A 57671-nucleotide genomic window follows, 5' to 3' on the forward strand; every position below is an offset into this window, starting at 1 on the left:
CGAGCATAGTTCAGATCTTCGCCGCAGCGAGGGAAGGAGACAGCCAGGTAATCCACGCCAATCAGCGCCGCAGTCTGGATATCTGCTTTATCTTTCTCGGTCAGTGCTTCAGCCGACAGGCCGCCGCCGAGTTTGTTGATCCCTTTATTGTTGGAGAGAGGGCCGCCGACGGTCACTTCGGTGAACACTTTCATGCCCTGGACTTCCAGCACTTTTAACTGAACGCGACCGTCGTCGAGCAGCAAAATATCGCCAGGCACGACGTCAGCAGGCAATCCTTTATAGTCGATACCGACTTTTTCTTTATCGCCTTCACCTTTCCCCAGGTTGGCGTCCAGCAGGAATTTATCCCCAATATTGAGGAATACCTTACCTTCTTTAAAGGTAGATACACGAATCTTTGGCCCCTGAAGGTCACCCAGAATAGCCACATGACGCCCCAGTTTTGCGGCAATTTCACGAACTTTATCCGCGCGCATTTTGTGATCTTCAGGCGAGCCGTGAGAAAAGTTCATACGTACAACGTTTGCGCCGGCAGCGATAACTTTTTCAAGGTTATTATCGCGATCAGTAGCAGGGCCTAACGTGGTAACGATTTTGGTTCTGCGAAGCCTTCTGGACATGTAATACTCCGTTGACTGAAACAACAAGGTGTTGCTTGAACATGAAATCCGAATGAAATAAAGCCATTTTGGCGATAAATTAATCTCATTCGGATGTCGTATAAGATTAGAACAGTGGCAATCGTTTTAACGATCGTCACTTAAATTAAGTAACTGCTTATCAAAACGCGATTCCTTGAGAGCTTCCTTGACCCGCTTCAAGTTATCTCTGAATTTTGCGCCGCGTCGCAAAGTAAATCCTGTTGCCAGCACATCTATCACGGTCAACTGGGCAAGTCGAGAGACCATGGGCATATAAATGTCAGTATCTTCCGGTACGTCGAGGGTAATTGCCAGCGTTGCTTCCCGGGCGAGTGGTGTACCAGCAGAGGTGAGGGCGATCACCATTGCGTCGTTTTCCCGCGCCAGTTGTGCCAGTTCAACCAGATTTTTGGTCCTGCCGGTGTGGGAAATCAACACAACGACGTCCCCATCGCTACAGTTCATACAACTCATTCGCTGCAGTACGATATCGTCCGAGTAGATCACCGGAACATTGAAGCGAAAAAACTTATTCATTGCATCGTGAGCAACAGCGGCAGAAGAACCTAACCCGAAAAAGGCAATTTTCTTCGCCTGGGTGAGGAGATCAACAGCACGATTGACGGCGGACTTATCCAGCGAGTGGCGGACGTGATCGAGAGTAGCCATTGCCGACTCAAATATTTTCCCTGTGTATGATTCAACGCTGTCATCTTCACTGACGTTGCGATTAACATAGGGTGTGCCATTAGCCAGACTTTGCGCCAGATGCAGTTTAAAATCAGGAAAACCGCGTGTGTCCATGCTGCGACAGAAACGATTGACTGTCGGTTCGCTAACATTGGCTTCCAGTGCCAGCGCAGCAATACTCGAATGGATCGCGTTGTCGGGCGAGACAAGAATGACCTCGGCAACTTTGCGTTCTGATTTGCTCAAATGTTCCAGCTGAGACTGGATTTTTTCCAGCATATTCATGATGTAAAGAGACTCACGGGTAATGACGATTTCCGCACTGAAAGAAATCGAAATGCAGTTTTGTCAGATATTACGCCTGTGCGCTGTGTTAATGACAAAAGCAGATAAAAAAGTTGTTATTTTTTTTCATAACATGATCAGTGTCAGATTTTTACCCAAAGGAAAACGATGGTTTTTTTATCAGTTTTGCCGCACTTTACGCGCTTTTGCCGTAATCGCACGGGTGGATAAGCGTTTACAGTTTTCGCAAGCTCGTAAAAGCAGTACAGTGCACCGTAAGAAAATTACAATTATACCCAGGCTTAAGTACCGGGTTAGTTAACTTAAGGAGAATGACATGGCGGTAACGCAAACAGCCCAGGCCTGTGACCTGGTCATTTTCGGCGCGAAAGGCGACCTTGCGCGTCGTAAATTGCTGCCTTCCCTGTATCAACTGGAAAAAGCCGGTCAGCTCAACCCAGACACCCGGATTATCGGCGTAGGGCGTGCTGACTGGGATAAAGCGGCATATACCAAAGTTGTCCGCGAGGCGCTCGAAACTTTCATGAAAGAAACCATTGATGAAGGTTTATGGGACACCCTGAGTGCGCGTCTGGATTTTTGTAATCTCGACGTCAATGATACGGCTGCATTCAGTCGTCTCGGTGCGATGCTGGATCAAAAAAATCGTATCACCATTAACTACTTTGCCATGCCTCCTGGCACCTTTGGTGCAATCTGCAAAGGGCTGGGTGAGGCGAAATTGAACGGCAAACCGGCACGCGTGGTGATGGAAAAACCGCTGGGTACGTCGCTGGCGACCTCGCGTGAAATCAACGATCAGGTAGGCGAATACTTCGAGGAGTGTCAGGTTTACCGTATCGACCACTATCTGGGTAAAGAAACGGTACTGAACCTGCTGGCGCTGCGTTTTGCTAACTCACTGTTTGTGAACAACTGGGACAATCGCACCATTGATCATGTTGAGATCACGGTGGCAGAAGAGGTTGGGATCGAAGGGCGCTGGGGCTATTTTGATAAAGCCGGTCAGATGCGCGATATGATCCAGAACCACCTGCTACAAATTCTCTGCATGATTGCGATGTCTCCGCCGTCTGACCTGAGTGCCGATAGCATCCGGGATGAAAAAGTGAAAGTACTGAAGTCGCTGCGCCGCATTGATCGCTCTAACGTGCGTGAAAAGACGGTGCGTGGGCAGTACACCGCAGGTTTTGCGCAGGGCAAAAAAGTGCCGGGTTATCTGGAAGAAGAGGGCGCGAACAAAAGCAGTAACACGGAAACCTTCGTGGCGATCCGCGTCGACATCGATAACTGGCGCTGGGCTGGCGTACCGTTCTACCTGCGTACCGGTAAACGTCTGCCGACTAAATGCTCTGAAGTGGTGGTCTATTTCAAAACGCCAGAACTGAATCTGTTTAAAGAATCCTGGCAGGATCTGCCGCAGAACAAATTAACCATCCGTCTGCAACCTGATGAAGGCGTGGATATCCAGGTACTGAATAAAGTCCCGGGTCTTGACCACAAACATAACCTGCAAATCACTAAGCTGGATCTGAGCTATTCAGAAACCTTTAATCAGACACATCTGGCTGATGCTTACGAACGTCTGTTGTTGGAAACGATGCGCGGTATTCAGGCGTTGTTTGTGCGTCGCGATGAAGTAGAAGAAGCGTGGAAATGGGTGGATTCTATTACTGAAGCCTGGGCGATGGACAACGATGCACCGAAACCGTATCAGGCCGGAACCTGGGGACCTGTTGCCTCGGTGGCGATGATTACTCGTGACGGTCGTTCCTGGAATGAGTTTGAGTAATATCTCGACTTATCCTTACGGGTTATTTTACCGGTAACATGATCTTGCACAGATTGTAGAGTAATTTTTACACTTTTGAGCCTCGTGTGGATTCACCCACGAGGCTTTTTTTATTACACTGACTGAAACGTTTCTGCCCTATGAGCTCCGGTTACAGGCGTTTCAGTCATAATTTTCCTGAATGAAACGCGTTGTGAATCATCCTGCTCTGACAACTCAATTTCAGGAGCCTTTATGAATCCACAATTGTTACGCGTAACAAATCGAATCATTGAACGTTCGCGCGAGACTCGCTCTGCATACCTCGCCCGGATCGAACAAGCGAAAACTTCGACCGTTCATCGTTCGCAGTTGGCATGTGGTAACCTGGCACACGGTTTCGCTGCCTGCCAGCCAGAAGACAAAGCCTCTCTGAAAAGCATGTTGCGTAACAATATTGCTATCATCACCTCCTACAACGACATGCTCTCTGCCCACCAGCCTTATGAACACTACCCGGAGATTATTCGTAAAGCACTGCATGAAGCCAACGCGGTCGGTCAGGTTGCAGGTGGTGTTCCTGCTATGTGCGATGGTGTAACCCAGGGGCAGGACGGCATGGAACTGTCGCTGCTAAGCCGCGAAGTGATTGCAATGTCTGCGGCGGTGGGGCTGTCCCATAATATGTTTGATGGCGCGCTGTTTCTCGGCGTGTGCGACAAGATTGTCCCTGGGCTTACGATGGCGGCTTTGTCGTTCGGTCATCTGCCTGCGGTATTTGTGCCATCAGGTCCAATGGCAAGCGGGTTGCCAAATAAAGAAAAAGTACGTATTCGCCAGCTTTATGCCGAAGGCAAAGTGGATCGTATGGCGCTGCTGGAGTCAGAAGCTGCATCTTATCATGCGCCGGGTACATGTACTTTCTACGGTACTGCCAACACCAACCAGATGGTGGTGGAGTTTATGGGGATGCAGTTGCCGGGCTCTTCTTTTGTTCATCCGGACTCCCCGTTGCGTGATGCATTAACCGCAGCCGCTGCGCGCCAGGTTACACGCATGACCGGCAATGGTAATGAATGGATGCCGATCGGTAAGATGATCGACGAGAAAGTGGTGGTGAACGGTATTGTTGCACTGCTGGCGACCGGCGGCTCCACTAACCACACAATGCATCTGGTGGCGATGGCGCGTGCGGCGGGTATTCAGATTAACTGGGATGACTTCTCTGATCTTTCTGATGTCGTACCGCTGATGGCGCGTCTCTACCCGAACGGTCCGGCTGATATTAACCACTTCCAGGCGGCAGGTGGTGTACCGGTGCTGGTGCGTGAACTGCTCAAGGCGGGTCTGCTGCATGAAGATGTCAACACGGTAGCGGGTTTTGGCCTTTCGCGTTATACCCTCGAACCATGGCTGAATAACGGTGAGCTGGACTGGCGCGAAGGCGCAGAAAAATCGCTCGACAGTAATGTGATAGCTTCCTTCGAGCAGCCTTTCTCTCATCATGGTGGGACAAAAGTGTTAAGTGGTAACCTGGGGCGTGCGGTCATGAAGACCTCTGCCGTGCCGGTAGAAAATCAGGTAATTGAAGCGCCTGCGGTTGTTTTTGAAAGCCAGCATGACGTTATGCCGGCCTTTGAAGCGGGTTTGCTGGACCGCGATTGTGTGGTCGTTGTCCGTCATCAGGGGCCAAAAGCGAACGGAATGCCAGAATTACATAAACTCATGCCGCCACTTGGTGTATTATTGGACCGGTGTTTCAAAATTGCGTTAGTTACTGATGGACGACTCTCTGGTGCTTCAGGTAAAGTGCCGTCAGCTATCCACGTAACACCAGAAGCCTACGATGGCGGGCTGCTGGCAAAAGTGCGCGACGGGGACATCATTCGTGTGAATGGACAGACAGGCGAACTGACGCTGCTGGTAGACGAAGCGGAACTGGCTGCTCGCGAACCGCACATTCCTGACCTGAGCGCGTCACGCGTGGGAACAGGACGTGAATTATTCAGCGCCTTGCGTGAAAAACTGTCCGGTGCCGAACAGGGCGCAACCTGTATCACTTTTTAAGATGACAAATTTGTAATCAGGCGAGAGAAAACTCTGATGAAAAACTGGAAAACAAGTGCAGAATCAATCCTGACCACCGGCCCGGTTGTACCGGTTATCGTGGTAAAAAAACTGGAACACGCGGTGCCGATGGCAAAAGCGTTGGTTGCTGGTGGGGTGCGCGTTCTGGAAGTGACTCTGCGTACCGAGTGTGCAGTTGATGCTATCCGTGCTATCGCCAAAGAAGTGCCTGAAGCGATTGTGGGTGCCGGTACGGTGCTGAATCCACAGCAACTGGCAGAAGTGACCGAAGCGGGTGCACAGTTCGCAATCAGCCCGGGTCTGACTGAGCCACTGCTGAAAGCGGCGACTGAAGGTACAATTCCTCTGATCCCAGGGATCAGCACTGTTTCCGAACTGATGCTGGGTATGGACTACGGCCTGAAAGAGTTCAAATTCTTCCCGGCTGAAGCTAACGGCGGCGTGAAAGCCCTGCAGGCGATCGCAGGTCCGTTCTCCCAGGTGCGTTTCTGCCCGACTGGTGGTATTTCTCCGGCTAACTACCGTGATTACCTGGCGCTGAAAAGCGTACTGTGCATCGGTGGTTCCTGGCTGGTTCCGGCGGATGCGCTGGAAGCGGGCGATTACGACCGTATTACTAAACTGGCGCGTGAAGCAGTAGAAGGCGCTAAGCTGTAAAAGTTAAAAATGCCCGATTGTGAATCGGGCATTTTTGTCGCTTGCTTTTAACAGATTTAACCTTGCACTTTCACCTGACCGGCGGCGTGCTTCGCGCGTTCAATCGCCTCATCAACACTCTCTGCGGTCGCCAGAGCCACACCCAGACGACGGCTGCCATCAATTTCCGGCTTACCAAATAATCTAATCTGTAAACCTGCGCCTACGGCATTCTGCACATTATCAAACGTGACATTCTGACTGGTCAGTTGCGGCAGGATAACGGCTGAAGCGGCTGGACCATACTGGCGGATCCCACCAACAGGCAGTCCAAGGAACGCGCGTACATGCAGGGCAAACTCTGAGAGATCCTGAGAAATTAACGTCACCATCCCGGTGTCATGCGGGCGAGGGGAGACTTCACTGAAAATCACCTCATCACCACAGACAAACAACTCGACACCAAACAGCCCATAACCGCCCAGCGCCAGCACTACTTTACGGGCAATCTCCTGCGCACGTTCAAGGGCAAGTGGGCTCATTTGCTGCGGTTGCCATGATTCACGGTAGTCTCCATCTTCCTGACGATGACCTACTGGCGCACAGAAATGGACACCATCCACGGCGCTGACGGTCAGTAGTGTAATTTCGAAGTCAAACTTAACCACGCCTTCAACAATCACACGACCCGCTCCGGCGCGACCACCTTGCTGGGCGTACTCCCACGCCTGAGCAAGCTGTTCGGCAGAGCGAATAAATGTCTGCCCCTTGCCGGAAGAACTCATCACCGGTTTAACAATACAGGGATAGCCAATGGCGGCAACCGCCTCGCGGAAAAGGTTTTCGCTGTCGGCAAAACGATACGTTGAAGTGGGAATATGCAGCTCTTCTGCCGCCAGACGGCGGATGCCCTCGCGATTCATGGTTAATTTCGTCGCGCGCGCGCAGGGGACAACATTCAGTCCTTCCTCTTCAAGCTGGAGCAGCATATCGGTGGCAATAGCTTCAATCTCCGGCACGATATAGTGCGGCTTTTCCAGTTCAACCACGCGGCGCAATGCATCACCATCCAGCATATTAATGACATGGGAGCGGTGCGCGACATGCATGGCTGGCGCGTCGGCATAGCGATCAACCGCAATCACCTCTACGCCGAGGCGCTGGCACTCGATTGCCACTTCTTTACCCAGTTCACCGGAACCTAATAACATCACGCGAGTTGCTGCCGGACGCAGCGCAGTGCCTAATAACGTCATAACGAATATCCCTTGATTAATTCCGCGTGAAGTATAAACGAAAACGTTTGCGTGTGTCTTTATTGCTTGATTGCTTGCGTTGATTTCTCAACTGAAAAGAAATATACTGTATAAAATTACAGTTATGATGAGAGGCTGCAAATGGCGGTTGAAATTAAATACGTAGTCATTCGTGAGGGCGAAGAGAAGATGTCGTTTACCAGCAAAAAGGAAGCCGATGCTTATGACAAAATGCTTGATACGGCGGATCTGCTCGACACCTGGCTGGCAAATTCCCCGGTCAAAATGGAAGACGAGCAACGTGAAGCTCTTTCACTGTGGCTGGCAGAACAGAAAGATGTCCTGAGTACCATTCTGAAAACAGGCAAATTACCGTCTCCGCAGGTGGTCGATAATAGCAACGATGCGGAAGATGAGACCCACGCCGCCTGAAGCAACTTGCGCTCCTGACAATTTGTACCATGCTTTCTCCTGAATCATTGTGCTATGGAGAAAAACATGAAAAAAAGAGGAGCGTTGTTGGGGCTGTTACTGCTTTCTGCCTGCGCATCAGTTTTCGCTGCAAATAACGAAACCAGCAAGTCGGTAACTTTCCCAAAGTGTGAAGGTCTGGATGCAGCCGGAATTGCCGCGAGTGTAAAACGCGATTATCAACAAAACCGCATAGCGCGCTGGGCAGACGATCAAAAAATCGTTGGTCAGGCAGATCCGGTAGCGTGGGTCAGTTTGCAGGATATTCAGGGTAAAGATGATAAATGGTCAGTTCCGCTAACTGTGCGCGGTAAAAGTGCCGATATTCATTATCAGGTAAGCGTGGACTGTAAAGCGGGAATGGCCGAGTATCAGCGTCGTTAATGGCTATTAGTCATTGCGCATAATTCCTGGCGGATGCGGCGTAAACGCCTGTCCGCCTTACAATATTTCACACCCGTAGGCATGATAAGGCGCGACCGCATCGCAGCAGGCAATCAGCAACAGATAATCCCAATCAATCCTTCCCCCAAATTTCCAACATAGCAGCTCCACAGCAAGCACCTTATCTGACGCGAATTTCCGTCGCTGACTTCCTTTTCGGTCCGCTTATTTGCGCATCTTTTGCCGCAATATACACTTTCTGACATCCTCATCCGCTATGCTACAGGCACTAAAAATGGTTATTGAGGAGCAAATATGGCTAACTGGTTAAATCAACTGCAATCCCTTCTTGGGCAAAACAGTTCTTCTACCTCCTCGTCTACGGATCAGGGATTGGGCAAACTTTTAGTGCCGGGCGCATTAGGCGGGCTGGCAGGGCTGCTGGTCGCAAATAAATCAGCACGTAAACTTCTCACGAAATATGGCACCAATGCGTTGCTGGTTGGCGGCGGAGCGGTAGCGGGTACGGTGCTGTGGAACAAATACAAAGATAAAATTCGTGCGGCGCATCAGGACGAACCGCAGTTCGGTACTCAAAGCACGCCGCTGGATGAGCGTACGGAACGTTTGATCCTTGCACTGGTCTTTGCCGCTAAAAGTGATGGTCATATTGATGCCAAAGAACGTGCGGCTATCGACCAGCAATTGCGTGAAGCTGGTGTGGAGGAGCAGGGACGTGTTCTCATTGAACAGGCAATTGAACAACCGCTGGATCCACAGCGCCTGGCGAATGGGATTCGTAATGAAGAAGAGGCGCTGGAAATCTATTTCTTGAGCTGTGCAGCTATTGATATTGATCATTTCATGGAGCGTAGCTACCTGAATGCATTGGGCGACGCGCTGAAAATTCCCCAGGATGTTCGTGAAGGGATCGAACGCGATCTCGAACAGCAAAAGCGCACTTTGGCGGAATAATTCCGCTCTCTGGATAGCCTGACAGTGGACTATTTCGGGCTATCCAAAACCGCACAGCCATTTGAACAGACTGATTTTCTCTGTCAGCATATCATTCGATATCCACGCCATTACCTGTCATCATCTGAGCAATGACTACCCTGTTTCGCTTGCATCCCGGGTGAGTTTTGCCACCCTTATAAGATGTTTCAACCAGAAAGAACAATAACATGCTACCAAAAGCCGCCCGCATTCCCCACGCCATGACGCTTCATGGCGATACGCGCATCGATAATTACTACTGGCTGCGGGACGACACACGCTCGCAGCCGGAAGTACTGGACTACCTGCAACAAGAAAATAGCTACGGTCATCGGGTGATGGCCTCGCAACAAGCCTTGCAGGATCGCATATTAAAGGAAATTATCGACCGCATTCCGCAAAGAGAAGTTTCTGCGCCCTACATCAAAAATGGCTACCGCTACCGGCATATTTATGAACCTGGCTGTGAATATGCCATCTACCAGCGTCAGTCGGCGTTCAGTGAAGAGTGGGATGAGTGGGAAACATTGCTCGATGCCAACAAGCGCGCGGCGCACAGTGAGTTTTATTCGATGGGCGGAATGGCAATTACCCCCGATAACACCATTATGGCGCTGGCGGAAGATTTCCTTTCCCGGCGCCAGTACGGCATCCGTTTTCGCAATCTTGAAACGGGCAACTGGTATCCTGAATTGCTGGATAATGTCGATCCCAGCTTTGTCTGGGCGAATGACTCGTGGACTTTCTATTATGTGCGTAAGCATCCGGTGACGCTGCTGCCTTATCAGGTTTGGCGCCACGCCATCGGGACTCCGGCATCGCAAGATAAACTGATCTACGAAGAAAAAGACGATACCTATTACGTCAGTTTGCATAAAACGACATCGAAGCACTATGTAGTCATTCACCTGGCCAGCGCCACCACCAGTGAAGTTCGCTTGCTGGACGCGGAAATGGCCGATGCCGAGCCGTTTGTTTTTCTGCCGCGCCGCAAAGATCACGAATACAGTCTTGATCACTACCAGCATCGGTTTTATGTGCGTTCCAATCGTAACGGCAAAAACTTTGGCTTATACCGTACCCGTATGCGCGATGAGCAACAGTGGGAAGAGTTAATTCCGCCACGCGATAACATCATGCTGGAAGGGTTTACGCTGTTTACCGACTGGCTGGTGGTTGAAGAGCGTCAGCGCGGGTTAACCAGTTTGCGCCAAATTAACCGCAAGACACGGGAAGTCATCGGCATTGCCTTTGATGATCCGGCCTACGTGACCTGGATTGCCTACAATCCAGAACCTGAAACTGCGCGATTGCGTTACGGTTATTCCTCCATGACCACGCCAGATACTTTATTTGAACTGGATATGGATACCGGCGAGCGCCGCGTGTTGAAACAAACTGAAGTACCCGGTTTTGATGCGGCGAATTACCGCAGTGAACACTTGTGGATCACTGCCCGGGATGGCGTCGAAGTTCCGGTTTCGCTGGTCTATCATCGTAAGCACTTCCAGAAAGGCAACAATCCGCTTCTGGTATACGGTTATGGTTCTTACGGCGCAAGCATAGATGCCGATTTCAGTTTTAGCCGCCTGAGTTTGTTGGATCGTGGATTTGTCTACGCCATTGTGCATGTTCGTGGTGGCGGCGAACTGGGGCAACAATGGTACGAAGACGGTAAATTCCTGAAGAAGAAAAATACGTTTAATGATTACCTTGATGCCTGCGATGCTTTGTTAAAACTGGGCTATGGCTCTCCTTCGCTCTGTTATGCAATGGGAGGCAGTGCGGGGGGAATGCTGATGGGGGTCGCGATTAACGAACGCCCCGAACTGTTCCACGGTGTTATCGCTCAGGTGCCGTTTGTTGATGTCGTGACGACGATGCTTGATGAATCAATACCTCTTACCACTGGCGAATTTGAAGAGTGGGGGAATCCGCAGGATCCGCAATATTATGAGTATATGAAAAGCTACAGCCCGTATGACAACGTCACCGCGCAGCCTTATCCGCATTTGCTGGTAACGACCGGTTTACACGATTCACAGGTGCAATACTGGGAACCGGCAAAATGGGTGGCTAAATTGCGCGAGCTTAAAACCGATGACCATCTGTTATTGCTGTGTACCGACATGGACTCAGGGCACGGCGGTAAATCGGGGCGCTTCAAATCTTACGAAGGTGTGGCGATGGAATATGCTTTTCTGGTTGCGCTGGCGCAGGGGACATTACCCGGTCAGCCAACGGCTTAAGCATTCTCCAGATAATGCTTCAACGTTAAACGCAATTCCGGGCTCATACTGTCGAGGTTATTAAACAACCAGCGCAGGTAGCCCGGATCGCGCTCTGCAACTTCTGATACTGCTTTACCGCGATACTTGCCAAACGTGAACGTCGTTAACAATGATGGACGTCCAGTGATATCCGCCATTTGTTCCACCGTCCAGCCGGATGTGTTCATAATATCGATAAGCAAGGCAGCGGTGATGTAACAGTCATACAGCGCACGGTGGTGATGCAAGCCTGGCGGCGTTTGTACATTGAGTTTACGTGTTTTATACAACGCCATATTGCTGTACTTGATTCCTGGCCACAAACGACGAGCCAGTTTCATCGTGCAGATCCACTCGCCAGGCATTTCAGGCAGTACGCGGCGGTCAAAGCTGGCGTTGTGTGCGACATACCATTCACTACCATAGTAGTGCGGGATCACCTCCTCAATCCACGGTTTGTCGGCGACCATGGCTTCGGTAATTCGGTGAATTGCCATAGCCTGTGGGCTGATGGGACGGTCGGGGCGCACCAGGTGGCTCATGGGGTTGACGATTTTCCCATCAACAACATCAACTGAGGCAATCTCGACGATCCCTCCCTGTAAACCGCAGGTTTCTGTATCGATAATACGCAGCATGGCAAAACTCCGGGCCGAAAACGCCTAGCGTAATGGAATGATATCGCCTTGCCAACCCTGCGGTGTGCGTTGACCAACTAACAATAACGAACCGCGATCGGCGCGAACAATAAGGCTGCCATGTTCATCCCACAGTGCGCTGTTGCCCCGGGCATTAGCCATCAGGACGGCGATGGAGAATTGATGTGAGAAAAATTGTAAGTGGCGAGTAGAAGCTAACAGGTCGGGTTCACTGATGCACTGACCGGTGGTAAACAGCGAACAGGTTGGGGGCATATCAATGCCTTCAGGTTGTCCATCCACCACAGTGATGGTTTTCGAATGTCGATCCAGACATGCGCCGTGGCTTTGATGATAAATTCCGGGCGCGTTCATCCCTGGGGCGAATACTGCAATACCACGAATAAAACGTTCATTATGTTCAACGGGGAGGCCGGTAATAATGGTCATTCGCCATGTTGTCGCGGCATAACAAAGCGGGGCTAACAGCGAAAGGTCGGGCGGGGCAGGAAGAGATCGTCGTTTATAATCACAGCCCAATAGAGAAAGCGAGGGAAAAACTAAAAGTTCGCACTGCTGTCTGGCGGCAGCCCTCACGAACTCCAGATGATGGGCTACCTGCTCAGTGAGTGAGGCATTACGAGGCTCATATTGTGCTGCTGCGACTTTCCTGTATGTCATGATGACTTCCTTTTCACAGTGTCCGCAAATATTGATGCGTATAAGAAAATACTCACAATTTAGCAGGCATCATGTAAGAAAGTGTAACTTAATATAAGGTTTATTTAAGTTTAGGCTCGTAAGGTAAACGTGACAGATTTACAGAGGCGAGACGGTGGGTGATAAGGCGCTCACGAAACCAGCTTCGCAGGTGTTCCGGTTGTTCACGTTCAACCGCCTCAGCAATTACCGGCATATTGTAACGTTCTTTAAATGCCACCCCGGCAGCAGCCAGATCGACATTAACTTTATCCATTTCAGTTTGATCCAGTTTAGCCAGATTCTTCAGCATATTGTGTCTCCTCGTTAATTGCGGGCAAAAGTTACTAAGAGTCAGCCAGGATGGCAAGCCGGAATTGATGATCCTCGACTCTATCATTAGACAAGGTTATGCTCTGTAAAAAAGTTATTACAAAAAGGAATAGATAATATGGTTTCAACTGCACGCTCTCTTCGTTACGCACTCGTATTTTTTGCCGCTTCGCTGGCGCCTTCTGTCTGGGCACATGCGCATCTGACGCATCAGTATCCTGCGGCGAATGCGGAGGTTACTGCTGCCCCACAGGCCATTACTTTAAACTTCTCTGAAAGTATTGAACCCGGATTCAGCGGCGCCAAAATCATCGGTTCAAAGAATGAAGATATTAAAACATTACCCGCGAAGCGTAATGAACAAGACAAAAACCAATTGATTGTTCCGCTTGCCGACGCCCTGAAGCCCGGAAGTTATACCGTCAACTGGCATGTTGTCTCGGTGGACGGGCATAAAACCAAAGGGCATTACACCTTTACAGTGAAATAAAACATGCTGGCGTTTACCTGGGTCGCACTGCGATTTATCCATTTTACCTCCCTGATGCTGGTCTTTGGCTTCGCGATGTATGGCGCATGGCTGGCTCCAATGGCACTTCGTCGCTTGCTGACGAAACGTTTTCTGCGTTTACAACAACATGCTGCCGTCTGGAGTTTGAGCAGCGCCGCTGCGATGTTCGCCGTTCAGGGCGGGTTGATGGGCGCGGGATGGTCGGATGTGGTTTCGTTGAACATTTGGCAATCGGTGTTACAAACGCAGTTTGGTGGTGTCTGGATTTGGCAAATCGTTCTCGCCCTCGTTACGCTAACCGTCGCTCTGATGCAACCAGGGAACATGCCACGTTTGTTGTTTGTGCTAACTACCGCGCAATTTATCCTGATGGCGGGAGTAGGACATGCGACGTTAAACGAAGGATTAACAGCGAAAATCCATCAGACTAATCACGCTGTACATCTGATTTGCGCGGCTGCATGGTTTGGTGGCTTGCTGCCAGTTGTCTGGTGTATGCGGTTGGTGAAAGGGCGCTGGCGACGTCAGGCCATTCATGCACTGATGCGATTCTCCTGGTGTGGGCATTTTGCGGTGATTGGCGTGCTGGCAAGCGGCGTGCTTAATGCATTATTCATTACCGGATTTCCCGCAACACTTGCGACTTACTGGGGGCAGCTTTTATTTCTAAAGGTCATATTGGTGATGATTATGGTAGCCATTGCACTGGCAAATCGTTATGTTCTGGTGCCACGGATGGGGCAAGATGAAGACCGTGCGGCTCCGTGGTTTGTGTGGATGACAAAACTCGAATGGGCGATTGGTGCGGTTGTGCTGGTGATTATCAGCCTGCTTGCAACTCTCGAACCTTTTTGATGGATTACGAAAATGATGAAAAAAAGTATTCTGGCATTTGTATTGCTTACCAGTTCGGCAGCGGCGCTGGCGGCGCCACAAGTGATCACCGTTAGTCGCTTTGAAATTGGCAAAGACAAATGGGCATTTAATCGTGAAGAAGTGATGCTGACATGCCGACCGGGCAATGCGCTGTATGTCATTAACCCCAGCACTCTGGTGCAGTACCCTTTGAACGATGTCGCGCAAAAAGAAGTTACCAGCGGAAAGACCAACGCCCAGCCTATCTCAGTGATCCAGATTGATGATCCTAACAAACCAGATGAAAAAATGAGTCTGGCACCGTTTATTGAAAGAGCTGAGAAACTCTGTTAATTATCTATAGTAGTCTTTTGATTTCCAATAAAAAACCGCCCGAATGCTTTCACCAGAACGGGCGGTTTTTAACATTTAAGAGGATGATAAACGCGCTTTTTTTCTGACCACTTTACGCGCGGACTGGAAAACCTGGCGTCGTCATCTATTCTTAAAGGGCAAGGCAACTAAGCCTGCATTAATGCCAACTTTTAGCGCACGGCTCTCTCCCAAGAGCCATTTCCCTGGACCGAATACAGGAATCGTGTTCGGTCTCTTTTTATCTATAAAGCCAGTTTGATGATTACATCACAGCTTTTACTGCACTGACTTCACCATCAACCATAGCACACACTCTACTGCTTCAGTCCAGGCTTTTTTAACATTCTTGTTAAGATAATGTGATCTTCTGCGCGGGAGTAAGGAATTGATGAAACAGGCGAGACACATCTATCAGAAGATTGATGGCAGTCAGTGGCGACATATCTGGCTGGTGGGGGATATTCATGGCTGCCTGGCGCAACTGCGTAAGAAATTGTGGCACTGCCGGTTTGACCCGTGGCAAGACTTGCTGATCTCGGTTGGTGACGTTATCGATCGTGGCCCGGAGAGTTTGCGTTGCCTGCAATTACTGGATCAACGCTGGGTCAGAGCGGTAAGGGGCAATCATGAGCAGATGGCGATAGATGCGCTGGATTCACAGCAGATGTCTTTGTGGTTTATGAATGGCGGTGACTGGTTTGCCACACTGACCGAGCGCCAATGTGAGCAGGCGAGAATGGCGCTGGAAAAGTGCTGGTCTTTGCCGTGGATAATTGAATTAAGCTGTAGTAGCGGATTGCATGTCATCGCCCATGCGGATTACCCCAACGATATTTATGAGTGGCATAAGGAAGTCGATCTGCATCAGGTGTTGTGGAGTCGATCGCGATTGCGTGGGAGTCAAAAAGGGCAGGGAATTACAGGTGCCGATCATTTCTGGTTTGGGCATACGCCATTACGGCATCGCGTGGATATCGGTAACTTGCATTATATTGATACCGGTGCCGTCTTCGGAGGTGAGTTGACTCTTGTGCAACTGCAATAATTAAAAGTCACTGTGCTCGTGTGCAGGTCGCCAGAAACCATCAATAAAATCCTCAATCGGAAAACAGCCGCCGTGACGGATCCGTTGATCGTCCATTGAATAGAGGCACTGCTGTTCCGTATTGTAGACATCAACCACAATATCGTCACAACCAGCGTCCAGATAGCAAACAAAAAGTACCAGCGCGAACATTTCATCCTCGAAGTGCGGTGCCGTACCGTTAAGTTTAGGGGAGATTTTACAACGGGGGAAATAACCAGGATAAATAACCCGTCATGCCGACGGGTTCTTTTTGGATCAGGCAAGACGCATAATCCAGGCATCAGACTTTTGATCGTAGCGGGTACGGTAAAGGACAGAGTGTTCGCCGTTTAGCAGGGCTGGAATGCTGGTTTCGGCGTCCCAGGCATCAAGTTGCATACATAAATCCGGGTCAGATTTACAGGGGATGGTTAACGTTCGGTCACCAGGCGATTCGCCGGTTAACTCGCCGTCGTCGATTTCAAAAGCGCCTATGCGTACACTGGTTTTCATCTTCGTGCTCTCCATTTAAGTGCCGGTTGTGGTACGACCAGTCCGATCGCACCATTTTTCAGCGTAGTTGAGGCAGCCGAATGCGCCAGTCAAAACGTGCGCTTTTTTTGTGCGTTGTCAGGCGTTACCGGTAAACAGTTTCCCGTCGCGCACCAGCTCCCGTGGGTAACTGTTTTTCAGCCGTGAGCCAATACGTTTGGCTAAACCGATTGGCTGATGCTGGAAGGTGACCAGCACATCATCCGTAGTTGGCGCGGTTTGCGGGTAGACGTCGCGCCCGCGATACCACTCTTCCGCTTCCTGTGGTGTCAGTTCAAACGCGTTAGCGTGATCGGGGGAGGCAAGGGCAATGACGGCTTCATGCTGCCAGCGATAACCTTTGTTATGCGTTTCAGCAAGTTTAATCCCCAGACGGGAAAATCGGACTTTACCGATCAACGCTTCAATGCCCACCGGGAATAACCAGATTTCTTTATCGCGCTGCCAGAGGCGCAGGTTTTCATCCCAGTTTAAGCCGACACTTGCAGCTGCCTGCCGAATTTGTGCGGTTTCGCGATCTTTCACCGGGGTAAACGGAAAATTGCCCACTTTATATTTCGGCGCAGGTAACGCGGGAATCGCCTGAGTTTTACGTAGACGAGCAACGAAAAAGCCTTCGCAATCATAAATTTGTGGGAAAACATGCAAAAAGCCTTCCTCGGTCAGCGCCTTGTTTGCACCAGGGAAGAGATCGCCAAGCGGTAAAAACTCTACTGCGTCGGGGTAAGTCTCTTTCAGCCACTGGCAAACGGCTTCGTTTTCTTCCCGGTTTAAGGTACAGGTCGAGTAAACCAGCGTACCGCCAGGGCGTAATGCATGAAAGGCGCTGTCGATCAGCTCCCGTTGGGTAGCTGCGATTTCCTGATTGCTTTCGGGTGACCAGTTTTTTAGCGCATCGGGATCTTTACGCACCACGCCTTCACCGGAGCAGGGAGCGTCCAGCAAAATGGCATCGAACATTTCTGGCACTGCCGCACCAAACACGCGGCCATCAAAATGCGTGAGCGCAACATTACTGATGCCACAGCGGCTGATATTGGCATGTAACACTTTAACCCGGCTGGCGGAAAACTCATTGGCAAGGAGCGCCCCTTCGTTATTCATCCGTGCGGCAATCTGCGTCGTTTTTGAGCCTGGTGCAGCAGCGACATCCATCACCCGCTGTGGGGCGTTACCGTCGGCAAACAATGCGGCAACGGGCAACATTGAACTGGCTTCCTGAATATAAAACAGGCCACTCAAATGCTCGGCGGTACTACCCAGCGGCAATGCATCTTCATCGTCGCGTTCAATCCAGAAACCTTCTTCACACCACGGAATTGGCGTAAGCGTCCAGTCATAAGGAGCGGTTAATTGCAGGAAATCAGCAACGGAGATTTTCAGCGTATTAACGCGAATGCTGCGGCGCAACGGGCGCTGACAGGCGGCAAGAAAATCATCAAATGAGAGCGTCGAAGGCATTGCTTCACGCATTTGCGTCAGAAAGGCGTCCGGGAAATAAACGGTGTGTTGGGCCACGAGCATGTACCACTGGCAAAAAAACAGGCGCGCAGTTTAGCATAAACGCTCCGGCGCAGGTACGCCGGAGCAGTGTGCATTATTTGGGTAGCGCGGTTCCCCACTCACGCCACTCTTTCGGTTCGCTTTCCAGCAACAAGAAGTGTTTGCCTTCCTGGGCTTTCGGTGCCAGCGGAGTACCAGGCGGAGTGGCAAAAGCGATCCCACCACGGATAAACTGGTTAAACGTACCGGTTTTCACTACGCCACCCGTAAGACCAAAGTCCAGACTGTAGCCCGATGCCAGCCAGAAGACGGAATTGTTACGCACCAGGTGTTGATAACGTTTACTAATGCGCATCGCAATCATCACCCGATCCGATAGTGTGCCCAGCGTCATTCCAGTGACCGTACCCACTTCCAGACCACGGAACAGTACCGGTGTACCGATGCCTAACGATCCGGCCTCTGGCGCTTCAACAATAATGCTTAAGCCATCCAGGTAACGAGAATCGGTAATGGTAGCCTCCTGTAATTCAAAGTCGCGGCGAGGATTACCACGTCCGGGTTCGACGTTAATATACGGCTGGAGGATGGTATCAAGGTGCTCAACGCCGGCTGCCGAAATCTGCGGTGTGACCACCGAGAAGCGTGTACCACCGCGAGCGAAGGTCTGGACATATTCTGGATAGAGCACCGCTTTTGCCTGTACTTCATTACGTGCGGTTATCAGATCCAGCGTCTGAATTTGCCCGATATCAATACCGAGGTAGCGAATTGGCATACCGACCGCCAGTTTTCCGGCATCAAAAGCGTGGAGCGTAATCTGCCCGCCGACGGCACGAGCTGCCGTTTCTGACGCATACAGAATACGCTTATCGCCTTTACGCTGGCTGGCGCTGGCGCCGCTGAGGTTATCGAAGCTGATAGCCCCCTTTAACGCCCGTGAAAGTGGCGAAGCCTGTACGGTCAGGCCGCTACCATTAAGCTGAACTTTCGCTCCGCCTTCTGCCCAGAACACGCTGTTGCTGGTCAGAAGGTTGCGATATTCCGGTTTAATATGCAGATCGATATCAAAGGCGTTAGCCCGTGGGCGCACAGTGATGACTTCGCCAACCTCAAACTTACGGTACAGCACTACCGATCCCGCCTGCACGTCTGGTAATGTTTCTGCACTCAAACTCACGGTCGTGGTGGGCAAATCGCTAAGGCTGTTTTCCAGGGCTTTTTCCAGATTGGCATACAGCGGATAGCTGGCTTTCATTTCGCCTTTATCGCCCGGCAGAATACGTATTCCTCCGTTGATCCATTCAGAGGCGCTGGCACCGAGAAACTCAACGCCGTCCAGTCCCACTTTCACATCGACACGGCTGTTGACGACAAATTTGCTGTCGCCTTTTACCAGCTCGCGATGCTGTGGTTCAATGGCGACGGTAAAGGTGACGCCTTTGCTGGTGAGTTTACGTTCAATTACCTGACCGACCTGCACGCCATGCAGAATGAGCGGCTGGCCTGCATCAATACCGTAACTTTCTGGCGCGGTCAGGGTCAGCGTCAGAACATCAGGTTCATGCAGCAGGGCTTTCTCCCCAGGCACAACGACAAACTCCTTGCGCGGCTCACCATCGCCTGGCACCAGCTCGAAGGTTTTGCCCGTGAGCAGGGCGCTGAGGTTGGCATCGCTGAGGGATAATTTCGGGTTGCGTAATTCGATGCGGGTATTTTCCCGTAACAGCGTTACGACGCTGGGATCAACGGTCATTTCTCCGGTGACTTTGCCGCCTGGGTTTAAATCCAGTTTCGTCAGTTGTCCGACTTCCAGCCCCTGATACATTAACGGCGTTGAGTCGGCGGTTAATCCGGCACCGCTCGGCAGTTCCAGTTTTATGATTACCCCACGCTGGCTGTGGGCGAGGTCTTCATACAAACCAAAGGTATCTTCCGCTTCAGCAGGTTTCGACTCTTCCGGCGAATCGAAGGCAATCGCACCGTTAACCAGCGCAGCCAGACTTTCCAGTTTCACTTTCGCGCCACTGATACTGACATTGGCATCAACGCCAGAAACGTTCCAGAAGCGACTCCCTTTTTTCACCAGATCGGTAAAACGCCGCTCAATCAGGACATCAATCACCACGCCCTGGTTATTGGGGTTGATCGCATAGTCGTAGACACGTCCCACCGGGATCTTGCGAAAATAGACCAGCGAACCACTATTCAGCGAACCAAGATCGGGAGCCTGTAGGTGGATCATCAGATCACCATTATCCAGTCGATATTTCGGTTGGGTATCGAGGGCGACAAAGTGATCCTGCTCTTTGCCTTTGCCTGGCATCATGCCGATATAGTTACCCCCAACCAGCGCATCCAGCCCGGAGACACCTGCCAGAGAGGCTTTTGGGGTCACCAGCCAGAACTGCGTCTCTTCGCGCAGCGCATCTTTCATATCGGACTTGATGCTGACCCTGACTTCAATCTTACGAAGATCATCGCTGAGGCTGACATCCTGAACTGTTCCGACTTCAACCCCCTGATAACGAACAGGTGTGCGGCCAGGGACAATGCCGTCCGCCGACATAAAGTCGATGGTGACGGTGTTCCCCCGATCCTGATAACTGTCCCAAATCAGCCAGCCGGCAATCATTAGCGCAATGAACGGCAGTAGCCAGAAAGGTGAGATACGGCGTTTAGTTTTAATCTGCGCTTCAGTCGTCGAAGCGGGCGTTTCCTGACTCATGTGCATCCCAAAGTAAGCGGCTGTCCAGCCATTCCACTGCAAGAATAGTTAAAATAACCGCTGCGCCGAAATAAAACGCAGCCGGTCCCATAGTAAAAGCGAGGATCTGATCGCGATTGATCAGCGACATAGTTAAAGAAATGACAAACAGATCGAGCATCGACCAGCGACCAATCCAGGTCACCATTCGCAGTAACAGTATTCGCGTGCGTAGCCCTTGCTGGCATTTAAAATGAATGCTCAATAATAAAGTGAACATAACAATCACTTTGGTAAACGGCACCAGAATACTGGCGATAAACACAATTCCGGCGACCGCAATATTGCTGTTTGCCAGCGACATAATGCCGGAAAGAATCGTATCTTCTTGTCGTCCACCGTTCAGATAAATGATCGAGATAGGCAACAGGTTGGCTGGTAACAACAAGACGACTGAAGCCAACAGCGCCGCCCAACATTTTTGAAGACTATGATGACGACGCAGGCGAAGCGGGATATGGCAGCGGGGGCAGCGACCGCGCGGATCAGGGTAGCCGGTAAAGTGACACCCCAGGCAAACGCGTAGTTTCGCGTCCCTGCGCGTGGCAGGGCGTTCAGGATAAAATCGCTCCCACAGCTGTTCAACATTAAGATGTGACAACGTCGCCGTCGTTAAAATCACCAACGCCACAAAAGAGAATAAGCCGACACCAGCCTGGATATGGGCATAATCCTGTACCTTTATAGAAGCAACACCAATGCCGACCAGGTAGATATCCAGCATCACCCACTCTTTCAGTCGCTCAAGCATCAGCAGTACCGGGCGTAAGTTCATCCCCAGTCGGTTGCCAAACCACAAATAAGCAATAGATGTGACGAGGATAAGTGGGGCGCCGATAACGCAGAAAAAGACCATCGCGCCCGTTACAGGATCACCTTGTTTAGTCATTTGCCAGATGCCCTGCATGACGTTGGCGTCAATACGAATACCTAACAGCCAGATATGCAACAGTGGTTCGCCCCAGGCAAACGGCATCAGCAACAGCATGGTGAACGCCATTGCCGCCAGGCGCGTTAGCGACCAGTCACGCCCGTCACGAATTTTGGCCTGACAGCGCGGACAATAGGCACTTTGATGCGAATTTATCTCGGGCAGGCTAAACAGCATGTCACATTGCGGGCAACGTTGGTAATCACCACGCGGCAGTTCCTCGCCGATTGAGCTCACTGTTATCTTTTTTGTTGGCGTAATTTGCGGGGTGTTAAGTGCCATGACGAGCCAAATATAGTAAGAATTAGCATTAATCTTAACCCATGATGGGAATGATCTTGAGCATTAACGCATTTAATGCTTATTTTAATAGGCTGGCAGTTTCAGGTAAGACAACCAAGTGATTATATAATGAACAAAACAGAATTTTACGCGGACTTAAACCGCGACTTTAATGCGCTGATGGCGGGAGAAACCAGTTTTCTGGCAACGCTGGCAAACACCAGCGCGTTGTTATACGAACGTCTGACAGACGTAAACTGGGCCGGTTTTTATTTACTTGAGGACGATACGCTGGTGCTCGGACCATTTCAGGGCAAAATTGCCTGTGTACGGATCCCCGTCGGGCGCGGCGTGTGTGGCACTGCGGTTGCCCGCAATCAAGTACAACGAATCGAGGATGTTCACGCTTTTGACGGGCATATTGCCTGTGATGCGGCGAGTAATTCTGAAATTGTCCTGCCGCTGGTGGTGAAAAATCAGATTATTGGTGTTCTCGACATCGACAGTACCGTCTTCGGTCGCTTTACAGACGAGGACGAGCAAGGCTTACGTCAGCTTGTGGCACAGCTTGAAAAGGTGCTTGCAACGACGGATTACAAAAAATTCTTTGCGAGCGTCGCAGGATAATCAACGGATAACGTAGCATTTACTGATGGCGTCATTATAATGACGCCTGTTCATGCCTGCGCTTGTTGGCTACGTCCGTTGTAATCAGGAAATTTCATGGAAAATCAACCTAAGTTGAATAGCAGTAAAGAAGTAATCGCGTTTCTGGCCGAACGTTTTCCCCACTGTTTCAGTGCGGAAGGTGAAGCGCGTCCGCTGAAAATCGGTATTTTTCAGGATTTGGTCGATCGTGTTGCCGGGGAAATGAACCTGAGCAAAACGCAACTGCGATCTGCTTTACGTCTCTACACTTCGAGCTGGCGTTACCTTTACGGTGTTAAACCCGGCGCAACGCGTGTCGATCTTGACGGCAACCCATGCGGTGAGCTGGACGAGCAGCATGTAGAACATGCTCGCAAACAGCTTGAAGAAGCGAAAGCACGCGTTCAGGCTCAGCGTGCTGAACAGCAAGCGAAAAAACGCGAAGCTGCCGCAGCTTCTGGTGAGAAAGAAGATGCACCGCGCCGCGAACGTAAACCACGTCCTGCCGCGCAACGCCGTAAAGAAGGCGCCGAGCGCAAACCTCGCGCGCAAAAACCGGCTGAGAAAGCGCCAAAAACAGTAAAAGCACCTCGCGAAGAACAGCATACCCCGGTTTCTGACATTTCAGCTCTGACTGTCGGACAAGCCCTGAAGGTGAAAGCTGGTCAAAACGCGATGGATGCCACCGTATTAGAAATCACCAAAGACGGCGTCCGCGTCCAACTGAATTCGGGTATGTCTTTGATTGTGCGCGCAGAACACCTGGTGTTCTGAAACGGAGGCCGGGCCAGGCATGAACATGTTTTTTAGGCTTACCGCGTTAGCTGGCCTGCTTGCAATAGCAGGCCAGACCTTCGCTGTAGAAGATATTACGCGTGCTGATCAAATTCCGGTATTAAAGGAAGAGACGCAGCATGCGACTGTGAGTGAGCGCGTAACGTCGCGCTTCACCCGTTCCCATTATCGTCAGTTCGATCTCGATCAGGCGTTCTCGGCCAAAATCTTTGACCGCTACCTGAATTTGCTTGATTACAGCCACAATGTGCTGTTGGCAAGCGATGTTGAACAGTTCGCGAAAAAGAAAACCGAGTTGGGCGATGAACTGCGTTCAGGCAAACTCGACGTTTTCTACGATCTCTACAATCTGGCGCAAAAACGCCGTTTTGAACGTTACCAGTATGCGTTGTCGGTACTGGAAAAGCCGATGGATTTCACCGGCAACGACACTTATAACCTTGACCGCAGCAAAGCGCCCTGGCCGAAAAACGAGGCCGAGTTGAACGCGCTGTGGGACAGCAAAGTCAAATTCGACGAGTTAAGTCTGAAGCTAACGGGAAAGACGGATAAAGAAATTCGTGAAACCCTGACTCGCCGCTACAAATTTGCTATTCGTCGTCTGGCGCAAACCAACAGCGAAGATGTTTTCTCGCTGGCAATGACAGCGTTTGCACGCGAAATCGACCCGCATACCAACTACCTTTCTCCGCGCAATACCGAACAGTTCAATACTGAAATGAGTTTGTCGCTGGAAGGTATTGGCGCAGTGCTGCAAATGGATGATGACTACACCGTTATCAATTCAATGGTGGCGGGTGGGCCGGCAGCGAAGAGTAAAGCTATCAGCGTTGGTGACAAAATTGTCGGTGTCGGACAAACCGGTAAACCGATGGTTGATGTGATTGGCTGGCGTCTTGATGATGTCGTTGCCTTAATCAAAGGGCCGAAAGGCAGTAAGGTTCGTCTGGAAATTTTACCTGCGGGTAAAGGAACCAAGACCCGGACAGTAACGCTGACGCGTGAGCGCATTCGTCTGGAAGACCGTGCAGTTAAAATGTCTGTGAAGACTGTCGGCAAAGAAAAAGTCGGTGTGCTGGATATTCCGGGCTTCTATGTTGGCTTGACGGACGATGTCAAAGTTCAACTGCAGAAACTGGAAAAACAAAATGTCAGCAGTGTCATTATCGACCTGCGTAGTAACGGTGGTGGGGCGCTGACTGAAGCTGTATCGCTCTCAGGGCTGTTTATTCCTTCCGGTCCGATTGTGCAGGTTCGTGATAACAACGGCAAGGTTCGCGAAGATAGCGATAACGACGGTCAGGTTTTCTATAAAGGCCCGTTGGTGGTGCTGGTTGACCGTTTCAGTGCTTCGGCTTCGGAAATCTTTGCTGCTGCCATGCAGGATTACGGTCGCGCGCTGGTTGTGGGTGAGCCGACATTCGGTAAAGGCACAGTCCAGCAGTATCGTTCTCTGAACCGCATCTACGATCAGATGTTACGTCCTGAATGGCCGGCGCTGGGTTCAGTACAGTACACAATCCAGAAATTCTATCGCGTTAACGGCGGCAGTACGCAACGTAAAGGCGTAACGCCAGATATCATCATGCCTACGGGCAATGAAGAGACGGAAACCGGTGAGAAATTCGAAGATAACGCGCTGCCGTGGGATAGCATTGACGCTGCAACCTATGTGAAATCAGGAGACTTAACGGCGTTTGAACCGGAGTTGCTGAAGGAACATAATGCGCGTATTGCGAAGGATCCTGAGTTCCAGAACATCATGAAGGATATCGCTCGCTTCAACGCCATGAAGGACAAACGCAACATCGTTTCTCTGAATTACGCTGTGCGTGAAAAAGAGAATAACGAAGACGATGCGACGCGTCTGGCGCGGTTGAACGATCGCTTTAAACGCGAAGGAAAACCGGAGTTGAAGAAACTGGACGATCTGCCAAAAGATTACAAGGAGCCAGATCCGTATCTGGATGAAACAGTAAACATCGCGCTTGATTTAGCGCGTCTGGAAAAAGCCAGACCTGCGGAACAGCCTGCTCCCGTCAAGTAACATCAATCAGGCACAAGAAATTGTGCCTGATTTTTTAACAGTGGCAAGATGCCGTAAATCAGATGCTACAAAATGTAAAGTTGTGTCTTTCTGGTGACTTACGCGCTATCCGGACTTGAAAATAGTCACGTAGCCCATACGATGTGGGTATCGCATATTGCGTTTTGTTAAACTGAGGTAAAAAGAAAATTATGATGCGAATCGCGCTCTTCCTGCTAACGAACCTGGCCGTGATGGTCGTTTTCGGGCTGGTACTGAGCCTGACAGGGATACAGTCGAGCAGCGTTCAGGGGCTGATGATTATGGCCTTGCTGTTCGGTTTTGGTGGTTCCTTCGTTTCGCTTCTGATGTCCAAATGGATGGCATTACGATCTGTTGGCGGGGAAGTGATCGAGCAACCGCGTAACGAAAGGGAACGTTGGCTGATCAATACTGTTGCAACCCAGGCGCGTCAGGCTGGGATTGCTATGCCGCAAGTGGCTATCTACCATGCGCCGGATATCAACGCCTTTGCAACCGGTGCGCGCCGTGATGCCTCTCTGGTTGCGGTCAGCACCGGTTTGCTGCAAAACATGAGCCCGGATGAAGCCGAGGCAGTAATCGCTCACGAAATCAGCCACATTGCCAATGGTGATATGGTCACGATGACGCTGATTCAGGGCGTGGTGAACACCTTCGTTATCTTTATTTCTCGTATTCTCGCGCAACTGGCTGCTGGCTTTATGGGCGGTAACCGTGACGAAGGTGAAGAGAGCAACGGCAACCCTCTGATCTATTTTGCAGTCGCGACGGTGCTGGAGCTGGTATTTGGTATTCTGGCGAGCATTATTACCATGTGGTTCTCGCGTCATCGTGAATTCCACGCCGATGCGGGGTCTGCCAAACTGGTTGGGCGTGAAAAAATGATTGCCGCGCTGCAGCGCCTGAAAACCAGCTATGAGCCGCAAGAAGCAACCAGCATGATGGCTTTCTGCATTAATGGTAAATCGAAATCGCTGAGTGAGCTGTTCATGACTCACCCGCCGCTGGATAAACGTATTGAAGCTCTGCGCACGGGTGAATATCTGAAGTAATATGAAGTAAATGCTAAAAAGCGCGTCCTGGTCGACGCGCTTTTTTTATGCCTGGGATCGTGGCTGGGTAATCCGTAACCCACTGACGCAAGCAGCAATCACGGCCAGAATAGCCGCAGTCATCAGCGAGACGTGCGTACCATTATCGCCAAACTGATTTAACATCAGAGCCACCAGAGCCGCGCCGCTACTCTGACCAAGCAGACGAGCAGTGCCTAACATGCCACTGGCACCACCGCTACGTTCGCGAGGGGCGGAGGTGATGATGGTGTGGTTATTGGGTGACTGGAATAAGCCAAATCCGGCGCCGCATAAGACCATTGGCCAGATAATGTTGATATCCGCAGGAGAAGCGGGCAGCAGAACCAGTGAAAACAGACCCGCAGCCATAATGAACAATCCCAAAGCACCAAGTAATCCTGCATGTACGCGTTCTATCAGATAGCCTGCCAGCGGTGCCATCACCATGGTAGCTAACGGCCACGGCGTCAGGAGTAAACCCGTTTCTACTTCACTGCGCCCAAGCACGGTTTGCAGGTAAAAGGGCAGGGAAACCATTGCCAACATCTGTGCGCAGAAAGAGCAAATAGATGTGCAAATAGAAAGTGAAAACAGCGGAATGCGCAGTAAATCCACCGGTAGCAGCGGTACGGGAAGAGCAAGCTGGCGGCGAATAAAGAAAATACCCACGATAACCATTACCGCCAATTCCGCAGCAATCAACGTCAGCGATTGCCCCTGAGCGAAACCACTCAACGCAGTAATAAGCAGGCCGAAGGTTAACGCGTTCATCACGGCGCTGGGCAGATCAAAACGCGGCTTACTGGAGCGAGAACCATTAGGTGGCAGAAAACGCATTGCCAGAAGCAGAGCGATAATACCCAACGGCACGTTGATTAAAAATAACCATTTCCAGGAAGCAAAGGAAAGAATTGCCGCTGCAATTGTCGGACCAGCAGCCGAGGAGACGGCGACAATAAACGAGTTAATACCCATCCCCCTACCCAGAAAACGCTGCGGGTAGATCAGGCGGATAAGTGCAGTATTGACGCTCATCAGTGCTGCGCCGCCGAAACCTTGTATGACGCGCGCCAGGGTGAGCATTTGCAGCGAATCAGAAAGGGCGCAGAACAGCGAAGACAACAGAAAAACCACCAGACCGCATTTATAAATGCGTCGGTAGCCAAACATATCTCCCAGAAACGAGAATGAGAGCAGAGAGACAACAATGGCGATTTGATAGGCGTTCACTACCCAGATTGAGCTGGCTGGCGTGGCATGAAGGTCTGTGGCGATTGTTGGTAAGGCGACGTTGGCGATAGCGCCGTCGAGGACCGCCATCGAAATACCAATAATAATGGTCAAAATCGCGCCGTATCGCTGAGGCAACGGCAGACCATCGGCCTGAACTTTTGGCATAGGAATTTTATATCTTTTGGTAATAATCAACAGGGTTATGATTCTAGCACTGATATTCACTGCGGATGTCGCAGAATTGTAACTAACCGGAAAAAGATGGATTGCGACCACCCAGGCACGAAATTATAATAAAAAACAGTTCTGATTTTTATAAAACACTCGCAATGAGGTGATAAATGGCTAACGCAGATCTGGATAAACAGCCTGATTCTGTATCTTCTGTACTGAAAGTTTTTGGCATTCTGCAGGCGCTGGGCGAAGAGCGCGAAATAGGGATAACCGAGCTGTCACAGCGCGTCATGATGTCAAAAAGCACCGTTTATCGCTTTTTACAGACCATGAAAACCCTGGGCTATGTGGCGCAGGAAGGGGAGTCGGAGAAATATTCGCTGACGCTAAAATTGTTTGAACTGGGCGCCCGGGCGTTACAAAATGTTGATCTCATTCGTAGCGCAGATATCCAGATGCGTGAGCTTTCCCGCCTGACCAAAGAGACCATCCACCTTGGTGCGCTGGATGAAGACAGCATTGTTTACATCCACAAAATTGACTCTATGTACAATTTGCGCATGTATTCACGGGTTGGTCGTCGTAATCCGCTTTACAGTACTGCGATTGGTAAAGTCTTGCTGGCCTGGCGCGATCGTGATGAAGTGAAGCAAATCCTTGAGGGCGTTGAGTATAAGCGCAGTACCGATCGTACCATTACCAGCACGGAAGCGTTATTACCGGTGTTGGATCAGGTGCGCGAGCAAGGTTATGGCGAAGATAACGAAGAGCAGGAAGAGGGACTGCGCTGTATCGCAGTTCCGGTATTTGACCGCTTTGGCGTGGTTATTGCTGGTTTGAGTATTTCCTTCCCGACCCTGCGTTTTTCTGAGGAGCGTTTGCAGGAGTACGTGACTATGCTGCATACGGCGGCGCGTAAAATTTCCTCTCAAATGGGGTATCACGACTATCCGTTCTGATTAGAGGAAGAACCTGTCTGTATAATATTCAGACAGGTTCTGTATTTCGCGTGGGTTAAATAAAGTTACAAATGGCGTAACATAGTACGCTATGGCGATGAATGTGCTTTTTATCTTCGGTTTAAGTAGTTACTTATGCCTTTAACCATTATCTACAACGTTATTGCTTTTACGTAACAGCGGGCAGTCTGTTATCCCGAAAAGCCCACTTTTAGTGTGCAGATATTGTACCGTGCTGGTGCCTCTGGCGGTCAGATAGGAACATTGCAAACCTAACCCTGCGGCATTTTCCTTGCTTCCAATCAGAACGCCATATCCGCTTAGTAATAATCCTGTCCATACCAGTGCTATCAACATAATTGTGCGAATAATGAATCGCATTATGACCTCTTCTCTTTTTTGTTCGCCTAATCGTAGCGGTAATATGGGCTGAAGCAAGCGTATAGTTCCGAAAAAGCACGAATATCGACATAGTTAGGCGCTGTTTAACTAACGCATGATAGTTTAATGACATAAGGTAGTTTAAACGGAGACTGGAGTGAAAAAGTTTCGATGGGGCGTTCTGGTTGTCGCTGTGCTGGCTTGCTTGCTGCTATGGGCGCAGGTATTCAATATGATGTGCGATCAGGATGTACAATTTTTCAACGGAATTTGTACCATCAATCAATTTATCCCATGGTGATATCATTTTTTCAACAGTAGATTTCCTTCCTGTGTAGCAGTGGTAGAATGGCGCCTCTACTTAGAGGTGGTGAAATGAACGAAGTTGTAAATTCAGGCGTGATGAACATTGCGTCTTTGGTTGTATCGGTGGTTGTTCTCGCTATTGGGCTCATCTTGTGGTTTTTCATCAACCGTGCCAGTTCACGGACTAACGAACAGATTGAACTTCTCGAGGCATTGCTGGATCAGCAAAAACGGCAAAATGCGCTGTTACGTCGTTTGTGCGAAGCAAGCGAACCTGAAAAAACGAATGCCAGTGCTGCTGAGAACCAAAAAGCGGCTGAAGATGACGATATCATCCGTCTGGTAGCTGAACGGTAATTCTTCCTCAAATTTGAGTAACCCAGGTGCTGACGGGTTACTCATCTTATCATTCATATATGCACTATAGTGGTGCAATTGATTCAAATTAATACTCTGGTCTGACTTCAATTATTTATCGTGTTATTTATTTCATAATATCGATATCAGAAAAAGATATTTACCTCACTAAGTCATTGGGATGTTTACATCGGAATAGTGATCAATCGCGGTATTGTTTATTAGCGAAACGTTTCTCTTCTCACTTTTTAGTAATTCATCAATTTTTCTTATTTTAAAATAATAATATGCCTTCAGTATAGTTTCTTCATTGTGTTCGTGTTTGTTGTTAACTGACTGTTTTGTGAGGTGAATTTATATAATATTTTATTCGTTATATATCATAAAAAGTGATATCGCTCGCATTGCGTAATAAGTTGTAGTGCTGCTCTGGAAGAACTGAACTTATTGAACTATGTTAGAAACTGCATCAGGTCAAGTATCTGTTTGTAATGGTATGGTTAAGTGCATCGATATATCGGCACGTATTCCGTTGCATAAATGTGCAAAAAAGTGGAAGGCGTATCGAGATTTGTGCGGCTGATCGAGACATGTTTAAAAATGGCTTGCCATAATTAACGTTGTATGTGATAACAGTTTCGGGTTAAACGAGGTACAGTTCTGTTTATGTGTGGCATTTTCAGTAAAGAAGTCCTGAGTAAACACGTTGTCGTTGAATACCGCTTCTCTGCCGAGCCTTATATTAGTGCCTCATGCAGTAATGTGTCAGTTTTATCTCTGTAATGCCTGCGGGCGAAGAAAACAATCTAAGGAATTTTTCAAATGGCAAAGATTAAAGGTCAGGTTAAGTGGTTCAACGAGTCTAAAGGTTTTGGCTTCATTACTCCGGCTGATGGCAGCAAAGATGTATTCGTACACTTTTCCGCTATTCAGGGTAATGGCTTCAAAACTCTGGCCGAAGGCCAGAACGTTGAGTTCGAAATTCAGGACGGCCAGAAAGGTCCGGCAGCTGTTAACGTAACAGCAATCTGATCGAAACCACTGATCTGAAGTGTAAACGCGCTTCAATCTCGCTATAAAGCCTCGTCCAAATGCGAGGCTTTTTACTTTGTTTTATTCACGCTCTTGCCTGCGGATATTTGCCCGACGCGCAATTCGCGTTACACTTGCGGCCTTTAGTATCCTGCCGGAGTTGTCATGTCGTTTTCCTGTCCACTTTGTCATCAGCCGCTATCGCTTGAAAAAAACAGCTATATCTGTCCCCAACGGCATCAATTTGATATGGCGAAAGAGGGATATGTTAATTTGCTGCCCGTTCAGCATAAACGATCCCGCGATCCGGGCGACAGTGCGGAAATGATGCAAGCGCGGCGCACATTTTTAGATGCCGGCCATTATCAGCCGCTTCGTGATGCGATAGTCGCTCAATTGTGTGCTTGTCTTGATGAGCACGCAACGGCAATACTGGATATTGGCTGTGGGGAAGGGTATTACACTCATGCTTTTGCTGAGGCATTGCCGGGTGTGACTACTTTTGGTCTGGATGTCTCTAAGGTTGCGATTAAAGCTGCGGCGAAACGTTATCAGCAGGTTACCTTTTGTGTCGCTTCCAGCCACCGTCTGCCGTTTTCTGATACCAGTATGGATGCCATTGTCCGTATCTACGCGCCGTGCAAAGCAGAAGAATTAGCGCGCGTGGTCAAACCGGGAGGATGGGTCATTACCGCTACCCCGGGACCACGGCATTTAATGGAGCTGAAGGGGCTGATTTACGACGAAGTACATCTACATGCGCCCCATACGGAACAACTGGAAGGTTTTACATTACAGCAGAGCGATGAATTGTGTTATCCGATGCGCCTGCGTGGAGATGAGGCCATTGCGTTGTTACAGATGACTCCGTTTGCCTGGCGCGCCAAGCCAGAAGTCTGGCAAACGCTGGCGGCAAAAGAAGAATTTGATTGCCAGACGGACTTTAATATTCACGTCTGGCAACGAACAAATTAGCCGTGGTAGTGCGTCCAGAGGATCTGGGCGCCAATGCCAATAAGCACCAGCCCGCCAAGAATTTCCGCTTTTTTCCCAATAATTGAACCGATAAAGCGACCCACCATCATACCTAATGTTGACATGATCAAGGTGGCGCAGCCAATCGCCAGAGCAGTAGCAATAATATTAACTTGCAGGAAGGCCAGACCAACACCAACCGCCATGGCATCCAGACTGGTGGCAATTGCGGTAGTTACCAGCAACCAGAAACCGTGACGACGACGCGGTTCTTCATCCTCATCGTCTCCACCACGAAAACCCTCAATAATCATTCGCCCGCCGAGAAATATCAGCAGTACAAACGCAATCCAGTGGTTCCACTCGAGAACAAAACGGCTGGCTAACATGCCCATTCCCCAGCCGATCAGCGGCGTCAGGGTTTCGACAGCACCAAAAATAAGGCCGGTTCGCAACGCTTCAGAAAATTTCGGTTTATGGAGGGTGGCACCTTTACCGATTGATGCAGCAAATGCATCCATCGACATACCAAACGCAAGAAGAACAGTAGCAGTGATATTCATGACAACGTCCTGACCGGGGTATCCATAAAACACATCACCGCCCCCAGCAAACATGCACACATGAACGACAAGAAGCGCCCATGCAGGCATAGCGATTGATGTGCATATGGTCTCGCCTGACTGAAGGTGTTCAGTCCGTACGTGCCACGTTTTGCAACGAGTATGTTGACACGTACATTTCCGGAGTCTGGAAATCGGCTACTCCCCAAATGAGGGCGCAACCTTAACATATATTGAGAATATAAAACAACTGTTGGGATATATTATTTCATTGCATTATTGATAACGATTTTCATTTAGATTTATATATCAATAAAACGTTAAAATAAATAACAAATAAGGGAATGGATAATATAGCCGAAGCTATGTCTGGTTATTAAGAATACACTAAACATAGCTTCGGCTAAATCTATAACTTATTGAGTAGACACGAGAAGTTTATAAATCTTTTCCAGATCGTCGATATTTCGAACGCGGATTAACAAACGGCGCAGTTCTAATTGCATAACCAGTACGCCATCTTCCGATAAGTTCATCGCTTTAATTCGGCGATATTCAATCCAGACATTGGCGAAGAAAAAACCTTGCTGTTTAAAAATGATTTTCGGAACCCGGATCCAGAAAATATAAAAGCCCATTAGCGCCAGTGTACTTAATAACCAGGTGGTTATTTGTGCGCCATGGTTGGTCACATTGTTATAGATAAGAATGACAATCAGCCCGACGAAGATAACGCTATCTATGCGACCGCGCCGGAGCAAAGGAATTGCCAGCAGGGTGGGGCCGTTGCGTCGGGGCATGATGAACTGATCGTATATCGCAAAGGCAAGTAGTGCGGTGATGAACAGAATCAGTACCAGATCCGTGATTGTCATTAATCCTCCAGATAAAAAAACGGGGCCAATAGGCCCCGGTAGTGTACAACAGTATTACAGTCCCAGCAGGCCGCAAGCGTAACCAGCGATACCGATGACGAAGAAGCCAACGATGATCCACAGAGGGTTAACTTTTTTGCGCAGCAGCCACATACAGGCGAAGGTCAGCAACAGCGGCACCAGGCCTGGCATTAACTGGTCAAGAATGGTCTGAACAGTGGTAACGTGCTCTTTACCCGTCTGGTCGGTGATGCGAGAGACAACCAGCGGGATGTTGACATGTGTCCACTTGTTAACCAATGCCCCCATGACAAACAGGCCGAGAATAGACGCCCCTTCCGTCAGTTTTTGCAGGAAGCCGCCACCCATATCTTTAACGATATCGATACCTTTGGAGTAACCATACGCTACGCCGTAGTAACGGGTTGCCAGACGTACCAGGTTAAACAGGATAAAGAACAGCAGCGGACCTAACAGGCTGCCGCTCATCGCGATCCCGGCACCCAGCGCCGCGAATACCGGACGTACCGTACCCCAGAATATTGGGTCGCCCACGCCTGCCAGCGGCCCCATCAGACCTACTTTGATACCGTTGATAGCACCGTCGTCGATCTCTGCGCCGTTAGCACGCTGTTCTTCCAGCGCCAGGGTTACGCCGAGGATTGGCGCCGCCACAAACGGTTGGGTGTTAAAGAATTCGAGGTGACGTTTAATCGCCTGTTTACGGGCATCGTTGTTCTCAGGGTAGAGGCGACGAATCGCCGGAACCATAGAGAAGCAGAAACCCAGTGCCTGCATACGTTCGAAGTTCCATGAACCCTGGAAAAGGTTAGAACGCAGGAAGACGCCACGAATATCACTCGGAGTGAGTTTTTTCTCGGTGGTAGTTTTAGTTGTATCAACCATTTCGCTCACCTGTTAGTCCAGTTCGTTATCGAGATCGTTGTTACCAGCAGCCTGAACAGGCGCACCGGCTACGCGGTTATATTTCGGGCTAAGTTGGATGTAGAGCACTGCCATAACAGTACCAATCACACCCAGAGCAACCAGGTTAAAGTTGGTGAATGCGGCGGTTACGAAGCCGAGGTAGAAGAACGGCATCAGGTAGCCTGCACGCATCATGTTGATAACCATTGCATAACCAACCACCACGATCATGCCACCGGCGATATTCAGACCATTAGTCACCACTTCCGGAATGGCGTTCAGCATGTTCTGAACTTCACTGGTGCCTACAGACAGCGCAACAATCACGGCTGGGATAGCCACACGCATCGCTTGCAGGAACAGAGAAGAAACGTGGATCCAGGAAATTGCCGTCAGATTGCCATTATCAGCCGCCTTATCCGCAGCGTGCTGGAAAGCAACGGTGATGGTACGAACGATGATGGTCAGCACCTGGCCCGCAGCGGCCAGCGGGATTGCCAGCGCGATACCAGCACCGATGCTCTGATGACCGGCGATAACCAGAATGGTAGAAATGATGGAAGCCAGAGCTGCATCAGGCGCAACTGCGGCACCGATATTCATCCAGCCAAGCGCGATCATTTCCAGAGTACCACCGATAATAATACCGGTTTTCATATCGCCAAGAACAATACCCACCAGGGTACAGGCGATTAGCGGACGGTGAAACTGAAATTCATCGAGGATTGATCCCATACCTGCGATACAGGCTACGATAAATACCAGCACAATTTGAAGAGTGGTAATCTCCATTGTACTTCTCCTGTTTACGTAAGACTTAAGTGTGAAAACTGAGTGATAATCAACACAATACGTTACTTATCGATTTTGCTGATCAGATCCATCATTTTCAGTTTCGGATCGGTGGAAACCTTACGGACTTCCAGCTCGATACCACGCGCATTCAGTTTTTTGAACGCTTCGATATCTTTTTCATCAACCGAAACCGCGTTATTCACCTGGGTTTTTCCCTGACGGAATGCCATGCCGCCAACGTTAACAGAGGTAATTTTCACGCCGCCTTCAACGAGGCGCTCAACATCTGTCGGGTTGGTGAATAACAGCATTACACGTTCGCCAGCATATTTCGGGTTGTTGTAGACGCGGATCATCTTGGCAACATCAACCACGTGTGCTGTTACGCCCGGAGGTGCAACCTGGGTGAGCAGTGTCTTACGAACGGTATCCGCAGCCACTTCATCACTAACAACGATAATACGGGAGACATTGGTTTCTTTAGTCCAGCGGGTAGCGACCTGACCGTGAATCAGACGATCGTCGATACGCGCAAGGCCAATAACCATGTAGTCATTTGGTCCCATTGGTTTTGCAGGAGCGGGAGCCGCTTTTGGTGCTGCGGCAGCGGGCGCTGGTGCGGATTTTTCAACCGGTTTGGCTTTCAGTGCTTTCACGCCTTCACGGCCTGTTTCTACAGCCAGCGCCACCAGTTCATCAAAGCCTGGGTCATCATCACGGGCCATTAACGTCTCCACCAGCATTGGAATGTTAACGCCTGCGATCACTTCATAATGCTCTTTGTCGACGACAATACGGCTGGCAGCATTGAACGGGCTGCCGCCCCATGTATCAACGAGAAACAGCACGCCTTTAGTGGTGTCGAGTTTTGCCAACTGAGCGTTGTACTTTTCGATCAGCGTCTCGGCATTTTCACCTGGAACGAAATCGATCCAGCCGACGTTTTCCTGCTCGCCTAACAGCATCTCTGCCGTTTTAAGCAACTGCTCTGCAGCCCAACCATGTGTGCCTATAACAATAGCAATGGTCACTTGCTACCTCCTTTATTATTGTTAACACCTCAACGTGCCAGATGTATTTTTTGAATCGTCGTCCACAATCGAATCGATTCAGATAAGGGTTACAACCAAAAACCCCTGCGTTTCGCGATTTATTTTAGATAGCGAAAAAAATATTTTATGTGATGAAGATCCGTAATTTAACTTTGGATTAGCAAAATTCCGAAAGGTAAAATATCCTCGTTACATTCGTTTGCAAAGGAAGGTAAATCTTTGCCAAATCAGAGTTCTCTCTGATATGTTTAACTCCCGTTTAACAATCAAGGAGTATGGGGCAGCAGCCCGCAGTATGGATCGTCACCGACGTCATTTCAGCATCAGGCCTTTCAGCGCCTGCCTTTCTGGCATTTTTTGCCGCACCTTTTGTTTGCATTTTGTCGTTACGCCTGCATTATTTCTGGCGCCGAATAGCTATTCCTTAAGCAGGAGCTTGTCATGGAATTCTTAATGGACCCCTCGATTTGGGCGGGGCTACTCACGCTTGTCGTTCTTGAAATCGTGTTGGGTATCGATAACCTGGTTTTTATCGCCATTCTTGCCGATAAACTGCCGCCAAAACAACGTGATAAAGCACGTTTGTTGGGGCTGTCGCTGGCGCTGATCATGCGTCTGGGACTGTTATCGCTGATTTCATGGATGGTCACCCTGACCAAACCGCTATTTACCGTGATGGATTTTTCCTTCTCCGGCCGCGATCTGATTATGTTGTTCGGGGGGATATTCTTGCTGTTTAAAGCGACAACGGAGCTGCATGAACGGCTGGAAAACCGCGATCATGATTCTGGTCATGGCAAAGGCTATGCCAGTTTCTGGGTGGTCGTAACACAGATTGTCATCCTCGATGCCGTCTTTTCGCTGGATGCGGTGATTACTGCAGTAGGGATGGTCAACCATCTGCCGGTGATGATGGCGGCGGTGGTGATTGCAATGGCGGTCATGTTACTGGCGTCGAAGCCGCTGACGCGATTCGTTAACCAGCATCCAACGGTAGTGGTGCTCTGTCTGAGCTTCCTGTTAATGATTGGTCTGAGTCTGGTAGCAGAAGGTTTTGGTTTCCACATTCCGAAAGGTTACCTGTATGCCGCGATTGGCTTCTCGATCATTATCGAAGTATTTAACCAAATTGCGCGCCGTAACTTTATTCGTCACCAGTCGACTTTACCGCTGCGTGCACGTACTGCCGATGCCATCCTGCGTTTGATGGGCGGTAAACGTCAGGCGAATGTTCAGCATGATGCGGATAACCCGATGCCGATTCCCGTGCCGGAAGGCGCGTTTGCCGAAGAAGAGCGATACATGATTAACGGTGTACTGACACTGGCGTCGCGCTCTCTGCGCGGAATTATGACGCCGCGCGGCGAAATCAGCTGGGTTGACGCTAACCTTAGTGTCGATGAAATCCGTGAGCAGTTGCTTTCTTCGCCACATAGCCTGTTCCCGGTATGTCGCGGTGAACTGGATGAAATCATCGGCATCGTGCGTGCGAAAGAATTGCTGGTGGCACTGGAAGAGGGCGTTGATGTAGCGGCGATTGCTTCGGCGTCTCCGGCGATTATCGTTCCGGAAACCCTCGATCCGATCAACCTGTTGGGCGTGCTGCGTCGTGCTCGCGGTAGTTTTGTTATCGTTACCAACGAGTTTGGTGTGGTGCAAGGTCTGGTTACGCCTCTGGATGTGCTGGAAGCCATTGCCGGTGAGTTCCCGGACGCTGATGAAACGCCGGAAATTATTACCGACGGCGACGGTTGGCTGGTAAAAGGTGGTACAGACCTCCACGCCTTACAGCAGGCGCTTGATGTTGAGCACCTTGCCGATGACGATGATATCGCGACGGTCGCAGGCCTGGTGATTTCTGCAAATGGTCACATCCCGCGTGCTGGCGATGTGATTAACGTAGGGCAGTTGCATATCACCATTGTTGAAGCTAACGATTATCGTGTTGATCTGGTTCGCATTGTTAAAGAGCAACTGGCGCACGACGAAGACGAATAATCATTAACGAAATGGCATAACGGGCGTGATATGTCCATTATGCCGGGCGGGCGGCGGTTGGCTGCCCGCCAGCCATTTTGGGAAATCACGCAGCGGCATTGGTTGCGCGTACAAATACCCTTGTAAAATATGCACCCCATGACGGCGTAAATATTTTGCCTGTTCTTGCGTTTCTACGCCCTCCGCCACCAGTTCAATATTCAGCCTTTGCCCCAACGCAATGATGATATCGGTTACCGTCGAGTTAACCGCGTCTGAACCAATTGCAGCGGTGAATGACTTATCAATTTTCAGGACGTCAGGGCGTAACGTTTCCAGCCAGGAAAACGAACTGTTGCCGGTGCCGAAATCATCAATCGCCAGTTTGACGTTTTTACGATGCAGTTCGCGGGCAATCCGATAATCAACATCCAGTAGGGCATCGCGCTCGGTTATTTCAAGGATAAGTTGCTGAATCGGGTGAGCACTGAACCAGTACTGATTAAGATCTTTCAACAGCACGCCACGGCGAAAATGGCTGGGAGCGACGTTGATCCCAATGTGAAACTGGCTGCTCATTGGAAAAACGTGGATTTGACGGATGGTTTCCATCATCACATAACGGGTAAGCGGCGCTATCAGGTGATGTTCTTCCGCAATAGGGATAAACACATCCGGCGAGATCCAACCCTGACGAGGATTATTCCAGCGCAGCAATATCTCTACGCCAATACATTGCTGACTACGTGCGTTTAGTAAAGGTTGACAGAATAGCTCGAACTCATGTTGCGCGAGGCCAAGATTAATTTCGCGCGAAAAACTCATTCTGTGTGCGGTTGCCAGCCATGCAACATAACCCACCAGTAAACTCAACAGTACCGCCAGCGGGAGCTGGCTGGGAAGATGGTGCAACGCCAGTTCCGTCGCACCAGGTCCGCTGACGCTAATGGTAAAAGGAAAATTCTGCGATGAAACCTGGTAACGCTCATTGCCATTAAGCGGAGGTAAAGAATCAACCAGGCCGTCATTATAGAGTAAATGGCGATCGGCCACCGTCAGGCTGGCGTTTCTGATTTGCGGCAACTGCGGTTCCAGCAACATCGTCGTCAATAGCTCAATGTTGATCATCTCCAGAACGCCATCACCGCTATGTGATGGCGAGGGATACCACTGGATCAGCACTGGGCTACCTTTAATCAACACGCGATCGGTGGTAAGACGCAGAAGAGCCTGTGGGGCAGGCAAATCGGCCTGGATATCATGAACAGGGACATTTCGATAGCCAAAGATACTGGAGCAATAGAGCGTACCGTTTTGAACCAGGCCAATAGAACGCACGGTTTGCAGTTTGGCGGCCTGCTTGCGTAGAGGCAAATGAGTAACTGAGCACGGGAGGCCAATCAACGGAAGTAAAAGCTCGCGTCCTTCCTGAAGGGGTTGTAAGACTTTATCCAGCTCTTCAACAGCGTGATTGGCGAAGAGGATCACCCGCTGTTGATTTAAGTTACGCTGTGAAATAAACCGCACGCTTAGTGTCGCCACAAGCGTAAAGAGTGCGCAAATTGTACAAACAATCATTCGATTACGGCGATAGGTTTTAATGATCCGTTGTGCTTTTTGCATGCGGGCCGCCCTGTAAGCGCATGGCAACAAACGCCTGACGCAACAGTGGAAGTGTAGTGGGGAAATTTACAGCAGACGAGAAAGCGGGAGAAATTCGCCCATCCGTTGCAGATGGGCGAAAGAAAAGTATTAGTCACACTGGACTTTAATTGCCAGACCGCCGCGAGAGGTTTCACGGTATTTGGCGTTCATGTCTTTACCCGTTTCGTACATTGTCTCGATGACCTTATCCAGCGAGACGCGCGGTGCACTGGTGCGGCGTAAGGCCATGCGTGCGGCATTGATCGCTTTCACAGAGGCAATGGCGTTACGTTCAATGCACGGCACCTGAACCTGACCCGCAACCGGGTCACAAGTCAGACCAAGGTTGTGTTCCATGCCAATTTCCGCCGCCACGCAAACCTGTTCCGGGCTACCGCCCAACAGTTCTGCAAGACCCGCAGCAGCCATTGAACAGGCAACACCCACTTCGCCCTGACAACCTACTTCAGCACCGGAAATAGAGGCGTTCATTTTATACAAAGCGCCAATTGCCCCGGCCGCCATAAAATAGCGGGTATAGATGTCCGGGCTGACCGATTCAATAAAGTGGTCATAGTAAGCCAGCACTGCCGGAACGATGCCACACGCACCGTTGGTTGGTGCAGTTACCACTCGACCACCCGCAGCGTTTTCTTCGTTTACCGCCAGCGCAAACATATTTACCCAGTCGATGACATTCATCGGATCGTTAGACAGTTTATCGCTGGAAACCAGCATCCGGCGCAGGGCAGACGCACGGCGCGGAACACGCAGCGGGCCAGGCAATACGCCTTCGGTATTCATCCCGCGATCAATACATGCCTGCATGGTTTGCCAGACATGAGCAAAATATTCATCGATCTCTTTTTTGCTGTGCAGCGCCAGTTCGTTTTGCATTGCCAGGCCGGAAAGGGAATAGCCGGTTTCATTGCAGTACGCCAGCAGCTCGGTGGCGGATTTGAACGGATACGGCACGCTCACGTCGTTTGCGGCATCCTGACCAAAATGTTCTTCATCGACGATAAAGCCGCCGCCGATGGAATAATAAGTTTTGCTGTAGACGACTTCATCGCCGTTATAAGCGTGGATTTGCATACCGTTTTCATGCAACGGCAGGTTGCCGTTATGAAAACGCATTCCGTTGTCACGCGGAAAATCCACTTCATGCCGACCCTGCGCCAGCAGCAGGCGTTCGCGCTCTTCTACGTCGCGAATAAAACCGGGAATACTGTCGATATCCACGGTGGCAGGTTCGTTACCTGCAAGACCCATAATAATGGCGATATCGGTATGGTGGCCTTTACCCGTCAGCGACAGTGAACCATAAACGTCCACGGCAACGCGGGTAACGCTATCCAGTAAGCCTTTTTCGACCAGATCATCGACGAACTGTTTACCTGCCTTCATAGGCCCTACGGTATGGGAAGATGAGGGGCCAATCCCCACCTTAAACATGTCGAATAGACTAATCACGATAATACTCCTGACAAGGTGACTGGACTTCCAGTAACGAACTAATAACAACGCATAGTGTAAGAGGGAACGCGGCGACAGGCTTAACTATTCACATGAATTAAACTAATCAAAAACCGCGATTTAACTAATATTGCGATGATTGTCTCAAGTAGTGTTTTGTAGATGTAAAGATAAGTATAGTCAGGATTTCACACCAATTTGCAGCGCCAGCTCACGAATTATGCCTGCGGTCATTCCCCATACAAAATACTGTTCGTACCAGGAAAGCCATACCCGATGTGAATCACCACGGCGGTAGATATCTAACGGGTGATAACGACCCAGATGTAATGCCTGGGCGAGCGGCATTTCAAACACTGCGGAAACTTCATCTTCACTGGCGCGATAAGGTAAATCAGGCGGGATAATGCCGACCACTGGCGTTACCTGGTAGCCAGTTACGCTATCGACAGGCGGCAGCACACCGATAACTTCTACGGCGGAAGGGGGAATAGCGACCTCTTCTTCAGCTTCGCGCAGCGCGGCGGCGATCACTGACACATCAGTGTCATCGACAGCACCACCAGGAAACGCCACCTGTCCGGCGTGTTTGCGCAGATGAATAGAACGCTGTGTGAGCAATAACCCCGGCTGCGATCGGCGAACGATGGGGATTAACACGGCAGCCTGACGATGATTTAAGGTTTCCCGGTTTATTTGCGGGCGCAAAAGTTGAAAGCGCGATAAAAAATCATCAAGCGTCAGGCTACGGTAGTCCACGTCTTACTTCTCCAGTTGGCGTAATATCCTATTAACTTTATCAAAAGTTTCCTGATATTCCGCTTCTTCCTGACTATCGGCGACAATACCGCCGCCCGCAGAACAGTAAATTTGACCGTTAATGGCAGTCAGCGTGCGGATGGTGATGCTGGTATCCATATTGCCACAGAAGCTCAAATAGCCAATGCTTCCGCACCAGGCGTTGCGTCGCTGCGGTTCCAGTTCATCGATAATTTCCATTGCCCGTACTTTCGGTGCTCCGGTGATTGAGCCTCCGGGAAAAGCCGCGCGCAGCAGATTGCTGGCATGAAGTTGTTCAGGTAGTTGAGCCGTAATGGTGCTCACCAGGTGGTGCACAGCGGGAAAAGGTTCCACCACAAACAGTTCCGGCACTTTGACTGAACCTGGCACAGCAACGCGACCAATATCATTACGCATTAAATCAACAATCATCAGGTTTTCAGCGCGATCTTTTGGCGAGTTCGCCAGTTTTTCTGCCTGTTTGCTATCTTCCTGAGGATCGGGCAGACGCGGCAGTGTGCCTTTAATCGGACGGGTCTGGATCTCACCGTCATCACAAAGAATAAAACGCTCTGGCGAGAGGCTTAAAATTGTGCCTTGTTCCAGGCGCAGGAAGGCACTAAACGGCGCGTGATTGGCCTGATTAAGCTGAACGAATGCCTGCCATTCATCACCGCAATAGGTAGCCTGAAAACGCTGGGCGAGATTCACCTGGTAACAGTCGCCACTGTGCAGATAATCCTGCACCTGACGAAATTTTTCGCCATACTGTTCGCGGTTCATATTAGATTGCCAGGCAGAGGTTAGTGCAAAATCGCCCTGTGGTGTGATTTGCTGGTTTTCCAGCCAGGCCAGACGGGCATTGACATCATCATGACTCAGCAAAGAAACAGTCTGGCGCTGGTGGTCGACAATCAGTGTCCAGTCGTAGATACCTACCGCCATATCAGGCAGGTCGATATCTCTCTGCGCCACTTCTGGCAGTGACTCAAAACGGCGACCCAGATCGTAACCAAATAAACCCAGCGCGCCACCCTGAAATGGCAAATCATCGTTATGCGACGGGTGAATGTTTGCACGCTCCAGCGCCTGCTGTAGTACTGTTAACGGATCGTCAGTGGTTGTTGTGCGGGTTTCTCCTTTACACACAACAGTTTCACTGCCGTAAGTTGTTAAGGTGCAAATCGGGTCTGCCACCACAATATCAAAGCGGCTATACGGATGATCGGCATAGCCAGAGTGCAAAAGCATCGCCCACGGCAGGTGGTTTAAGCGGGCAAAATAAAATTCAGCGGCGTCCTGACGCCAGGGTAAAGTAATCACAGCGGGAGATAACGTCTTCATCAGTCCTGACTCTACTGGCTATGTGCCGGGTAGCATGAAATAATTAGCGCCAACAATTTAGCAGGAGTTAACAATGTTTGCAGGTTTACCTTCACTCACCCATGAACAGCAGCAAAAAGCCGTTGAGCGTATTCAGGAACTGATGGCACAGGGGATGAGCAGCGGTCAGGCAATCGCACTGGTAGCCGAAGAGTTACGCGCCAACCATTCCGGCGAGCGGATCGTGGCGCGTTTTGAGGATGAAGACGAGTAATACTATGTTGGTTTTAACAGGGCGCATTATGACAAGCGAACCATTTGGCCCGTAGCGTTTGAACCAGAAAATTGTGGGGCTGTACTGGTTGAATGAATTAAGCAGTGTTTTTGATGGTTAGAAAAAAGGACGCTTTTCTGTGATAAAAAAGCGTCCTGGCTCATTTTTGTTGGTAGAGATTTAACTTATACCAGTGCTTTGAGCTCTTCCTGCATATAAGAGGAGAAGTATTCTGGATTTTTAATCACCACGCGTTCACCAGACTCCATTTTTTTTGCCCATCCCACCATTTTTTCCGTGAATCCAGGATTCCAGCCTTCCTGTTCGGCTCGCGCAGTAATATCGGCGGCACTTGCGGGTACTCCCAGTTCTTTCAAATATTTAAATATTCCCTTCGCCGTACTTTCATTCATAGAGCTGGGGGTTGGTGTTGATATATCCATGGCACCAATAAAATCCAGGGCTTTATCTATTACAGCAGGCATATTCTTGTCCTTAAATTAACCACGTGATCGATAAGGCTATATATGACATTAAATTGCGCCTAATATCAAAAGGATTATAACGATATCTCATTAGTTAACCTGTTGACATTCAGGTATTTTAAAGGTAGCAGGTCATGGCGGGTTATCTAGTGATGTGCCGAAAATTAACAGCGAATCGTAGTGCCCCAGCCAGATTGTTCAGGTAATGAAGGACAAGAAAGAAAAGCAGCGTAAGTTAATCGAGTGATTAACATAATGGTTTGGTTTTTGCGATTAATATCATTTTTGTATAAATACAATAGGAATCATAAAAATAAATTATCAGCCGGGGTGCTACCCATCTAAAGTAAGATCTTAAGCACTGGCCGATTTGTTCATAATCGACCAGTTTTCCGATAAATTATCGTGTGATTTTTGCCTTGATATAATTATCTTCCGGAATTAGACCGCCGCAATAATTTTAATTTCAACTTTATACTTCGGGTTCATCAAACCCGCTTGTACCGTGCAGCGCACCGGCGCATGACCCGCGACAACCCAGGCATCCCACGCTTTATTCATCGCCGCGAAGTCGTTTTTATCGGCCAGGAAAATGGTGGCATCCAGAATGCTCGATTTATTGCTGCCCTGTTTTTCCAGCACGGCGTCAATCTGCGCCAGCGTGTTGGCGGTTTGCTCAAAGGCATCGGCGTCGAGGTTTTCCGGTACACCAGTGTAGTAGAGCGTATTGTTGTGGATTACTACATCAGACCAGCGGGCTTCAGCATCGATACGAACGATAGTCATCATTTTGTCCTCATTATCCTTCCATTTTCGTGCTGCAAAGACTGCCACAATGTGAGGTCGCCGTCACCACTTCAACTGGCGAAAGCGCCCTCATCCTGACATAATCCCTGTTCAAATCAACAGGGGGTAGTGTGACGGACGATTTTGCACCAGACGGTCAGCTGGCGAAAGCGATACCAGGCTTTAAGCCGCGAGAACCACAGCGACAGATGGCGGTAGCCGTCACCCAGGCGATAGAAAAAGGCCAGCCGCTGGTGGTGGAAGCAGGAACCGGTACAGGCAAAACCTACGCTTATCTTGCCCCTGCGCTGCGGGCGAAAAAGAAAGTCATTATCTCGACCGGCTCTAAAGCATTGCAGGATCAGCTCTACAGCCGCGATTTGCCGACGGTGGCAAAGGCGTTGAAATACACGGGCAACATGGCGTTGCTGAAAGGGCGCTCAAACTATCTCTGCCTCGAACGTCTCGAACAGCAGGCGCTGGCGGGCGGCGATCTGCCGGTACAAATTTTAAGCGATGTGATCCTGCTACGCTCCTGGTCTAATCAAACCGTCGATGGTGATATCAGCACCTGCGTTAGCGTGGCGGAAGATTCACAGGCGTGGCCGTTGGTCACCAGCACCAACGATAACTGCCTCGGCAGCGACTGCCCGATGTATAAAGATTGCTTTGTGGTCAAAGCACGCAAAAAAGCGATGGATGCCGATGTGGTGGTGGTAAACCATCATCTCTTTCTGGCGGATATGGTGGTTAAAGAGAGTGGATTTGGCGAGTTGATCCCGGAAGCGGACGTCATGATCTTCGACGAAGCCCACCAGCTACCGGACATTGCCAGCCAGTATTTTGGTCAGTCACTCTCCAGTAGACAACTGCTCGACCTGGCAAAAGACATCACTATCGCCTACCGCACCGAATTAAAAGACACCCAGCAGTTACAAAAGTGCGCTGACCGTCTTGCCCAGAGTGCGCAGGATTTTCGTCTGCAACTCGGTGAGCCAGGTTATCGCGGTAACCTGCGTGAGCTGTTAGCTAATCCGCAAATTCAGCGGGCATTTTTACTGCTCGATGACACCCTGGAACTTTGTTATGACGTGGCGAAACTGTCACTGGGGCGTTCCGCCTTGCTGGATGCGGCATTTGAGCGCGCCACGTTGTATCGTACACGGCTGAAGCGGCTAAAAGAGATCAATCAGCCGGGCTACAGCTACTGGTACGAATGCACTTCGCGCCATTTTACTCTGGCTCTCACACCGCTCAGCGTGGCGGATAAATTCAAAGAGTTAATGGCGCAAAAGCCCGGTAGCTGGATCTTCACCTCAGCAACGCTGTCGGTGAACGACGATCTGCATCATTTCACCTCGCGGCTTGGGATAGAACAGGCGGAGTCGTTGCTATTGCCAAGCCCGTTTGATTACAGCCGCCAGGCGTTACTCTGTGTGCCGCGCAACCTGCCGCAAACCAATCAACCGGGTTGTGCACGGCAACTGGCGGCAATGCTGCGACCGATCATCGAAGCTAACAACGGTCGTTGCTTTATGCTTTGTACCTCGCACGCCATGATGCGCGATCTGGCTGAGCAGTTCCGCGCTACCATGACGCTTCCCGTATTGTTGCAGGGGGAAACCAGCAAAGGGCAACTGTTGCAGCAATTTGTCAGTGCCGGTAACGCGCTTCTTGTGGCGACCAGCAGTTTCTGGGAAGGGGTGGACGTGCGTGGCGATACATTGTCATTGGTGATTATCGACAAGTTGCCGTTTACCTCACCGGATGACCCGCTGTTAAAAGCGCGCATGGAAGATTGCCGTTTGCGCGGTGGCGACCCGTTCGATGAAGTGCAACTACCAGATGCCGTCATTACTCTCAAACAGGGAGTAGGGCGACTGATTCGCGACGCCGACGATCGTGGCGTGCTGGTGATTTGTGACAATCGGCTGGTGATGCGCCCTTACGGTGCGACGTTCCTCGCCAGCCTCCCGCCCGCACCGCGTACCCGTGACATTGCTCGTGCGGTTCGTTTCCTTGCGATACCATCCTCCAGGTAATTTGTTATTGAGTATGGTATGATGCGCGCCTTTTTATTGATCTAAGCACGAAGACCCATGCGAATTCTGGCTATCGATACCGCGACAGAGGCCTGCTCTGTCGCCCTGTGGAACGACGGTACTGTCAACGCTCATTTTGAGCTTTGCCCTCGTGAACATACTCAACGAATCTTACCGATGGTGCAGGATATCCTGACCACCAGCGGAACTTCCCTGACTGACATAAACGCTCTGGCTTACGGACGTGGCCCTGGTAGCTTTACCGGCGTGCGCATCGGTATTGGTATTGCGCAGGGGCTGGCGCTTGGCGCAGAGGTGCCGATGATTGGCGTCTCCACGCTAATGACGATGGCGCAAGGGGCGTGGCGCAAAAACGGCGCTACCCGCGTGCTGGCAGCCATTGACGCGCGAATGGGCGAAGTTTACTGGGCCGAATATCAGCGTGATGAACACGGTGTCTGGCACGGTGAAGAAACCGAAGCCGTACTCAAACCCGAACTCGTTCATGAACGAATGCAACAGCTTTCCGGCGAATGGGTGACGGTAGGGACGGGCTGGCAAGCCTGGCCGGATCTCGGTAAAGAGAGCGGGCTGGTTTTGCGCGATGGCGAAGTGTTACTACCCGCTGCGGAAGATATGCTGCCGATTGCTTGTCAGATGTTTGCCGAGGGTAAAACGGTGGCGGTGGAACATGCCGAACCGGTTTATTTACGTAACAACGTCGCATGGAAGAAACTTCCGGGCAAAGAATGAATCTTAAGAGTATGCCCTGAGAAAAAAAGGAGTCGCATCATGGCGGTTCAAAAGAATGTTATCAAAGGCATACTGGCAGGTACGTTTGCGCTAATGCTGAGCGGTTGTGTCACTGTGCCGGACGCCATTAAAGGCAGCAGTCCCACGCCGCAACAAGATTTAGTTCGGGTTATGAGTGCGCCGCAGCTGTACGTTGGTCAGGAGGCACGCTTTGGTGGCAAAGTGGTTGCGGTACAAAACCAGCAAGGGAAAACCCGCCTGGAAATTGCCACCGTACCACTGGACAGCGGAGCCAGACCGACGCTGGGAGAACCTTCTCGCGGTCGCATTTATGCCGATGTGAACGGTTTTCTGGACCCGGTGGATTTCCGTGGACAACTGGTTACGGTAGTCGGGCCAATCACCGGTGCGGTTGACGGCAAAATCGGCAATACGCCCTATAAATTTATGGTGATGCAAGTTACGGGTTACAAACGTTGGCATTTAACCCAGCAGGTGATTATGCCGCCTCAGCCGATTGATCCATGGTTTTATGGCGGTCGTGGCTGGCCCTATGGCTACGGCGGATGGGGCTGGTATAATCCCGGTCCCGCGAGAGTACAAACAGTTGTAACTGAATAATTGCTTGTTTTTAAAGAAAAAGAAACAGCGGCTGGTCCGCTGTTTCTGCATTCTTACGGTAAAGATAAAAATAAATAGTGACGCGCTTCGCAACCTTTTCGTTGGGTAATTATCAAGCTGGTATGATGAGTTAATATTATGTTAACGGCATGTATATCATTTGGGGTTGCGATGACGACGAACACGCATTTTAGAGGTGAAGAATTGAAGAAGGTTTGGCTTAACCGTTATCCCGCGGACGTTCCGACGGAGATCAACCCTGACCGTTATCAATCTCTGGTAGATATGTTTGAGCAGTCGGTCGCGCGCTACGCCGATCAGCCTGCGTTTGTGAATATGGGGGAGGTGATGACCTTCCGCAAGCTGGAAGAACGCAGTCGCGCGTTTGCCGCTTATTTGCAACAAGGGTTGGGGCTGAAGAAAGGCGATCGCGTTGCGTTGATGATGCCTAATTTATTGCAATATCCGGTGGCGCTGTTTGGCATTTTGCGTGCCGGGATGATCGTCGTAAACGTTAACCCGTTGTATACCCCACGCGAACTAGAGCATCAGCTCAACGACAGCGGCGCATCGGCGATTGTCATCGTGTCTAACTTTGCCCATACCCTGGAAAAAGTGGTCGATAAAACCGCCGTCCAGCACGTTATTCTGACCCGTATGGGCGATCAGCTATCTACGGCAAAAGGCACGGTAGTCAATTTCGTTGTTAAATACATCAAGCGTCTGGTGCCGAAATACCATCTGCCAGATGCCATTTCATTTCGTAGCGCCCTGCACAACGGCTACCGGATGCAGTACGTCAAACCCGAACTGGTGCCGGAAGATTTAGCTTTCCTGCAATACACCGGCGGCACCACAGGTGTGGCGAAAGGCGCGATGCTGACTCACCGCAATATGCTGGCGAACCTGGAACAGGTCAACGCCACCTATGGGCCGTTGCTGCATCCAGGTAAAGAACTGGTAGTAACGGCACTGCCGCTCTATCACATTTTTGCACTGACCATTAACTGCCTGCTGTTTATCGAACTCGGCGGGCAGAACCTGCTTATCACTAACCCACGTGATATTCCGGGGCTGGTGAAAGAGCTGGCGAAATATCCGTTTACCGCTATCACTGGCGTTAACACCTTGTTCAATGCGTTGCTGAACAATAAAGAGTTCCAGCAGCTGGATTTCTCCAGTCTGCACCTTTCCGCAGGCGGTGGGATGCCTGTTCAGCAAGTGGTGGCAGAACGTTGGGTGAAACTGACCGGACAGTATCTGCTGGAAGGTTATGGCCTGACCGAGTGCGCGCCGCTGGTCAGCGTTAACCCGTATGATATTGATTATCATAGCGGTAGCATCGGTTTGCCGGTGCCATCGACGGAAGCCAAACTGGTGGATGACGACGACAACGAAGTACCACCGGGTCAACCGGGTGAGCTTTGCGTCAAAGGACCGCAGGTGATGCTGGGTTACTGGCAGCGTCCGGATGCTACCGATGAGATCATCAAAAATGGCTGGTTACACACAGGCGACATTGCGGTGATGGATGAAGAAGGATTCCTGCGCATTGTCGATCGTAAAAAAGACATGATTCTGGTTTCCGGTTTTAACGTCTATCCCAACGAGATTGAAGATGTCGTCATGCAGCATCCTGGCGTACAGGAAGTCGCGGCTGTTGGCGTACCTTCCGGCTCCAGTGGTGAAGCGGTGAAAATCTTCGTAGTGAAAAAAGATCCATCGCTTACCGAAGAGTCACTGGTGACCTTTTGCCGCCGTCAGCTCACGGGCTACAAAGTACCGAAGCTGGTGGAGTTTCGTGATGAGTTACCGAAATCTAACGTCGGAAAAATTTTGCGACGAGAATTACGTGACGAAGCGCGCGGCAAAGTGGACAATAAAGCCTGAGCGTTAAGTCAGTCGTCAGACGCCGGTTAATCCGGCGTTTTTTTTGACGCCCACTAAAGAGAATACAATTTGAATTACCAAATGATTACCACGGACGATGCGCTGGCTTCTTTGTGTGAAGCCGTCCGTGCCTTTCCGGCGATAGCCCTGGATACTGAATTTGTTCGTACGCGCACCTATTACCCACAACTGGGGTTGATTCAACTTTTCGATGGCGAGCATCTGGCGCTAATCGATCCACTCTGGATCACCGACTGGTCACCGCTGAAAGCGATCCTGCGCGATCCTTCCATCACCAAATTTCTCCATGCGGGCAGTGAAGATCTGGAAGTGTTCCTCAATGTCTTTGGTGAATTACCACAACCCCTGATTGACACGCAAATCCTCGCCGCATTCTGCGGACGCCCGATGTCATGGGGTTTTGCCTCCATGGTGGAAGAGTATTCCGGCGTTACGCTGGACAAGAGTGAATCGCGCACCGACTGGCTCGCCAGACCGCTAACCGAACGTCAGTGCGAATACGCGGCGGCGGATGTCTGGTATCTGTTACCGATCACCGCAAAACTGATGGTTGAAACCGAAGCCTCTGGCTGGCTACCTGCGGCGCTGGATGAATGTCGCCTGATGCAAACTCGTCGTCAGGAGGTCGTTGCGCCGGAAGATGCCTGGCGTGATATCACCAATGCCTGGCAGCTACGTACACGTCAGTTGGCCTGTTTGCAACTGTTAGCCGACTGGCGACTGCGCAAGGCGCGGGAGCGCGATCTGGCGGTGAACTTTGTCGTGCGTGAAGAACATTTGTGGTCGGTAGCGCGTTATATGCCAGGGAGTCTGGGCGAACTGGACAGTCTGGGCTTATCCGGTAGTGAAATTCGCTTCCACGGTAAAACGCTGCTGGCGCTGGTAGAGAAAGCGCAGGCATTGCCGGAAGAGGCCTTACCGCAGCCAATGCTTAACCTGATGGATATGCCCGGTTATCGCAAAGCGTTTAAAGCGATTAAGTCGCTGATTACTGACGTGAGCGAAACGCACAAGATCAGCGTCGAATTGCTGGCATCGCGTCGGCAAATCAACCAACTGCTGAACTGGCACTGGAAATTAAAACCGCAGAACAATTTGCCTGAGCTGATTTCCGGCTGGCGTGGTGAGTTGATGGCGGAAGCATTACATAATTTATTGCAGGAATATCCGCAGTAAAACGTTCGTAAGCCGGACAAGGCGCAACCAGCGCCGCATCCGGCTTCGGATAAACTACAAATCCAACACCAGTCGTTTACCCTTCGCGCGCGAACAACAGATCAACATACTCTGCTGGCTGGCGCGCTCTTCATCGCTAAAATACTGGTCCCGATGATCGGCTTCACCTTCCAGAATTGCTGTTTCACAGGTTCCGCATACCCCTTCACGACATAAACATTCCACTTTTGCCGCTTTGTTATTTTCAATGACCTGCAAAATGGTCATCTCTTCTGGTACTACAAACTCTTTCCCGGAACGGGCGAGTACCAGCGTAAAGGCATCGCCGGTTTTGTCTTCAATAGCAAATTGTTCAAAGTGTAGCGTGTCGGAGGCGATACCCAGACGCGCTGCTTCACTTCTCACCGCGTCATTCAGAGCCTCGGGGCCACAGGTATAAATGTGTGTGCCTGGGGCGACATCCGCCAATAATCGCACTAATTCGAGTCGCGTTCCGATCGATGAGTGATGAAAATGAATCTTATCAGTCTGCGGATGTTGGTTTAATTCATCACGAAACGCGCAACTTTCTGGACTCCGCGAACAATAATGTAACTGCCAGTCGACGTCCGTGTGTTGCAACTCTGCCAGATGCGACAGGAAAGGGGTGATACCAATACCGCCCGCGATAAACAGATGCTTTCGAGCCGAGGGAACCAGAGCAAACAGGTTATTGGGTGTCGAGATGGTCAATTGATCGCCCGCTTTTACCTGCTGATGCAAAAAGCGTGAACCGCCGCGCGAGTTTTCTTCCAGCCGAACGGCAATCTGATAACAAGAGGTGTCGATCGGCGAACTTAGTAGTGAATAAGCATTGCTGTACTGGTTATCATCATCGCTCATCTGCACAATGATGTGACTTCCGCCGGTGAACGCAGGCAGCGGTTTGCCATCGGTTGTCACCAGCGTGAAGCATTTCACCTGTTCGGTAAGCGGTTCAACCTGGCTCACCTGTACTTCAAACATTTGATAGTCTGACATTGCTGTACTCCATCAAAAATCAGCCCGGCGGCGGAAAATACCGCCGCCGATGTCATTAGTCCTTAAACACCTGCGCCAGCAGATTATGGAAATGGGCGATACCGTGTTCGGAAATTCCGCTACCGCTACTGTCGGTCATGATGCGCCCCTGACCACGATAGCCACGCGATTTCAGCCCTTTCTGCACGCTTTCAACCAGACGTAAATCTTCCGGGCGGAACACATCGCGATACCACTCAATCAGCGATTTTTGCTCGTCGGTTAGCTCTTCATTGGTGAAGTAGATATCGTAGTTTTGTAGGGTAGTTTCAGAATCCACCGGAAATTCATAAATGACCGTCATCATCCCTTTGATTGGCGTGACGTTCAGCATAGTGCACGGCCACAGCCAGAAACCGTGGAACGCAGCGTCTGTACCTTCTTCAAATTTAAAAGACTGCTCGGACGGTTTGGCGAAACCGTATTGCAGCGTCCAGTTGCCGTGCATGGTGTGCCAGTAACGATCAACCTGAACGGAGTCTGAGAAATCTGGATGCGCCGGACCACAGTGATAGCATTCGAGATAGTTATCGACAATGTTCTTCCAGTTGGCAGGCGTACGGGTAGTAAAACGAGCCGCCAGTTTCAGGTCGTGGACTTCCGGGCAGGCTTCCAGCACTTTTGCCGCCAGGCCTGGTAGCTGATCTTCTACGCTGGTGGCGTTGGGATCCATGTTGATGAAGACGAATCCGGCATATTCTTCCAGACGCACCGGAACCAGTTGCGCTTTGTCGCTATCGAAATTGGCGACGTTTTCACAGTTACGCGCATGGGCCAGGTTGCCATCGAGTTTGAATGCCCAGGCGTGATACGGGCAGGTAATCACATTTTTCGCTTTCCCTTCACCGCTCAATAACTGATGGCCACGGTGCGGGCAAACGTTATAGAACGCGCGCAAAACCTTATCACGACCGCGTACCAGCACGATGCTTTCGCCAATGATCTCACGCGTTACGTAATCATTGGCATTCGCCAGTTCGCTACTGTGAGCGACGCAAATCCAGCTTTTGGCAAAGACGTTCTCTTTTTCGTGTTCAAAGGCGTTCTGATCGGTATAAAAACGGGCAGGAATGGTCCACGCCTCTTGCGGGTTAGCGCAAAAATTTCCGGGTAGTACAAAGTCAGGGCTCAGATTGCTCATAGGGATACCTTTATCGTTAGGATGATGGCGCTCAGTTGTCGCCTTTGAATACGGTTCCCGCAGGGAGCACTGGCGTTTTTTCCGGGGCTTCAACCGGTGTCTGCGGGAGATAATGTTCAATTTGATGAGCCGGAATATCGGCGTAATCCTGTTTCAGCCAGCGAATAAATCCGCCCACTTTCACCAGTAAAATGACGAGGAAGGGAAGGGCTGTAAGTACCACGGTGGTTTTCATGGTTTCCAGCGATGCACCGGTGAACAGAATTGAAAGCGGGATCAGGGTGATTACCACGCACCAGAACAGACGCAGGCCACGGTCTGGATCATCACCTTCCTGAAGATTCCGCGTGCTGGTCGCTGCCATGGTGTAGGCCACTGCATCCATATGCGAGGCGAGGAAAATAATCATCACGCCCAGATAAGCGGCGAGGAACAATTTACCGGCTGGCAACGACATCAGAACTTGTTGAACGGCCGTTTCACCGCCCAACGTTTCCAGCACCTGCGGAACGTTGATTATCCCTTTGATAAACTGATGAATAGCAAAACTTTCCATCACGCCGAAGAAGAACCAGCAGCCGACGGTGCTACCGAGGATCAGCCCCCAGATAACTTCTTTGATCTTACGACCACGTGATACGCGGGTGACGAACATTGCCACGCCGGGGGTGTAAGAGATCCACCAGAGCCAGTAGAAAACGGTCCAGTTGCGGGTAAATGAGCCATCGCCAAGCGGATCGGTGAATAAGCTCATCTGTAAGAAGTTTTGTGTGGTCAGGCCGATGGCATTGATGATGCTGTTAGTAATAAATTCGGTTGGACCGACAATCAAAACCAGCAATGGCAGCAGGAATGCGCCCCAGCCGACCATTTTGCTCAGACGTTGTAAACCGTTGTTGATACCTATCCACGAACTAAGGCAAAAAATGCCGCCGGAAAGCAGGATCACAAATGCCTGCACGGTGAAGTTATCCGGCAAACCGGTCAGCGCGGAAAGCCCACGGGTAAAGGTTGCCGCCGTCACCACCAGAGAAATGGTCAGCGCGCCGACAGTGGCGATCAGAAACATCAAATCGACCAGTTTTCCCCATGGGCCTTGCGGGCGAACACCGGTAATGGCAGCAATAATGCCGGAAAGACTCAGACCTTTATTTTTCCGCACATGAAAGTGGTAAGCCATGATTAATGAGGCCAGCGTATAAGTTGCCCAGGCGCTGATGCCCCAGTGGAAAAAGGAGTAGGGAACGCTAAATTCCAGTGCCTGCTGTGAACGCGGCACGATATTTAAACCAGGCGTTTGATAATAATAGGCCCACTCCGCTACGCCCCAATAAAGCGTGGAGGAACCTAATCCGGCACAAATAAACATAAACAGCCAGGAGAGCGTACTGTATTCCGGCTTACCTTCGCCAAGACGAATATTGCCATATTTGCTGGTGGCTAAATAAATTACCAGCCCCATTGCCAGCAAAACTAATACCTGTACGGCGGAACCCAGCGTGCGGGTAACTAAACTGTATATTGCGTTGGCCGCGTCGGCCGACTGTTGCGGAAAAAGGCTTAATGTGGCTGCGATGAAAAGAATGGCCACCAGGCTGATGCTAATCAGTGGCAAATCTTTTTTCTTAACATTGCTCATCATGAGTCATCTCCTGGGCATAAAAGCCCGTCGCTGGCTTTTGCCAGTTGTAATTATTTGCAGGGTAATGAACTTTTTGTTGTGGTTAACAAATTGATTATTTGCATGTTACATAAATTAAACAATTAAGAATACGGAAAGCCATAAAACACGGAACGGAAACAATAAAAGGTGAAATGACGCAGGTTATTTACTGTAAAGAACGAATAAAAAAACCGCGTCAGTGACGCGGTTCAAATAAACTGGTTCGACCTTAACGCAAAATAATTTTGCAAATCGCGTCGGCAACCTGTGGCGTGGTGGCATTACCTTTCATATCGGGTGTTTTCGGCCCGTGAGCAATCACTTCTTCAATCGCTGCCAGAATGCCGTTGTGCGCTTGCTGGAAACGCTCATCGCCATTGCCGAGAAAATCGAGCATCATTGCACCGGCCCAAATTGTGGCGATAGGGTTAGCAATATTTTTACCGTAGATATCCGGCGCGGAACCGTGGACAGGCTCGAAGAGCGACGGGAAAGTGCGTTCCGGATTCAGGTTGGCGGATGGGGCAATGCCGATGGTGCCGGTGCAGGCCGGGCCAAGATCGGAAAGAATATCGCCAAATAAATTAGACGCTACCACCACATCAAAGCGTTCCGGTTGCATCACAAAGCGCGCACAGAGAATATCAATATGCTGCTTGTCCCAGCGGATTTCCGGGTAATTTTCTGCCATTGCTTCTACTCGCTCATCCCAGTACGGCATACTAATGGCTAAACCGTTAGATTTCGTGGCAGAAGTCAGGGTTTTGCGCGGGCGGCTTTGTGCCAGCTCAAAAGCATATTGCAAAATGCGATCGACGCCACGGCGGGTAAATACCGATTCCTGAATGACAACTTCATGTTCCGTTCCTTCATTCAGTCGACCGCCCAGAGACGAGTATTCGCCTTCCGTATTTTCGCGCACCACGTAAAAATCGATGTCGCCAGGCTGTTTACCCGCCAGTGGGCAGGGAACGCCGGGAAAGAGGCGTACCGGGCGCAGGTTGACGTACTGATCAAACTCGCGGCGAAATTTCAGCAGCGATCCCCATAACGAAATATGGTCCGGAACGGTATCCGGCCAGCCGACGGCACCAAAGTAGATAGCGTCGAAACCGCTGAGTTGTTCATGCCAGTCGTCCGGCATCATTTTGCCGTGATGGCTGTAATACTCGCAGCTTGCCCACTCCATCTGCTCAAAACTTAAGGCAAAGCCCCAGCGTTCAGCAGCAGCCTGTAACACACGAATCCCTTCAGGAAGGACTTCTTTGCCAATCCCGTCTCCAGGGATCGCAGCAATACGCATCGTTTTCATCATTAGGTTCTCACTTCCTGATCAGCAAAATTGACAACTCCACCATCCTATAATTGACTGATCAGGAATTAATCCCCGCAACTGGTGAAACATAAAACACGAATCATGAATAATTTACCGCTGCTGAACGATTTGCGCGTCTTTATGCTGGTGGCTCGCCGGGCTGGTTTTGCCGCCGTGGCGGAAGAATTAGGCGTTTCACCGGCCTTCGTCAGCAAGCGCATCGCCTTGCTGGAGCAAACTCTGAACGTGGTGCTATTACACCGCACCACCCGTCGCGTCACCATTACCGAGGAAGGTGAGCGGATTTATGAATGGGCGCAGCGGATTTTGCAGGATGTCGGGCAGATGATGGATGAGCTTTCCGACGTGCGCCAGGTGCCGCAGGGAATGCTGCGTATTATCAGCAGTTTTGGTTTTGGACGGCAGGTGGTAGCTCCGGCACTGTCAGCACTGGCGAAGGCGTATCCGCAACTGGAGTTACGTTTTGATGTGGAAGACCGGTTGGTCGATTTGGTCAATGAAGGGGTCGATCTGGATATTCGTATTGGCGACGACATTGCACCTAACTTAATTGCCCGTAAACTGGCGACCAATTACCGTATTCTCTGCGCGTCGCCGGAGTTTATTGCGCGATATGGTGCACCGAAACATTTAACGGATCTTTCTGCGTTACCCTGCCTGGTCATAAAAGAGCGCGATCATCCGTTTGGTGTCTGGCAATTGCGCAATAAAGAGGGGCACCATGCCATTAAAGTCACCGGACCGATGTCGTCTAATCATGGTGAAATTGTCCATCAGTGGTGTCTCGATGGACAAGGGATTGCGCTGCGCTCCTGGTGGGACGTTAGTGAAAATATTGCCAGTGGACATCTGGTACAGGTTTTACCTGAATATTATCAGCCAGCAAATGTCTGGGCTGTTTATGTCTCAAGGTTGGCGACATCCGCAAAAGTAAGGATTACGGTAGAGTTTTTGCGCCAGTATTTTGCAAATCATTACCCGAATTTT

59 protein-coding genes (2 of these 59 cut by a window edge) are annotated in these 57671 nt (G+C 50.3%); 31 read left to right on the forward strand and 28 right to left on the reverse strand.

The window, feature by feature from the left end; translation table 11 throughout:
- Together pyk and hexR are read right to left on the reverse strand one after the other, a co-directional pair.
- Positions 1–623: the 5' end (the start) of a pyruvate kinase gene (gene pyk, locus WES_RS12205; protein ID WP_000091160.1), read on the reverse strand. 820 nt of this gene lie to the left of the window's left edge; the window shows 623 of its 1443 coding nt (coding positions 1–623); its start codon is at positions 621–623; its stop codon lies off the left edge, out of view.
- Positions 624–749: 126 nt separating this feature from the next.
- Complete coding sequence (hexR, locus tag WES_RS12200) at positions 750–1619, reverse strand: DNA-binding transcriptional regulator HexR (protein ID WP_001056712.1); 870 nt, start codon at positions 1617–1619, stop codon at positions 750–752.
- A gap of 22 nt (positions 1620–1641) precedes the next feature.
- Here hexR and WES_RS12195 point away from each other — a divergent pair, with 22 nt between their 5' ends.
- The 4 genes from WES_RS12195 (at position 1642) to kdgA (ending at position 6156) form a co-directional block, all read left to right on the forward strand.
- Positions 1642–1941, forward strand: coding sequence for a hypothetical protein (locus WES_RS12195; RefSeq protein ID WP_016158103.1), 300 nt, complete (start codon positions 1642–1644; stop codon positions 1939–1941).
- A gap of 15 nt (positions 1942–1956) precedes the next feature.
- Positions 1957–3432: a glucose-6-phosphate dehydrogenase gene (zwf, locus tag WES_RS12190; RefSeq protein WP_000301722.1), complete on the forward strand. Its 1476-nt coding sequence runs from the start codon at positions 1957–1959 to the stop codon at positions 3430–3432.
- A 234-nt stretch (positions 3433–3666) separates the two neighbouring features.
- A complete protein-coding gene (gene edd, locus WES_RS12185; protein WP_001069467.1) occupies positions 3667–5478 on the forward strand; it encodes a phosphogluconate dehydratase in 1812 nt (603 codons plus the stop codon).
- Between the two features lie 36 nt (positions 5479–5514).
- Positions 5515–6156 carry a bifunctional 4-hydroxy-2-oxoglutarate aldolase/2-dehydro-3-deoxy-phosphogluconate aldolase gene (gene kdgA / locus WES_RS12180; protein ID WP_000800512.1) on the forward strand — a complete coding sequence of 214 codons (642 nt, stop codon included), beginning with the start codon at positions 5515–5517 and terminating at the stop codon, positions 6154–6156.
- Positions 6157–6212: 56 nt separating this feature from the next.
- Here kdgA and purT read toward each other — a convergent pair whose 3' ends face one another.
- Positions 6213–7391, reverse strand: a complete 1179-nt coding sequence (gene purT / locus WES_RS12175) for a formate-dependent phosphoribosylglycinamide formyltransferase (protein ID WP_016158106.1) — start codon at positions 7389–7391, stop codon at positions 6213–6215.
- 141 nt (positions 7392–7532) lie between these two features.
- On the opposite strand from purT, the gene yebG reads away from it, so the two are divergent.
- From yebG to ptrB, 4 genes are all read left to right on the forward strand, one after another.
- Positions 7533–7823 carry a DNA damage-inducible protein YebG gene (yebG, locus tag WES_RS12170; RefSeq protein ID WP_000257576.1) on the forward strand — a complete coding sequence of 97 codons (291 nt, stop codon included), beginning with the start codon at positions 7533–7535 and terminating at the stop codon, positions 7821–7823.
- A gap of 66 nt (positions 7824–7889) precedes the next feature.
- Positions 7890–8246, forward strand: a complete 357-nt coding sequence (gene yebF / locus WES_RS12165; RefSeq protein WP_010351432.1) for a protein YebF — start codon at positions 7890–7892, stop codon at positions 8244–8246.
- Between the two features lie 315 nt (positions 8247–8561).
- On the forward strand, positions 8562–9221 hold the full coding sequence (locus WES_RS12160) for a tellurite resistance TerB family protein (RefSeq protein WP_000024718.1): 660 nt from the start codon (positions 8562–8564) through the stop codon (positions 9219–9221).
- 209 nt (positions 9222–9430) lie between these two features.
- Entirely contained in the window at positions 9431–11491 is a 2061-nt protein-coding gene (ptrB, locus tag WES_RS12155; protein WP_000936926.1) for an oligopeptidase B, read from the forward strand.
- On the opposite strand, the gene exoX is transcribed toward ptrB, so the two are convergent.
- The 3 genes from exoX to holE form a co-directional block, all read right to left on the reverse strand.
- Positions 11488–12150 (reverse strand): exodeoxyribonuclease X, encoded by a 663-nt coding sequence (gene exoX / locus WES_RS12150; RefSeq protein WP_000944291.1) that lies wholly within the window; start codon positions 12148–12150, stop codon positions 11488–11490. The two genes, ptrB and exoX, sit on opposite strands and share 4 nt — an antisense overlap.
- 24 nt (positions 12151–12174) lie before the next feature.
- Positions 12175–12831: a carbon-nitrogen hydrolase family protein YobB gene (gene yobB, locus WES_RS12145; RefSeq protein ID WP_000222244.1), complete on the reverse strand. Its 657-nt coding sequence runs from the start codon at positions 12829–12831 to the stop codon at positions 12175–12177.
- 100 nt (positions 12832–12931) lie between these two features.
- Entirely contained in the window at positions 12932–13162 is a 231-nt protein-coding gene (gene holE, locus WES_RS12140) for a DNA polymerase III subunit theta (RefSeq protein WP_000916765.1), read from the reverse strand.
- 138 nt (positions 13163–13300) lie between these two features.
- On the opposite strand from holE, the gene yobA reads away from it, so the two are divergent.
- From yobA to pphA, 4 genes are all read left to right on the forward strand, one after another.
- Positions 13301–13672 (forward strand): CopC domain-containing protein YobA, encoded by a 372-nt coding sequence (gene yobA / locus WES_RS12135; protein WP_000255066.1) that lies wholly within the window; start codon positions 13301–13303, stop codon positions 13670–13672.
- Positions 13673–13675: 3 nt separating this feature from the next.
- Complete coding sequence (copD, locus tag WES_RS12130) at positions 13676–14548, forward strand: copper homeostasis membrane protein CopD (protein WP_000879338.1); 873 nt, start codon at positions 13676–13678, stop codon at positions 14546–14548.
- A gap of 12 nt (positions 14549–14560) precedes the next feature.
- The gene (locus WES_RS12125; protein WP_016158107.1) at positions 14561–14902 is read left to right on the forward strand and encodes a YebY family protein; all 342 of its coding nucleotides are present in this window, start codon (positions 14561–14563) and stop codon (positions 14900–14902) included.
- A gap of 409 nt (positions 14903–15311) precedes the next feature.
- The gene (gene pphA, locus WES_RS12120) at positions 15312–15968 is read left to right on the forward strand and encodes a protein-serine/threonine phosphatase (RefSeq protein WP_016158108.1); all 657 of its coding nucleotides are present in this window, start codon (positions 15312–15314) and stop codon (positions 15966–15968) included.
- Here pphA and WES_RS12115 read toward each other — a convergent pair whose 3' ends face one another.
- The 5 genes from WES_RS12115 to yebS all read right to left on the reverse strand — a co-directional run bounded on the left by WES_RS12115 (position 15969) and on the right by yebS (position 22024).
- Positions 15969–16160 carry a YdfD/YebW family protein gene (locus WES_RS12115; RefSeq protein ID WP_000457830.1) on the reverse strand — a complete coding sequence of 64 codons (192 nt, stop codon included), beginning with the start codon at positions 16158–16160 and terminating at the stop codon, positions 15969–15971.
- Positions 16161–16265: 105 nt separating this feature from the next.
- Positions 16266–16502, reverse strand: coding sequence for a DUF1480 family protein (locus WES_RS12110; protein WP_010345804.1), 237 nt, complete (start codon positions 16500–16502; stop codon positions 16266–16268).
- 117 nt (positions 16503–16619) lie between these two features.
- The gene (rsmF, locus tag WES_RS12105) at positions 16620–18059 is read right to left on the reverse strand and encodes a 16S rRNA (cytosine(1407)-C(5))-methyltransferase RsmF (protein ID WP_024195122.1); all 1440 of its coding nucleotides are present in this window, start codon (positions 18057–18059) and stop codon (positions 16620–16622) included.
- A gap of 79 nt (positions 18060–18138) precedes the next feature.
- Positions 18139–20772 (reverse strand): lipid-binding membrane homeostasis protein YebT, encoded by a 2634-nt coding sequence (gene yebT / locus WES_RS12100; protein WP_016235189.1) that lies wholly within the window; start codon positions 20770–20772, stop codon positions 18139–18141.
- The gene (yebS, locus tag WES_RS12095) at positions 20741–22024 is read right to left on the reverse strand and encodes a membrane integrity lipid transport subunit YebS (protein ID WP_016158113.1); all 1284 of its coding nucleotides are present in this window, start codon (positions 22022–22024) and stop codon (positions 20741–20743) included. The genes yebT and yebS overlap by 32 nt, the downstream gene beginning before the upstream one ends.
- Before the next feature lie 129 nt (positions 22025–22153).
- On the opposite strand from yebS, the gene msrC reads away from it, so the two are divergent.
- From msrC to htpX, 4 genes are all read left to right on the forward strand, one after another.
- Positions 22154–22651, forward strand: a complete 498-nt coding sequence (gene msrC, locus WES_RS12090; RefSeq protein ID WP_001043882.1) for an L-methionine (R)-S-oxide reductase — start codon at positions 22154–22156, stop codon at positions 22649–22651.
- Positions 22652–22747: 96 nt separating this feature from the next.
- A complete protein-coding gene (proQ, locus tag WES_RS12085; protein WP_000431380.1) occupies positions 22748–23446 on the forward strand; it encodes an RNA chaperone ProQ in 699 nt (232 codons plus the stop codon).
- A 19-nt stretch (positions 23447–23465) separates the two neighbouring features.
- Complete coding sequence (prc, locus tag WES_RS12080) at positions 23466–25514, forward strand: carboxy terminal-processing peptidase (RefSeq protein WP_001055792.1); 2049 nt, start codon at positions 23466–23468, stop codon at positions 25512–25514.
- 191 nt (positions 25515–25705) lie between these two features.
- The gene (htpX, locus tag WES_RS12075) at positions 25706–26587 is read left to right on the forward strand and encodes a protease HtpX (RefSeq protein ID WP_000984500.1); all 882 of its coding nucleotides are present in this window, start codon (positions 25706–25708) and stop codon (positions 26585–26587) included.
- Positions 26588–26632: 45 nt separating this feature from the next.
- Here htpX and WES_RS12070 read toward each other — a convergent pair whose 3' ends face one another.
- The gene (locus tag WES_RS12070; RefSeq protein WP_016158116.1) at positions 26633–28006 is read right to left on the reverse strand and encodes an MFS transporter; all 1374 of its coding nucleotides are present in this window, start codon (positions 28004–28006) and stop codon (positions 26633–26635) included.
- Positions 28007–28182: 176 nt separating this feature from the next.
- On the opposite strand from WES_RS12070, the gene kdgR reads away from it, so the two are divergent.
- Entirely contained in the window at positions 28183–28974 is a 792-nt protein-coding gene (kdgR, locus tag WES_RS12065; protein WP_001262206.1) for a DNA-binding transcriptional regulator KdgR, read from the forward strand.
- Between the two features lie 141 nt (positions 28975–29115).
- Here kdgR and WES_RS12060 read toward each other — a convergent pair whose 3' ends face one another.
- Positions 29116–29355 carry a YobH family protein gene (locus tag WES_RS12060; RefSeq protein ID WP_001211004.1) on the reverse strand — a complete coding sequence of 80 codons (240 nt, stop codon included), beginning with the start codon at positions 29353–29355 and terminating at the stop codon, positions 29116–29118.
- 157 nt (positions 29356–29512) lie between these two features.
- Between WES_RS12060 and mgrB the strand changes: the two genes are divergently transcribed.
- From mgrB to rlmA, 5 genes are all read left to right on the forward strand, one after another.
- A complete protein-coding gene (gene mgrB / locus WES_RS0121275) occupies positions 29513–29656 on the forward strand; it encodes a PhoP/PhoQ regulatory lipoprotein MgrB (RefSeq protein WP_000714530.1) in 144 nt (47 codons plus the stop codon).
- Between the two features lie 74 nt (positions 29657–29730).
- The gene (locus WES_RS12055; RefSeq protein ID WP_001006854.1) at positions 29731–30018 is read left to right on the forward strand and encodes a YebO family protein; all 288 of its coding nucleotides are present in this window, start codon (positions 29731–29733) and stop codon (positions 30016–30018) included.
- 666 nt (positions 30019–30684) lie between these two features.
- Positions 30685–30801, forward strand: coding sequence for a DUF2627 domain-containing protein (locus tag WES_RS0121285; RefSeq protein ID WP_032141266.1), 117 nt, complete (start codon positions 30685–30687; stop codon positions 30799–30801).
- A gap of 39 nt (positions 30802–30840) precedes the next feature.
- Positions 30841–31050 (forward strand): transcription antiterminator/RNA stability regulator CspE, encoded by a 210-nt coding sequence (gene cspE, locus WES_RS12050; RefSeq protein WP_001062678.1) that lies wholly within the window; start codon positions 30841–30843, stop codon positions 31048–31050.
- A gap of 165 nt (positions 31051–31215) precedes the next feature.
- Positions 31216–32025: a 23S rRNA (guanine(745)-N(1))-methyltransferase gene (gene rlmA / locus WES_RS12045; RefSeq protein WP_016158117.1), complete on the forward strand. Its 810-nt coding sequence runs from the start codon at positions 31216–31218 to the stop codon at positions 32023–32025.
- On the opposite strand, the gene mntP is transcribed toward rlmA, so the two are convergent.
- The 5 genes from mntP to manX form a co-directional block, all read right to left on the reverse strand.
- Positions 32022–32588 carry a manganese efflux pump MntP gene (gene mntP, locus WES_RS12040; RefSeq protein WP_016235190.1) on the reverse strand — a complete coding sequence of 189 codons (567 nt, stop codon included), beginning with the start codon at positions 32586–32588 and terminating at the stop codon, positions 32022–32024. The genes rlmA and mntP overlap by 4 nt on opposite strands.
- Positions 32589–33004: 416 nt before the next feature.
- Positions 33005–33463, reverse strand: a complete 459-nt coding sequence (locus WES_RS12035) for a DUF986 family protein (RefSeq protein WP_016158120.1) — start codon at positions 33461–33463, stop codon at positions 33005–33007.
- A gap of 54 nt (positions 33464–33517) precedes the next feature.
- Positions 33518–34369 (reverse strand): PTS mannose transporter subunit IID, encoded by an 852-nt coding sequence (manZ, locus tag WES_RS12030; protein WP_001516270.1) that lies wholly within the window; start codon positions 34367–34369, stop codon positions 33518–33520.
- A gap of 12 nt (positions 34370–34381) precedes the next feature.
- Positions 34382–35182 (reverse strand): PTS mannose transporter subunit IIC, encoded by an 801-nt coding sequence (gene manY / locus WES_RS12025; protein ID WP_000406930.1) that lies wholly within the window; start codon positions 35180–35182, stop codon positions 34382–34384.
- 62 nt (positions 35183–35244) lie between these two features.
- On the reverse strand, positions 35245–36216 hold the full coding sequence (manX, locus tag WES_RS12020) for a PTS mannose transporter subunit IIAB (protein WP_000150535.1): 972 nt from the start codon (positions 36214–36216) through the stop codon (positions 35245–35247).
- A gap of 316 nt (positions 36217–36532) precedes the next feature.
- Here manX and WES_RS24655 point away from each other — a divergent pair, with 316 nt between their 5' ends.
- Both WES_RS24655 and yoaE read left to right on the forward strand, forming a co-directional pair.
- Complete coding sequence (locus WES_RS24655) at positions 36533–36691, forward strand: protein YoaL (RefSeq protein ID WP_272941839.1); 159 nt, start codon at positions 36533–36535, stop codon at positions 36689–36691.
- Positions 36679–38235 carry a CNNM family cation transport protein YoaE gene (gene yoaE / locus WES_RS12015; RefSeq protein ID WP_016158121.1) on the forward strand — a complete coding sequence of 519 codons (1557 nt, stop codon included), beginning with the start codon at positions 36679–36681 and terminating at the stop codon, positions 38233–38235. The genes WES_RS24655 and yoaE overlap by 13 nt, the downstream gene beginning before the upstream one ends.
- Before the next feature lie 3 nt (positions 38236–38238).
- On the opposite strand, the gene WES_RS12010 is transcribed toward yoaE, so the two are convergent.
- The 4 genes from WES_RS12010 to pabB all read right to left on the reverse strand — a co-directional run bounded on the left by WES_RS12010 (position 38239) and on the right by pabB (position 43458).
- Positions 38239–39837: an EAL domain-containing protein gene (locus WES_RS12010; RefSeq protein WP_016235191.1), complete on the reverse strand. Its 1599-nt coding sequence runs from the start codon at positions 39835–39837 to the stop codon at positions 38239–38241.
- A gap of 129 nt (positions 39838–39966) precedes the next feature.
- Complete coding sequence (gene sdaA, locus WES_RS12005) at positions 39967–41331, reverse strand: L-serine ammonia-lyase (RefSeq protein ID WP_000624293.1); 1365 nt, start codon at positions 41329–41331, stop codon at positions 39967–39969.
- A gap of 183 nt (positions 41332–41514) precedes the next feature.
- Positions 41515–42093, reverse strand: a complete 579-nt coding sequence (locus WES_RS12000) for a CoA pyrophosphatase (protein ID WP_000386575.1) — start codon at positions 42091–42093, stop codon at positions 41515–41517.
- 3 nt (positions 42094–42096) lie between these two features.
- The gene (gene pabB, locus WES_RS11995; protein ID WP_016158125.1) at positions 42097–43458 is read right to left on the reverse strand and encodes an aminodeoxychorismate synthase component 1; all 1362 of its coding nucleotides are present in this window, start codon (positions 43456–43458) and stop codon (positions 42097–42099) included.
- A gap of 73 nt (positions 43459–43531) precedes the next feature.
- Here pabB and WES_RS11990 point away from each other — a divergent pair, with 73 nt between their 5' ends.
- Complete coding sequence (locus WES_RS11990; RefSeq protein ID WP_000457334.1) at positions 43532–43711, forward strand: YoaH family protein; 180 nt, start codon at positions 43532–43534, stop codon at positions 43709–43711.
- 185 nt (positions 43712–43896) lie between these two features.
- On the opposite strand, the gene WES_RS11985 is transcribed toward WES_RS11990, so the two are convergent.
- Both WES_RS11985 and WES_RS11980 read right to left on the reverse strand, forming a co-directional pair.
- Positions 43897–44196, reverse strand: coding sequence for a DUF1889 family protein (locus WES_RS11985; protein WP_001111982.1), 300 nt, complete (start codon positions 44194–44196; stop codon positions 43897–43899).
- A 441-nt stretch (positions 44197–44637) separates the two neighbouring features.
- Entirely contained in the window at positions 44638–44982 is a 345-nt protein-coding gene (locus WES_RS11980; RefSeq protein ID WP_024165131.1) for a RidA family protein, read from the reverse strand.
- Positions 44983–45113: 131 nt separating this feature from the next.
- On the opposite strand from WES_RS11980, the gene WES_RS11975 reads away from it, so the two are divergent.
- The 5 genes from WES_RS11975 (at position 45114) to rnd (ending at position 51485) form a co-directional block, all read left to right on the forward strand.
- Positions 45114–47024: a DNA repair helicase YoaA gene (locus tag WES_RS11975; protein ID WP_016235192.1), complete on the forward strand. Its 1911-nt coding sequence runs from the start codon at positions 45114–45116 to the stop codon at positions 47022–47024.
- 57 nt (positions 47025–47081) lie between these two features.
- Positions 47082–47777: a tRNA (adenosine(37)-N6)-threonylcarbamoyltransferase complex dimerization subunit type 1 TsaB gene (gene tsaB / locus WES_RS11970; protein ID WP_016158129.1), complete on the forward strand. Its 696-nt coding sequence runs from the start codon at positions 47082–47084 to the stop codon at positions 47775–47777.
- A 39-nt stretch (positions 47778–47816) separates the two neighbouring features.
- Positions 47817–48398, forward strand: coding sequence for a Slp family lipoprotein YeaY (gene yeaY, locus WES_RS11965; RefSeq protein WP_000290576.1), 582 nt, complete (start codon positions 47817–47819; stop codon positions 48396–48398).
- 204 nt (positions 48399–48602) lie between these two features.
- Positions 48603–50288 carry a long-chain-fatty-acid--CoA ligase FadD gene (gene fadD, locus WES_RS11960; protein ID WP_000758422.1) on the forward strand — a complete coding sequence of 562 codons (1686 nt, stop codon included), beginning with the start codon at positions 48603–48605 and terminating at the stop codon, positions 50286–50288.
- Between the two features lie 81 nt (positions 50289–50369).
- Entirely contained in the window at positions 50370–51485 is a 1116-nt protein-coding gene (rnd, locus tag WES_RS11955) for a ribonuclease D (RefSeq protein ID WP_016158130.1), read from the forward strand.
- Positions 51486–51539: 54 nt separating this feature from the next.
- Here the strand turns inward: rnd and yeaX are convergent, their stop codons facing one another.
- The 4 genes from yeaX to dmlA form a co-directional block, all read right to left on the reverse strand.
- Positions 51540–52505, reverse strand: coding sequence for a carnitine monooxygenase reductase subunit YeaX (gene yeaX, locus WES_RS11950; protein WP_016158131.1), 966 nt, complete (start codon positions 52503–52505; stop codon positions 51540–51542).
- A gap of 55 nt (positions 52506–52560) precedes the next feature.
- Positions 52561–53685, reverse strand: coding sequence for a carnitine monooxygenase, oxygenase subunit YeaW (gene yeaW / locus WES_RS11945; protein ID WP_016158132.1), 1125 nt, complete (start codon positions 53683–53685; stop codon positions 52561–52563).
- A gap of 31 nt (positions 53686–53716) precedes the next feature.
- Positions 53717–55327, reverse strand: coding sequence for a BCCT family transporter YeaV (yeaV, locus tag WES_RS11940; protein WP_016158133.1), 1611 nt, complete (start codon positions 55325–55327; stop codon positions 53717–53719).
- 250 nt (positions 55328–55577) lie between these two features.
- Positions 55578–56663 carry a multifunctional D-malate/3-isopropylmalate/tartarate dehydrogenase gene (dmlA, locus tag WES_RS11935; protein WP_000978479.1) on the reverse strand — a complete coding sequence of 362 codons (1086 nt, stop codon included), beginning with the start codon at positions 56661–56663 and terminating at the stop codon, positions 55578–55580.
- A gap of 102 nt (positions 56664–56765) precedes the next feature.
- On the opposite strand from dmlA, the gene dmlR reads away from it, so the two are divergent.
- Positions 56766–57671: the 5' portion of a DNA-binding transcriptional regulator DmlR gene (gene dmlR, locus WES_RS11930; protein WP_016158134.1), read on the forward strand. Its footprint extends 12 nt past the window's final position; the window shows 906 of its 918 coding nt (coding positions 1–906); it begins with the start codon at positions 56766–56768; the stop codon falls past the right edge of the window.

Source organism: Escherichia sp. KTE31 (assembly GCF_000407925.1).
Lineage (GTDB): Bacteria > Pseudomonadota > Gammaproteobacteria > Enterobacterales > Enterobacteriaceae > Escherichia > Escherichia ruysiae.

Coding starts and splice junctions, on each gene's coding strand:
- purT (WP_016158106.1), bottom strand. CDS start 7,391: ATGACGTTATTAGGCACTGCGCTGCGTCCGGCAGCAACTCGCGTGATG.
- WES_RS12195 (WP_016158103.1), top strand. CDS start 1,642: ATGACGATTTCCGCACTGAAAGAAATCGAAATGCAGTTTTGTCAGATA.
- WES_RS12055 (WP_001006854.1), top strand. CDS start 29,731: ATGAACGAAGTTGTAAATTCAGGCGTGATGAACATTGCGTCTTTGGTT.
- dmlA (WP_000978479.1), bottom strand. CDS start 56,663: ATGATGAAAACGATGCGTATTGCTGCGATCCCTGGAGACGGGATTGGC.
- WES_RS12110 (WP_010345804.1), bottom strand. CDS start 16,502: ATGAAAACCAGTGTACGCATAGGCGCTTTTGAAATCGACGACGGCGAG.
- yeaV (WP_016158133.1), bottom strand. CDS start 55,327: ATGATGAGCAATGTTAAGAAAAAAGATTTGCCACTGATTAGCATCAGC.
- copD (WP_000879338.1), top strand. CDS start 13,676: ATGCTGGCGTTTACCTGGGTCGCACTGCGATTTATCCATTTTACCTCC.
- yebF (WP_010351432.1), top strand. CDS start 7,890: ATGAAAAAAAGAGGAGCGTTGTTGGGGCTGTTACTGCTTTCTGCCTGC.
- edd (WP_001069467.1), top strand. CDS start 3,667: ATGAATCCACAATTGTTACGCGTAACAAATCGAATCATTGAACGTTCG.
- WES_RS12060 (WP_001211004.1), bottom strand. CDS start 29,355: ATGCGATTCATTATTCGCACAATTATGTTGATAGCACTGGTATGGACA.
- yebG (WP_000257576.1), top strand. CDS start 7,533: ATGGCGGTTGAAATTAAATACGTAGTCATTCGTGAGGGCGAAGAGAAG.
- rlmA (WP_016158117.1), top strand. CDS start 31,216: ATGTCGTTTTCCTGTCCACTTTGTCATCAGCCGCTATCGCTTGAAAAA.
- hexR (WP_001056712.1), bottom strand. CDS start 1,619: ATGAATATGCTGGAAAAAATCCAGTCTCAGCTGGAACATTTGAGCAAA.
- WES_RS0121285 (WP_032141266.1), top strand. CDS start 30,685: ATGTGTGGCATTTTCAGTAAAGAAGTCCTGAGTAAACACGTTGTCGTT.
- yoaE (WP_016158121.1), top strand. CDS start 36,679: ATGGAATTCTTAATGGACCCCTCGATTTGGGCGGGGCTACTCACGCTT.
- WES_RS12010 (WP_016235191.1), bottom strand. CDS start 39,837: ATGCAAAAAGCACAACGGATCATTAAAACCTATCGCCGTAATCGAATG.
- holE (WP_000916765.1), bottom strand. CDS start 13,162: ATGCTGAAGAATCTGGCTAAACTGGATCAAACTGAAATGGATAAAGTT.
- WES_RS12115 (WP_000457830.1), bottom strand. CDS start 16,160: ATGTTCGCGCTGGTACTTTTTGTTTGCTATCTGGACGCTGGTTGTGAC.
- htpX (WP_000984500.1), top strand. CDS start 25,706: ATGATGCGAATCGCGCTCTTCCTGCTAACGAACCTGGCCGTGATGGTC.
- tsaB (WP_016158129.1), top strand. CDS start 47,082: ATGCGAATTCTGGCTATCGATACCGCGACAGAGGCCTGCTCTGTCGCC.
- prc (WP_001055792.1), top strand. CDS start 23,466: ATGAACATGTTTTTTAGGCTTACCGCGTTAGCTGGCCTGCTTGCAATA.
- cspE (WP_001062678.1), top strand. CDS start 30,841: ATGGCAAAGATTAAAGGTCAGGTTAAGTGGTTCAACGAGTCTAAAGGT.
- yobB (WP_000222244.1), bottom strand. CDS start 12,831: ATGACATACAGGAAAGTCGCAGCAGCACAATATGAGCCTCGTAATGCC.
- msrC (WP_001043882.1), top strand. CDS start 22,154: ATGAACAAAACAGAATTTTACGCGGACTTAAACCGCGACTTTAATGCG.
- mntP (WP_016235190.1), bottom strand. CDS start 32,588: ATGAATATCACTGCTACTGTTCTTCTTGCGTTTGGTATGTCGATGGAT.
- WES_RS24655 (WP_272941839.1), top strand. CDS start 36,533: ATGGATCGTCACCGACGTCATTTCAGCATCAGGCCTTTCAGCGCCTGC.
- WES_RS12125 (WP_016158107.1), top strand. CDS start 14,561: ATGATGAAAAAAAGTATTCTGGCATTTGTATTGCTTACCAGTTCGGCA.
- ptrB (WP_000936926.1), top strand. CDS start 9,431: ATGCTACCAAAAGCCGCCCGCATTCCCCACGCCATGACGCTTCATGGC.
- manZ (WP_001516270.1), bottom strand. CDS start 34,369: ATGGTTGATACAACTAAAACTACCACCGAGAAAAAACTCACTCCGAGT.
- kdgA (WP_000800512.1), top strand. CDS start 5,515: ATGAAAAACTGGAAAACAAGTGCAGAATCAATCCTGACCACCGGCCCG.
- WES_RS11990 (WP_000457334.1), top strand. CDS start 43,532: ATGTTTGCAGGTTTACCTTCACTCACCCATGAACAGCAGCAAAAAGCC.
- WES_RS12035 (WP_016158120.1), bottom strand. CDS start 33,463: ATGACAATCACGGATCTGGTACTGATTCTGTTCATCACCGCACTACTT.
- rnd (WP_016158130.1), top strand. CDS start 50,370: ATGATTACCACGGACGATGCGCTGGCTTCTTTGTGTGAAGCCGTCCGT.
- pphA (WP_016158108.1), top strand. CDS start 15,312: ATGAAACAGGCGAGACACATCTATCAGAAGATTGATGGCAGTCAGTGG.
- manY (WP_000406930.1), bottom strand. CDS start 35,182: ATGGAGATTACCACTCTTCAAATTGTGCTGGTATTTATCGTAGCCTGT.
- yobA (WP_000255066.1), top strand. CDS start 13,301: ATGGTTTCAACTGCACGCTCTCTTCGTTACGCACTCGTATTTTTTGCC.
- WES_RS12070 (WP_016158116.1), bottom strand. CDS start 28,006: ATGCCAAAAGTTCAGGCCGATGGTCTGCCGTTGCCTCAGCGATACGGC.
- WES_RS12160 (WP_000024718.1), top strand. CDS start 8,562: ATGGCTAACTGGTTAAATCAACTGCAATCCCTTCTTGGGCAAAACAGT.
- yebT (WP_016235189.1), bottom strand. CDS start 20,772: ATGAGTCAGGAAACGCCCGCTTCGACGACTGAAGCGCAGATTAAAACT.
- WES_RS11980 (WP_024165131.1), bottom strand. CDS start 44,982: ATGACTATCGTTCGTATCGATGCTGAAGCCCGCTGGTCTGATGTAGTA.
- proQ (WP_000431380.1), top strand. CDS start 22,748: ATGGAAAATCAACCTAAGTTGAATAGCAGTAAAGAAGTAATCGCGTTT.
- zwf (WP_000301722.1), top strand. CDS start 1,957: ATGGCGGTAACGCAAACAGCCCAGGCCTGTGACCTGGTCATTTTCGGC.
- yebS (WP_016158113.1), bottom strand. CDS start 22,024: ATGGCACTTAACACCCCGCAAATTACGCCAACAAAAAAGATAACAGTG.
- exoX (WP_000944291.1), bottom strand. CDS start 12,150: ATGCTGCGTATTATCGATACAGAAACCTGCGGTTTACAGGGAGGGATC.
- kdgR (WP_001262206.1), top strand. CDS start 28,183: ATGGCTAACGCAGATCTGGATAAACAGCCTGATTCTGTATCTTCTGTA.
- yeaW (WP_016158132.1), bottom strand. CDS start 53,685: ATGAGCAATCTGAGCCCTGACTTTGTACTACCCGGAAATTTTTGCGCT.
- WES_RS11985 (WP_001111982.1), bottom strand. CDS start 44,196: ATGCCTGCTGTAATAGATAAAGCCCTGGATTTTATTGGTGCCATGGAT.
- yeaY (WP_000290576.1), top strand. CDS start 47,817: ATGGCGGTTCAAAAGAATGTTATCAAAGGCATACTGGCAGGTACGTTT.
- pabB (WP_016158125.1), bottom strand. CDS start 43,458: ATGAAGACGTTATCTCCCGCTGTGATTACTTTACCCTGGCGTCAGGAC.
- yeaX (WP_016158131.1), bottom strand. CDS start 52,505: ATGTCAGACTATCAAATGTTTGAAGTACAGGTGAGCCAGGTTGAACCG.